Annotated in this window: 45 protein-coding genes (1 of these 45 running past the window's edge); 19 read left to right on the top strand and 26 right to left on the bottom strand. The window is 71.5% G+C overall.

Annotated features, from left to right (window positions below; translation table 11 throughout):
• A protein-coding gene (locus tag OG875_RS25445; RefSeq protein ID WP_330176549.1) for a Bug family tripartite tricarboxylate transporter substrate binding protein crosses the window boundary here: on the bottom strand, positions 1-423 show its start. Its footprint begins 561 nt before the window's first position; the window shows 423 of its 984 coding nt (coding positions 1-423); the start codon lies at positions 421-423; its stop codon lies beyond the left edge, outside the window.
• A gap of 167 nt (positions 424-590) precedes the next feature.
• Between OG875_RS25445 and OG875_RS25440 the strand changes: the two genes are divergently transcribed.
• Entirely contained in the window at positions 591-1,244 is a 654-nt protein-coding gene (locus OG875_RS25440) for a response regulator (RefSeq protein ID WP_330177904.1), read from the top strand.
• Positions 1,245-1,314: 70 nt separating this feature from the next.
• Here OG875_RS25440 and OG875_RS25435 read toward each other — a convergent pair whose 3' ends face one another.
• Entirely contained in the window at positions 1,315-2,160 is an 846-nt protein-coding gene (locus OG875_RS25435; RefSeq protein ID WP_330176548.1) for a GntR family transcriptional regulator, read from the bottom strand.
• 297 nt (positions 2,161-2,457) lie between these two features.
• Between OG875_RS25435 and OG875_RS25430 the strand changes: the two genes are divergently transcribed.
• The 6 genes from OG875_RS25430 (at position 2,458) to OG875_RS25405 (ending at position 10,151) form a co-directional block, all read left to right on the top strand.
• Entirely contained in the window at positions 2,458-3,726 is a 1,269-nt protein-coding gene (locus tag OG875_RS25430) for an extracellular solute-binding protein (RefSeq protein WP_330176547.1), read from the top strand.
• Between the two features lie 103 nt (positions 3,727-3,829).
• The gene (locus OG875_RS25425; protein ID WP_330176546.1) at positions 3,830-4,816 is read left to right on the top strand and encodes a carbohydrate ABC transporter permease; all 987 of its coding nucleotides are present in this window, start codon (positions 3,830-3,832) and stop codon (positions 4,814-4,816) included.
• Positions 4,813-5,652, top strand: a complete 840-nt coding sequence (locus OG875_RS25420; protein WP_330176545.1) for a carbohydrate ABC transporter permease — start codon at positions 4,813-4,815, stop codon at positions 5,650-5,652. The genes OG875_RS25425 and OG875_RS25420 overlap by 4 nt, the downstream gene beginning before the upstream one ends.
• Positions 5,653-5,778: 126 nt before the next feature.
• Positions 5,779-7,371 (top strand): beta-N-acetylhexosaminidase, encoded by a 1,593-nt coding sequence (locus tag OG875_RS25415; protein ID WP_330176544.1) that lies wholly within the window; start codon positions 5,779-5,781, stop codon positions 7,369-7,371.
• Positions 7,372-7,413: 42 nt separating this feature from the next.
• A complete protein-coding gene (locus OG875_RS25410; protein WP_330176543.1) occupies positions 7,414-8,847 on the top strand; it encodes a cellulose binding domain-containing protein in 1,434 nt (477 codons plus the stop codon).
• 248 nt (positions 8,848-9,095) lie between these two features.
• A complete protein-coding gene (locus OG875_RS25405) occupies positions 9,096-10,151 on the top strand; it encodes a lytic polysaccharide monooxygenase auxiliary activity family 9 protein (protein WP_330176542.1) in 1,056 nt (351 codons plus the stop codon).
• Between the two features lie 141 nt (positions 10,152-10,292).
• Here OG875_RS25405 and OG875_RS25400 read toward each other — a convergent pair whose 3' ends face one another.
• Together OG875_RS25400 and OG875_RS25395 are read right to left on the bottom strand one after the other, a co-directional pair.
• Positions 10,293-11,204 carry an esterase/lipase family protein gene (locus OG875_RS25400; protein ID WP_330176541.1) on the bottom strand — a complete coding sequence of 304 codons (912 nt, stop codon included), beginning with the start codon at positions 11,202-11,204 and terminating at the stop codon, positions 10,293-10,295.
• Between the two features lie 244 nt (positions 11,205-11,448).
• On the bottom strand, positions 11,449-12,294 hold the full coding sequence (locus tag OG875_RS25395) for a class I SAM-dependent methyltransferase (protein ID WP_330176540.1): 846 nt from the start codon (positions 12,292-12,294) through the stop codon (positions 11,449-11,451).
• 943 nt (positions 12,295-13,237) lie between these two features.
• On the opposite strand from OG875_RS25395, the gene OG875_RS25390 reads away from it, so the two are divergent.
• The 6 genes from OG875_RS25390 (at position 13,238) to OG875_RS25365 (ending at position 29,265) form a co-directional block, all read left to right on the top strand.
• Positions 13,238-16,702, top strand: coding sequence for a DNA polymerase III subunit alpha (locus OG875_RS25390; protein ID WP_330176539.1), 3,465 nt, complete (start codon positions 13,238-13,240; stop codon positions 16,700-16,702).
• Positions 16,621-17,697, top strand: coding sequence for a DNA polymerase Y family protein (locus OG875_RS25385; RefSeq protein ID WP_330176538.1), 1,077 nt, complete (start codon positions 16,621-16,623; stop codon positions 17,695-17,697). Before OG875_RS25390 ends, OG875_RS25385 begins: the two co-directional genes overlap by 82 nt.
• 171 nt (positions 17,698-17,868) lie before the next feature.
• A complete protein-coding gene (locus tag OG875_RS25380) occupies positions 17,869-21,483 on the top strand; it encodes a LamG domain-containing protein (RefSeq protein ID WP_330176537.1) in 3,615 nt (1,204 codons plus the stop codon).
• Positions 21,484-21,636: 153 nt separating this feature from the next.
• Positions 21,637-28,146: an RHS repeat-associated core domain-containing protein gene (locus tag OG875_RS25375; RefSeq protein ID WP_330177903.1), complete on the top strand. Its 6,510-nt coding sequence runs from the start codon at positions 21,637-21,639 to the stop codon at positions 28,144-28,146.
• A 125-nt stretch (positions 28,147-28,271) separates the two neighbouring features.
• Positions 28,272-28,691 carry a hypothetical protein gene (locus OG875_RS25370; RefSeq protein ID WP_330176536.1) on the top strand — a complete coding sequence of 140 codons (420 nt, stop codon included), beginning with the start codon at positions 28,272-28,274 and terminating at the stop codon, positions 28,689-28,691.
• A gap of 19 nt (positions 28,692-28,710) precedes the next feature.
• A complete protein-coding gene (locus OG875_RS25365; RefSeq protein WP_330176535.1) occupies positions 28,711-29,265 on the top strand; it encodes a hypothetical protein in 555 nt (184 codons plus the stop codon).
• Positions 29,266-29,381: 116 nt separating this feature from the next.
• Here OG875_RS25365 and OG875_RS25360 read toward each other — a convergent pair whose 3' ends face one another.
• Positions 29,382-30,296, bottom strand: coding sequence for a S1 family peptidase (locus tag OG875_RS25360; protein WP_443079195.1), 915 nt, complete (start codon positions 30,294-30,296; stop codon positions 29,382-29,384).
• 4 nt (positions 30,297-30,300) lie between these two features.
• Between OG875_RS25360 and OG875_RS31070 the strand changes: the two genes are divergently transcribed.
• Complete coding sequence (locus tag OG875_RS31070; RefSeq protein ID WP_443079194.1) at positions 30,301-30,471, top strand: hypothetical protein; 171 nt, start codon at positions 30,301-30,303, stop codon at positions 30,469-30,471.
• Between the two features lie 537 nt (positions 30,472-31,008).
• Here OG875_RS31070 and OG875_RS25355 read toward each other — a convergent pair.
• Positions 31,009-31,908, bottom strand: coding sequence for a S1 family peptidase (locus OG875_RS25355; protein WP_330176533.1), 900 nt, complete (start codon positions 31,906-31,908; stop codon positions 31,009-31,011).
• A 929-nt stretch (positions 31,909-32,837) separates the two neighbouring features.
• Entirely contained in the window at positions 32,838-34,112 is a 1,275-nt protein-coding gene (locus OG875_RS25350) for a DUF5685 family protein (RefSeq protein ID WP_330177902.1), read from the bottom strand.
• A gap of 277 nt (positions 34,113-34,389) precedes the next feature.
• Between OG875_RS25350 and OG875_RS25345 the strand changes: the two genes are divergently transcribed.
• Positions 34,390-34,824, top strand: coding sequence for a cell division protein SepF (locus tag OG875_RS25345; protein WP_330176532.1), 435 nt, complete (start codon positions 34,390-34,392; stop codon positions 34,822-34,824).
• Positions 34,825-34,851: 27 nt separating this feature from the next.
• Here OG875_RS25345 and OG875_RS25340 read toward each other — a convergent pair whose 3' ends face one another.
• Positions 34,852-36,078, bottom strand: a complete 1,227-nt coding sequence (locus OG875_RS25340; protein WP_330176531.1) for an acyl-CoA dehydrogenase family protein — start codon at positions 36,076-36,078, stop codon at positions 34,852-34,854.
• A 45-nt stretch (positions 36,079-36,123) separates the two neighbouring features.
• On the bottom strand, positions 36,124-37,905 hold the full coding sequence (locus tag OG875_RS25335) for an MFS transporter (RefSeq protein WP_330176530.1): 1,782 nt from the start codon (positions 37,903-37,905) through the stop codon (positions 36,124-36,126).
• Positions 37,906-38,346: 441 nt separating this feature from the next.
• Between OG875_RS25335 and OG875_RS25330 the strand changes: the two genes are divergently transcribed.
• The gene (locus OG875_RS25330; RefSeq protein ID WP_330176529.1) at positions 38,347-39,333 is read left to right on the top strand and encodes a phosphatase PAP2 family protein; all 987 of its coding nucleotides are present in this window, start codon (positions 38,347-38,349) and stop codon (positions 39,331-39,333) included.
• A 129-nt stretch (positions 39,334-39,462) separates the two neighbouring features.
• On the opposite strand, the gene OG875_RS25325 is transcribed toward OG875_RS25330, so the two are convergent.
• Both OG875_RS25325 and OG875_RS25320 read right to left on the bottom strand, forming a co-directional pair.
• Complete coding sequence (locus OG875_RS25325; RefSeq protein ID WP_330176528.1) at positions 39,463-39,678, bottom strand: I78 family peptidase inhibitor; 216 nt, start codon at positions 39,676-39,678, stop codon at positions 39,463-39,465.
• Positions 39,679-40,096: 418 nt separating this feature from the next.
• Positions 40,097-41,062, bottom strand: coding sequence for a helix-turn-helix transcriptional regulator (locus tag OG875_RS25320; protein ID WP_330176527.1), 966 nt, complete (start codon positions 41,060-41,062; stop codon positions 40,097-40,099).
• Positions 41,063-41,264: 202 nt separating this feature from the next.
• Between OG875_RS25320 and OG875_RS25315 the strand changes: the two genes are divergently transcribed.
• A complete protein-coding gene (locus OG875_RS25315) occupies positions 41,265-42,044 on the top strand; it encodes a hypothetical protein (protein ID WP_330176526.1) in 780 nt (259 codons plus the stop codon).
• A 197-nt stretch (positions 42,045-42,241) separates the two neighbouring features.
• Positions 42,242-42,523 carry a hypothetical protein gene (locus OG875_RS25310; protein ID WP_330176525.1) on the top strand — a complete coding sequence of 94 codons (282 nt, stop codon included), beginning with the start codon at positions 42,242-42,244 and terminating at the stop codon, positions 42,521-42,523.
• Between the two features lie 149 nt (positions 42,524-42,672).
• On the opposite strand, the gene der is transcribed toward OG875_RS25310, so the two are convergent.
• The 5 genes from der to aroH form a co-directional block, all read right to left on the bottom strand.
• On the bottom strand, positions 42,673-44,133 hold the full coding sequence (gene der / locus OG875_RS25305; protein ID WP_330176524.1) for a ribosome biogenesis GTPase Der: 1,461 nt from the start codon (positions 44,131-44,133) through the stop codon (positions 42,673-42,675).
• Positions 44,134-44,192: 59 nt separating this feature from the next.
• The gene (locus OG875_RS25300; protein ID WP_443079193.1) at positions 44,193-44,921 is read right to left on the bottom strand and encodes a lysophospholipid acyltransferase family protein; all 729 of its coding nucleotides are present in this window, start codon (positions 44,919-44,921) and stop codon (positions 44,193-44,195) included.
• A complete protein-coding gene (cmk, locus tag OG875_RS25295) occupies positions 44,879-45,604 on the bottom strand; it encodes a (d)CMP kinase (protein WP_330176523.1) in 726 nt (241 codons plus the stop codon). Before cmk ends, OG875_RS25300 begins: the two co-directional genes overlap by 43 nt.
• Positions 45,605-45,853: 249 nt before the next feature.
• Positions 45,854-46,939 (bottom strand): prephenate dehydrogenase, encoded by a 1,086-nt coding sequence (locus OG875_RS25290; protein ID WP_330176522.1) that lies wholly within the window; start codon positions 46,937-46,939, stop codon positions 45,854-45,856.
• Complete coding sequence (aroH, locus tag OG875_RS25285; protein ID WP_330176521.1) at positions 46,936-47,298, bottom strand: chorismate mutase; 363 nt, start codon at positions 47,296-47,298, stop codon at positions 46,936-46,938. The genes OG875_RS25290 and aroH overlap by 4 nt, the downstream gene beginning before the upstream one ends.
• A gap of 169 nt (positions 47,299-47,467) precedes the next feature.
• Here aroH and OG875_RS25280 point away from each other — a divergent pair, with 169 nt between their 5' ends.
• Positions 47,468-48,205, top strand: coding sequence for a nucleotidyltransferase domain-containing protein (locus OG875_RS25280; protein ID WP_330176520.1), 738 nt, complete (start codon positions 47,468-47,470; stop codon positions 48,203-48,205).
• Here the strand turns inward: OG875_RS25280 and OG875_RS25275 are convergent.
• The 10 genes from OG875_RS25275 to OG875_RS25230 all read right to left on the bottom strand — a co-directional run bounded on the left by OG875_RS25275 (position 48,137) and on the right by OG875_RS25230 (position 57,540).
• Positions 48,137-49,030 carry a nucleotidyltransferase domain-containing protein gene (locus OG875_RS25275; protein WP_330176519.1) on the bottom strand — a complete coding sequence of 298 codons (894 nt, stop codon included), beginning with the start codon at positions 49,028-49,030 and terminating at the stop codon, positions 48,137-48,139. The genes OG875_RS25280 and OG875_RS25275 overlap by 69 nt on opposite strands.
• Before the next feature lie 3 nt (positions 49,031-49,033).
• Positions 49,034-50,056, bottom strand: coding sequence for an ADP-ribosylglycohydrolase family protein (locus OG875_RS25270; protein ID WP_330176518.1), 1,023 nt, complete (start codon positions 50,054-50,056; stop codon positions 49,034-49,036).
• Positions 50,053-50,820 (bottom strand): NUDIX hydrolase, encoded by a 768-nt coding sequence (locus OG875_RS25265; RefSeq protein ID WP_330176517.1) that lies wholly within the window; start codon positions 50,818-50,820, stop codon positions 50,053-50,055. The genes OG875_RS25270 and OG875_RS25265 overlap by 4 nt, the downstream gene beginning before the upstream one ends.
• A complete protein-coding gene (locus tag OG875_RS25260; protein WP_330176516.1) occupies positions 50,817-51,899 on the bottom strand; it encodes an AAA family ATPase in 1,083 nt (360 codons plus the stop codon). The genes OG875_RS25265 and OG875_RS25260 overlap by 4 nt, the downstream gene beginning before the upstream one ends.
• Positions 51,896-52,549, bottom strand: coding sequence for a nicotinamide riboside transporter PnuC (gene pnuC / locus OG875_RS25255; protein ID WP_330176515.1), 654 nt, complete (start codon positions 52,547-52,549; stop codon positions 51,896-51,898). Before pnuC ends, OG875_RS25260 begins: the two co-directional genes overlap by 4 nt.
• Before the next feature lie 143 nt (positions 52,550-52,692).
• On the bottom strand, positions 52,693-53,865 hold the full coding sequence (locus OG875_RS25250) for a pseudouridine synthase (protein ID WP_330176514.1): 1,173 nt from the start codon (positions 53,863-53,865) through the stop codon (positions 52,693-52,695).
• Entirely contained in the window at positions 53,865-54,500 is a 636-nt protein-coding gene (gene scpB, locus OG875_RS25245; protein WP_330176513.1) for an SMC-Scp complex subunit ScpB, read from the bottom strand. The genes OG875_RS25250 and scpB overlap by 1 nt, the downstream gene beginning before the upstream one ends.
• The gene (locus OG875_RS25240; RefSeq protein ID WP_330176512.1) at positions 54,497-55,798 is read right to left on the bottom strand and encodes a segregation/condensation protein A; all 1,302 of its coding nucleotides are present in this window, start codon (positions 55,796-55,798) and stop codon (positions 54,497-54,499) included. The genes scpB and OG875_RS25240 overlap by 4 nt, the downstream gene beginning before the upstream one ends.
• Positions 55,799-55,846: 48 nt before the next feature.
• The gene (locus OG875_RS25235) at positions 55,847-56,431 is read right to left on the bottom strand and encodes a hypothetical protein (protein ID WP_443079191.1); all 585 of its coding nucleotides are present in this window, start codon (positions 56,429-56,431) and stop codon (positions 55,847-55,849) included.
• On the bottom strand, positions 56,416-57,540 hold the full coding sequence (locus tag OG875_RS25230; protein ID WP_330176511.1) for a ParA family protein: 1,125 nt from the start codon (positions 57,538-57,540) through the stop codon (positions 56,416-56,418). The genes OG875_RS25235 and OG875_RS25230 overlap by 16 nt, the downstream gene beginning before the upstream one ends.
• Positions 57,541-57,671: the final 131 nt, after the last annotated feature.

Here is a 57,671-nt window from a genome sequence, read left to right as displayed (position 1 = left end):
GTACGGGGAGTCCTTGGCGACGACGACGATGTCGGTCTCCTCGCTGATGCGGGCGATCGGCGTCGCGTCGGCGAGGGTCTTCTGCGAGTTGTTGGTGCGTACGGCGCCGACGACGCCGAGGCCCATGGAGACCACGAGCTTGCCGTTGCCGTGTTCGCTCACGGCGCGGGCGAGACCGACGGTGCCGCCCGCTCCGGGCAGGTTGAAGACCTCGATGTTGTGGTTGAGTTCGGCGTCCTCGGCGTCCTTGGCCAGGGTGCGGGCGGTGATGTCGTAACCGCCGCCCGGCGTGTTGGGGACCATGAAACGCAGGCCGGGAATCTGTGTACCGGTGTCGCCGCCACTGCCCGCGGAAAGCAGCGGCGGACCCACCAGCACCATCAGCGCGGCCCCGAGGAGGGCGAGGGGAGTGCGAAGTCGCACGTGTGGCCGCCTTTCAGGGATGCAAGGGGTGGGGCAGTGAGGTGGCCCACATGTTGCCTTCGTGTTAAGAACCTGTCTCTCTTCCGGAATCAACGGACGTTGTGGTCGTTACGGTCGCGGCTTAGCGTGACGACGTGACAAAAGTGCTGGTGGTGGACGACGACTTCATGGTCGCGAAGCTGCACGGCCGCTATGTGTCCGCGATGGACGGGTTTGAGGTCGTCGGGGTGGCGCACAGCGGCGCCGACGCGCTGCGCGCGGCCGAGCGGACCCGCCCCGACCTGGTGCTCCTGGACATCTATCTGCCGGACATGGACGGCATCGCCGTGCTGCGTGAGCTGCGGGCGGCGGAGGAGCGGGACGCGACCCGTACGAGTGTGGACGCCCTGTTCATCACGGCGGCGCGGGACGCGGGGGTCATCCGGGCGGCGCTGCGGGCGGGGGCGCTGCACTATCTGATCAAACCGTTCAGCCGGTCGGCGCTCCAGGAGCAGCTGCGGCACGTGGCGTCGCTGCGGACCCGGCTGGACCGGCTGGGCGAGGCGCGTCAGGAGGACGTCGACCATATCTTCGGGACGCGTCCGCCGGGTTCGCGTGAGCTTCCGAAGGGGCTGGCCGCGCACACGGCGGAGCTGGTGGAGCGGACGCTGCGGCGTCACGCGGAGGGGCTGTCGGCGACGGAGTGCGCGGACGAGGGGGCGCTGTCGCGGGTGAGCGCGCGGCGCTATCTGGAGTACTTCGCGGACACGGGCCGTGCGGAGGTGACGCTCCGGTACGGCGGGACGGGCCGCCCGGAGCGGCGCTACCGCTGGGTGGGGTGAGGGCTGCGGGTGGTGGTCACGGCGCCGCCGACGGCCGGACCGAGGGTGGCGGGCACGCGGACGGGTCGGTTCACCCGCCCGACTGGATGTCCCCCCGGGTGGAGGAGGTCATGGCGTCCCCGTGGGCGAAGTCGCCCGGCGGGATGCCCGGATGGTGCCCTTCCCCGCCGGCCGGTCCGGCCGCCGCCGCTGCCGGGCCGAGCGTGAGCCGGGAGACGATGCGGTAGCGGTCGCCCCGGTAGAGCGAGTGGACGTACTCCACGGGCCGGCCGGTGGTGTCCGAGGTCAGCCGCTCGAACAGCAGCGCCGGGGAGAGTTCGGGCACGTCGAGGAACCCGGCCTCCGCGCGGGTGACGACGGTCGGCTCGATGGCCTGCACGGCCTCGTGGACATGCACCCCGTGGGTGTCCCGCAGATGTTCGTAGAGATCGCCGCTCTCCAGTTCCTCGGCCGACAGGCCGGGGGCGAGGGCCGCCCTGATGTGCAGATGCTCGATCGCCATCGGGGTGCCGTCGACCAGCCGCAGCCGGGCGACGTAGAGGATGTCCTCGGCGGGTGACATACGGAGCTTGCGGCCGACCCGGGCGCCGGCCTGGTGGGTGGTGAACTCCAGCAGCCGGCTCGACCACGTACCGGCCGCACGCGGCACGGTCAGGGTGAGGTCCGCCGAGACCAGTTCCTGGGTGATCTTCGCGGGGGCGACGAACATGCCGCGGCCGTGCTCGCGGACCAGGAGCCCGGCGGCCACCAGCTCGTCGATCGCCGAGCGCACGGTGGGCCTCGACACTTCGAGCAGCGCGCACAGGGCGCGTTCGGAGGGGATGGCGTCCCCGGGGCTGCGCGACTCGATCAGCTCCAGGACGGCGTCACGGGCCCGCTCCCGTTTGAGCACCGTCCCGGGTACGTCGACATCCATGGTGTCCCCCTCCGGACGCCCGCATCACTCAGCGGCCTTGTCGGTCTTATCAGCCGGACCAGACTTACCAGTTCACGCGACCAGTACGCCAACCGACTCTACTGGTCAGGTCAAGTGTAGCCGCCACTGCGACGAGCGAAAGCACCGCGAAGTCCGCCGAGATCACCAATGCCCTTTTCCACAAGGGGGGTTGACGGCCTCATTGGCCCATGCCACCTTCATCCAGCATCAAGTGGTGAGCTGTCCAGTGACCCTCACTGGTCAGGTGGTCAGGTCGTGCTCTCTCCGAGGTGAATCGTGAAGTACCGCTTGCTCGCCGGTGGGTCCGTGCTGGTCATGGCCGCCGCGCTCAGTGCCTGTAGTACGTCCTCCGGCCCCGCCGACGCGAGCGGCGACGGACGGACGACGGTCGATGTCTGGCTGATGCGTGACAGCGTGTCGGCGGAGTTCCAGAAGGAGTTCGTGGCGGGTTTCGAGGCCGCGCACCCGAAGATCAGGGCCGAGATCCAGATCCAGGAGTGGGACGGCATCGGCCAGAAGATCACCGCGGCCCTCGCCAGCAACGACGCGCCCGACGTCATCGAGGTGGGCAACACCCAGGTGGCGCAGTTCGCGTCGAGCGGCGGACTGCTCGACCTCACCGACAGCAAAACGGAGTTGAAGGGTGAGGACTGGCTGAAGGGACTCGCGGAGCCGGGTTCGTACGAGGGGAAGCAGTACGGCATCCCGTACTACGCGGCGAACCGGGTCGTCGTCCACCGCACCGATCTGTTCGAGCGGGCGGGCATCGACGCCGCCGCGATCAGGACACGCGAGCAGTGGATCGAGGCGACGGCGAAGCTCAACAAGGGCGGCACCCAGGGCATCTATCTCCCCGGCCAGCTCTGGTACGCGCTGGGCGGCTTCATCTGGGACGAGGGCGGCGACTTCGCCACCGGGTCGGGCGACGAGTGGAAGGGGTCGCTGGACACCCCGGAGGCCCTGCGCGGCATGGAGTTCTACGGGCGGCTCCAGGCGCTGGGCAAGGGCCCCAAGGACTCCGACGAGGACGATCCGCCGCAGGCCGAGGTGATGGCGAAGGGGCAGGTGGCCCAGATCATCGCCACCCCGGGCCTGGCCAACGCCGTGCTCGGGAACAACGCCCGGCTCAAGGGAAAGCTGGGCTTCTTCCCGATCCCGGGCAAGACCGCCGACGCTCCGGGCGCCGTCTTCACCGGCGGCTCCGATCTGGTCGTCCCCGCCGCGGCCGGGCACCCGGACGAGGCGCTGACGTTCATCAAGGAACTGACCGGCGACACCTGGCAGAAGAAGCTCGCCGTCGCCATGAGCTACGTACCGAACCGGACCACGCTGGCGGCGGCCGTGGCGGACGATCCGGGCGCCTCCGCGATGGCGGTCGGCGCGGCGAACGGCCACGCGACACCCAACACCCCCGGCTGGGCCGCCGTGGAGGCCGAGAACCCCATCAAGGACTACATGACCGCGGTCCTCGTCGGCGGTGACCCGGCGAAGGAAGCCGCGAAGGCGTCGCAGGACATCACCCGGGCCATGAACGCCGGCTCCTGATCCCCGGACGGGGGTTCGGGCCCGGCCACGGGCCCCTGGCTGTTCTCCCCAACACCTCCGAGAGGGATTCCGCGAAAGGGATTCCACCGAGAGGAGGCGCGCCGTGCCGGTCATCCGCGAGCGGACCGCACCACGCACCCCCCAGCACCGACCGGCCCCCGGCCCCCCGGCCGGACCGCGGGAGCGGCGGCGTTCCCGCCCGTCGCCGGGCCTCTGGCCGTACGCCCTGATCGCGCCCGCGATCGGCGGCATGCTGTATCTGCTCGTCTACCCGCTGCTGCGGGCCGTGGTGATCTCGTTCCAGGACTTCGGGCTTCGCCAACTGATCAGCGGGGACGCGGAGTTCGTGGGGCTGCGGAACTACCGCACACTGCTCTCCGACCCCCGTTTCTGGGAGGTGACCGGCCGCACCTTCCTCTTCATGGCCGTCAACGTCGTCCTGATCATGGTGCTCTCCACCCTCGTGGCGCTGATGACCGAACGGCTGGCGAAGACCGGCCGCACCGTCGTCCTCAGTGCGCTGGTGCTCGCCTGGGCGATGCCGGTGGTGGCGGCCACCACCGTCTTCCAGTGGCTGTTCCACTCCGAGTTCGGCATCGTCAACCGGGCCCTGACCACCGCGGGTTTCGAGTCCTTCGACCGCTACCCGTGGTTCGCGAACGGCACCGCCGCCTTCACGATCCTCGTCGTACTGATCGTCTGGCAGTCCGTGCCGTTCGCGGCGATCACCCTCTACTCGGCGCTCACCACGGTCCCCGCCGAGCTGTACGAGTCGGCCCGGCTCGACGGGGCGTCGGGCTCCCGGATCTTCCGCTCGGTCACGTTCCCGATGCTCCGGCCGATCTTCCTGCTGGTCTTCTCGCTGGAGGTGATCTGGACGTTCAAGGCGTTCGTCCAGATTTGGGTGATGACCCGCGGCGGGCCGGGCGACGCCACGACGATCCTGCCCGTGTACGCGGTCCAGACGGCGCTCTCCAGCCAGCGCTACGACCTGGGCTCCGCGGCGTCGATGCTCACCGTGGTCCTGATGTCCGGGGTGCTCGTCCTCCACTTCCGTCAGATGCTCCGCCAGGAGGACGAATCACGATGACCCCGCTTCGTCCCCGAGTCCGCCGGATTCCGCTGAACGCCGCCGCCGTGGTGACCGTCGTGGTGTGTCTGTTCCCCGTGTACTGGATGATCTCGACCGCCTTCACTCCGTCCCGCGACATCCGGTCGGCCGATCCCCGGCTGATCCCGGGCACCTGGACGCTCGACCACTTCCGCAGGGCCGTGGGCGCCGACGGCTTCGAACTCTTCTGGCGCAACAGCGTCCTCGTCACCCTCGGCGCGGTGCTGCTGTCGCTGCTGGTGGCGCTCGGGGCGGCGTTCGCCGTCGCCCGGATGCGCTGGAAGGGCCGGCGGCATTTCATGCTGATGGTCTTCATCGCCCAGATGGCTCCGTGGGAATCGCTGATCATCCCCGTCTACATCATCTCCCGCGACACGAACATGCTCGACCGGCTGCCGACGCTGACCCTGGTCTACTTCATGATCACGCTGCCGTTCACGATCGTGGTCCTCCGGGGCTTCATCGGCACCATTCCGCCCGAGCTGGAAGAGGCGGCGCGGGTGGACGGCTGCACCAGGACCGGTGCGTTCCGGCGGGTGGCCCTGCCCCTGCTCGTGCCCGGTCTGATGGCGACCTCGCTCTTCGGTTTCATCACCGCGTGGAACGAGTTCGCCTACGCCAACTTCCTGATCATCAAGGAGCAGGACAACCGCACCCTGCCGGTCTGGCTGTCGTCCTTCCAGAACACGTTCGGCACCGACTGGGGCGCCACCATGGCCGCCTCGACGCTCTTCGCCCTGCCCGCGCTGGTGATCTTCCTGCTGCTCCAGCGCCATGTCACCGCCGGCTTCGCGGCCGGCGCCGTCAAGGGCTGATCCGCGAACACGACCCGACGTACCGAACCCGAAGAAGAAGACCGGACAGAGAAGAACCGACCAGGAAAGCCCGGCGAAGAAGACCCGCGAACCGTCCGAGATCCGAACTCCCGGAGGCCACCCGCCGTGTCACCGTCACACCCCGCACTCTCCCTCGTCCCCCGGCCCCGCAAGGTCTCTCCCCGCCCCGGCCGTCTCATCCTCGACGCGGACACCGCCCTGCGGTCCCTGCCCGGCACGAAGGCGGCGGCGGATCTCCTGCGCGGCCTGCTCACCCCGGTGACCGGACTGCCGTTCCCGCCCTCCCCCGACGGACAGATCGTGCTGTCGCTGGACCCGCGGCTCGGCGGACTCGGTGAGGAGGGGTACGGGCTCACCGTCGGCCCGGGGGCGCTGACGCTGCGTGCCGCGCGACCCACCGGCCTGCTGCGCGGCGTCCAGACGATCCGTCAACTGCTGCCCGCCGATGCCCTGTCGGGCCAGGTCCGGGGCGGGTCCCGGGAGCTGCCCTGCGTCGAGATCAGCGACGCGCCCGCCCACCCCTGGCGCGGCGCGATGCTCGACGTCGCCCGGCACTTCCAGCCCGTCTCCTATCTGCGCAGATACGTGGACCTGCTCGCCTTCCACAAACTCAACACCCTCCATCTGCATCTCACCGACGACCAGGGCTGGCGCATGCCGGTCGACGCCTATCCCCGGCTGACCTCGGTCGGCGGCCGGCGGAGCGAGTCGATGAGCCGGCCTCCGGGCCGGGGCGACGACCGGTTCGACGGTGTCCCGCACACGGGGTCGTACACCAAGGAGGAACTGCGGTCCCTGGTGGGCTACGCGGCGGAGCGCGGGGTGGACGTCGTGCCGGAGATCGAGATGCCGGGACATGTACGGGCCGCCCTGGCCGCCTACCCGGAGCTCGGCAACCACCCGGAGCGCGGCCTCGACGTCTGGACCCGGTGGGGTGTCTGCGACACCGTGCTCGGCGTCCACGACGGGGCACTCGACTTCTGCCGGACGGTACTGGACGAGGTCATGGACGTCTTCCCGTCCCCGTACATCCATATCGGCGGCGAGGAGTGCCCGACCACCGAGTGGGAGAACAGTCCGGCGGCCCGCGCCCGCGCCTCGGCCGAGGGGCTCGACGGACCGGCGGCGCTGCACGGCTGGTTCATGGGCCGGATCGGGGAGTTCCTGGTGGAGCGGGGCCGCAGGCCCGTCGGCTGGGCCGAGACCGGAACCGAACTGCCCCTCGACTTCACGGTGATGACCTGGCGCGATCCGGCACACGCCCTGGCCGCCGCCCGGCGCGGCCACCAGGTGGTGACCGCCCATCACCGGGCGACCTACCTCGACTACGCGCAGTCCGCCGAGCCCGACGAACCCCCGGGCCAGCCCGGCGAGCCGGTCGCGCTTCACGCGGTGCACGGCAACGAGCCGGCACCGGGCAACTGGGCGGCCGAGGAGACCGCCCGTGTGCTCGGTACCCAGGCGCAGTTGTGGACCGAGTACGTGAAGACGCCGGACCGGATCGAGTACCTCACCTATCCCCGGCTGTGCGCCCTCGCGGACCGGGCCTGGTCCGGCGGGCGCGGCGACTGGACCGGATTCGTGGAGCGGCTGCGCCACCACACCGCACGGCTGGACGCCCTCGGTGTCCGCTACCGCCCGCTCACCGCACGGTCCCTGACGACCGTCCCCGCAGGTACGGCGCCACCCCGTCCGTGATTCCCCGCCCCTCCCCCACCACGTTCCGGAGAGGAACACCCCATGAGGAAACTCGCCAAGAGCCGCGTCCGCGCGGCAGCCGCCGCCGCTGTCACCGTGGCCCTGAGCTGTACGGCGCTGGCGGCGATGCCCGCCTCCGCCGGCGCCGCGGCGGCCGACGGGCTCGTCGTCCAGTACCGCACGAGCGCCGCCGGGGCGACGGCCGACCAGAGCGAACCCTGGCTGAAGGTGCGCAACACCGGCAGCACCGCCGTACCGCTGAGCAATGTCAAGGTGCGGTACTACTTCAAGGCCGATTCGGCCTCCGCGGCCTACCGGTTCGCCTGCTCGTGGGCGGTGAAGGGCTGCGCCAACATCACCGGGACCTTCGGGACGCCCGCCAACCCGACCGCCACCGCCGACCGTTACCTGGAGATCGCGTTCACGGCGGGGGCCGGATCCCTGCCCCCCGGCGCGGACACCGGTGACATGCAACTGCGGTTCCACCGGACGGACTGGCAGCCGCTGGGGCAGAGCGACGACTACTCCTTCGGCGGGGAGCGGGCCACGTACGGCGACTGGTCCCGGATCACGGCGCACCTCGGCGGCGCGACGGTCTGGGGCGAGGCACCCGGCGGCAACGGCCCGACCGACCCCACGGATCCCCCGGACCCGACCGACCCCGCCGACGGTCCCACCCTGTTCGACGACTTCAACTACAGCGGCCACACCGATCCGAGGATCGCCGCGAACGGCTGGAGCGTTCGCGCGAACTCGGGCGGCCCCGGGGTGCCCGGGGCCGGCTGGGCGCCGGAGAACGTCACGTTCGCCGGTCAGGGCGGCAACTCGGTGATGAACCTGGAGACGTCCACCGCCGGTACGGCGGCGTCCACCGAGCAGACGGAGATCCTCACCCGGTCCATGAAGTTCCGGAACGGGACCTACGCGGCGCGGGTGAGGTTCAGCGACGCGCCCAGGTCCGGCCCCGACGGCGACCGGCTCGTCCAGACGTTCTTCACCATCAACGACCTCAAGGCCCCGATGGCGGACGACTACGCGGAGTACGACTTCGAGTATCTGCCGAACGGCGGCTGGGGCGAACCGGCCAACATCCTCTACACCACGTCGTGGGAGACCTACCGCCCCGACCCGTGGGAGGCCGTAAACCAGCACAGCGAGGCCCGGCAGAGCTACGCCGGGTGGCACGACCTGGTGGTGACCATCGACAACAGCGCCATCACCTACTACGTCGACGGCCGGCACTTCGGCACGCACGGGGCCGCGTATCTGCCGGAGCGGCCGATGTCGATCAACTTCAACCAGTGGCTGATCGACCTGGCGGGCCAGACCAGCACCGCGCCGCGCTCGTACGACCAGCAGGTGGACTATGTGCTGCACGTGAAGGACCAGGTCCTCAGCCCCGCGCAGGTGGGCGCGCTGGTGAGCGGGTACCGCGCTGCGGGCACGACCTTCGAGGACACGGTGCCGGCCGTCTGACGGGCCGGCAGCGGGTCCGGTCCGGTTCGATCCCAACGGTCGCTTAGCGACGGCTTACTTGAAACTTAAGCCGACCATAAGAATCCTCCACGCCCCGTACTCGCAGGCTGTTTCGGGGTTTCGAGGGGCTAGCTTGCTGAGGGCCGGAGCGGGACGCGGCCGGTGGCGCCGTTCAACGGAGGTCACGCCGCCGGGAGTTGTCCCGCTCCGCACCCCCAAGCTCGTGCCGCCCGAAGGAGAACCCATCCATGACCGCTCGTCGCAGGACCGCCGGGATCGTCGTGCTGAGCGCCGTACCGCTCCTGCTCGTCGGAACGGCCGCCGTCCCGGCAGCCGCCCACGGGTCGATGACGGACCCGGTCAGCCGGGTTTCCGCGTGCTTCGCGGAGGGCCCGGAGAGCCCGAAGTCGGCGGCGTGCAAGGCGGCGGTGGCGGCCGGCGGGACGCAGGCGCTCTACGACTGGAACGAGGTCAACATCGCCGCCGCCGCGGGCAACCACCAGGCGATCATCCCCGACGGCAAGCTCTGTTCGGCGGGCCGTGACAAGTACAAGGGCCTCGACCTGCCGCGCGGCGACTGGCCGTCGTCGCCGTTCACCGCGGGCAACCGCACCTTCACCTACAGGGCCACCGCCCCGCACAAGGGCTCCTTCGAGCTGTACGTCACCAAGGACGGGTACGACCCGGCCAAGCCGCTCGCCTGGTCGGACCTGGAGGACAAGCCGTTCGTCACGGTCACCGACCCGAAGCTGGAGAACGGCTCGTACGTCTTCAACGGGATCGTCCCCAACAAGTCGGGCCGCCATCTGATCTATTCGATCTGGCAGCGCTCGGACAGCCCCGAGGCGTTCTACACCTGCTCCGACGTGGTCTTCGGCGCCGACACCGGCGGTTCGCCGGCCGCTCCCCAGGCGTCCGCCCCCTCCGAGGCCGATGTCGAGGAGGGCGCGTCCCAGTCCACCGTCGACCACGGCGGGCACGGCGGCGACACCCCCGGCGAGGCGGAGGAAGCGGTGAAGGAAGCCGCAGGGGACACCGGGAAGGACACCGGCGAGAAGCCCGCGACCGGCACGGAGACCGAGGCCGCCGGGGCCAACACCCCCGAGGCGAACGGCGCGGACGCCGACACCGGCGCGCCGCAGCCGGCGGGCGGTTCGGAGAACCTCGCCGAGACCGGTGGCGACAGCACGACCCCGTACATCGCGGCAGGTGGCGCGGCGATCCTCGCGGCGGGCGCGGCGGTCATGTTCGCCACGGTGCGCCGCAGGGCGCAGCCCGCGGGCGGCGGCCGGCACAGCCGCTGACACACGGGCACGCGGGCACGGGCACGCGGGCACGCGGGCACATCGAGGGAGTACGTCGCACGAGCACGTCACTGAGTCGCACGTCGCACGTCACGCGGGGCCCGGACCGGTCGTCGGTCCGGGCCCCGCGCCGTGTCACGCTCAGCCGATGACGGACGCGCAGGTCGTCGGCGTGGCGCGGCCCGGGTCGAGCGCGTTGGCCACCTCGTGGAACGCGATCCGGTCGATCAGCCCGATCGCCAGATGCTCGGAGAGGTTCACCGCGCACAGGTCCTGAAGGGTGACGTTCCGTACGCCGGGCCCGGACAGGAACTGGCTGCGGTACGGGGTGACCACCTGGTCGTAGCGGGTCGCGATGACGGTGTACGCGACACCGGGCACCGTGTCACCGCCCGCGTTGAGCTTGGTCAGGAAGGCCGACCCGGCGATCTGGTCGGCGAGCCCGGGGGTGTTCTCGGTCAGCAGGTCCTCGGCGCCGGGGAAATGCGGCAGCAGCTTCGTCAGTCCGAGGAGGGTCGTGCCGTGGTTGTCGGGCGCGAGCCCGACCAGGGCGTTCACCTTCTGGGCGCCGCCGAGGAACTTGAGGTAGTAGCGCGGCATCATGCCGCCCTGCGAGTGGCCGACGATGTCGACCTCCGGGGCGCCCGTGGCGGCGAGCACCCGGTCGACGTACGCGCTCAGCTGCCCGGCCGAGGTCTCGATGGGGCCGAGGCCGTGGAAGAACGGCACTCCGGGGAGCTGCCCGTAGTCGAGGGAGAAGACGCAGTAGCCACGGGCGACCAGGTACGGGGCGAGGCCGAGCCAGTTGTCGACGGAGTTGGCGAAGGTGCCGTGGACCAGGACGACGGGGCGGGGGTGGGCGGCGGAGGGCTTGCAGGAGTAGTTGTTCCATCCGCTGCTCGCGGCGGCGGCGTTGACGGAAGCGGGGGCGGGTGCGGTGACGGCTGTCGGGGCCGCGGTGGGGGTGGCCGCGGCGGCGGGGGCGGTGGTGGCGACCGAGGCCGCGAGCAGCAGCGCCGCCAGCGGTCCGAACGCGCGTTTCCAGGGCAGCATCGAGCGATCTCCTCGCGGCTCAAGGGGAAAAGGCGATGACTGTCAGCCCTGTGGCCCGGACCACACAACTGGCTGTGTTCATGCCAAGTTACGCATGGGTAGGAAGGAGAAGGGAAGTTACGCGTCGGTAAAATCACGCGTCGCACGCGTCGGCGGAACGGGTGGACCCGAACGAACGCCGACGCCCCTCCCCCGTACCGCCGTTCACGCCGTTCATGCCGTCCGTCACCGTGCGCACCGCCGTTCATCGCCCCCGGGACGGCGTGCGCCAGATCCGGATCTCGGTGGGCGGACGGTGCTCCGCGAACCGCCCGTCGGGCGCCGCCTCCCGCAGCAGCGCGCGCAACTCCCCCTCGAACTCCGGCAGTCTGTCGCCGAACAGATGCGGCGCGGCGTCCGACCGGGAGAACACCCAGGCCACGAGGGCGTCCGCCGGACGGTCCACCACGTCCCCGGCCGGTACGACATGCCGCTCGACGTCCCCGAACCCGGCCCGCGCCAGGACCAGTTCCTCCCGGCCGGGCGTGCCGTTGACGAGCGTCCCCTGCCCCGCGCGCCGTACCGGCCCCAGATACCGGCGCACCAGTGCGGCGATCCGCTCGTAGGGAGGGGCGGGCCGCGGCAGGGGCGTCGTCACGGCGGGCGGGTTCCGCGACTCCGCCAGGAGCACGAACACACCGCCCGGCTCCAGCATCTCCCGCACCACGGCGGCGGTCCGGTCGCGGTCCGTCCAGTGGAACGACTGGGCGAACACCACGGCCCGGAACTCCCCCAGCCCGGCGGGCAGTTCCTCGGCGCGGGCGGCCACCCACCGCGCGTTGCCCACCCCGCGCCGCCCGGCCCCCCGCGCGGCCTCGGCCAGCATGTCCTCGTCCGGATCGACCCCGACCACCTCACCGACGTACGGCGCCACGGCGAGCGCCACGGTGCCCGGCCCGCACCCGACGTCGAGCAGCCGCCCGCGCCCGTCCAGCCCGAGCACCCCGGCCAGCGTCCGCGCGAAGCCGGGAGCGTACGGCACCCGCCCCCGCTCGTAGTGGGGCGCGCTCCCCCGGAACAGGCTGCTGTCCCACTGCCATCCGTCAGGCATGCCGGTTCCGCTCCGTCCGGTGGAGGTGGTCCGGGTGGAGGTCGTCCCGGTGACGGAGGTCCGGGTGACGGAAGTCCGGGTGACGGAAGTCCGGGTGACGGAGGTCCGGGTGACGGAGGTCCGCCGGGCGCGAGCGGCTCCGGGACCCCACCGGCGCCCCGGGTCGTCGGCCGTCGGGGGAGGATGCGCCGATGCTTCGGGAAGATGTCGCGGGATCCGCCACCCGCCCGGTCGGGTGCCTGTTGCCCCTGAGCGCCGGCGGGGTCGTGGCGGGGGCGACCGTCTGGGTGGTCGCCCACATCTGGGACACCTGCGACGTGGGCGTCAACGGGTCCGCCAACGCCGGTGTTCCGCTGTTCTGTTCGCTGGCCATGTGGGGCGTCTTCTCCGTGCTGTGGGGCCTCGTTCTCACGCTCCTCGGCGGCCGGGGAGCCGGGAAAGCCTATGCCGTCGCGATCATCGCCGGTGTCGTCGTCGCGTGGGGGACGATCGCCTGGATCGGCGTTCTCGACTCGTATCCGGCACCCGTGTGTCCGGGAAAGTCCCCTCGTGGTGGCCGGGTCTCCTCCCCGTGCAGCTCCCCGGCACGGTCCGCCGGTCCGCCAGGGCCGCCGGGCGGACGGTGTGAAGGCCGAAGCGGTGGCGGACGCGGTCCATGGCGGACGCGGGCGCGCGAGCGCGGCCGACGGCGAGGTCCGGGGAGAGCCGGTGGCGGGCGCGGCCGGCCGGGAGCAGGCGGTCGGCGCGGCCGGTGAGGACCGGCGAGGACCGTACGACATTTCGCCTGGCCGGCTCCGTACGGAGGTACCCGAGCGCTTCGCGTACGACAGCGCCGACTCGAATCGCACGCACGTTCGATAGTGGTCTATGGTGGCGTGACCACCCAGAACATGCCTGTGTGGTCACACATAAGCCGGGGGCGGTCAGTGGTGAGGTGGTCCAGATGCGCGGTTTTACGCATCTGCACGCCGTCTCCGGGTTCTCCCTGCGGTACGGCGCCTCACACCCCGAACAGCTCGCGGAGCGGGCGGCCGAGCGAGGGATGGACGCGGTCGCCCTGACCGACCGGGACACCCTCGGCGGCGCTGTCCGCTTCGCCAAAGCGGCGGGCCGGGTCGGCGTCCGCCCCCTGTTCGGGACGGATCTCGCCGTGGACGCGCCTCCCCGGGCGGCCGGACGCACGGAGCGGCGGCGCACGCCGGCCCGTGGCGGCGCCTTCGTCGACGAGTCGGCACAGCGCGTGGTCTTCCTCGCCCGGGAAGGGGCCCGTGGCTGGGCCGAGCTGTGCCGGCTGGTGAGCGCCGCGCACGCGGACACGACAGGAGGCGGACGCCCCCTGCTTCCCTGGGACGCCCTCGGCGGGGAGCACCTCACCGTGCTGCTCGGGCCGGCCTCGGACGTCGGTCGCGCGCTGGCGGCCGGGCGGCCGGACCGGGCAGCCCAGCTGCTCGCTCCCTGGCGGGAGCGGTACGGGGACGCGATGCTGCGCATCGAGGTCGTCTGCCACGGCCTCAGCGGCACCGGCACCGGTTCGCTGCGGCTGGCGGCCCGCGCTCTCGGCTTCGCCGTCGACCAGCGGATCGCCCCGGTCCTGAGCAACGCCGTGCGCTATGCCGACGCGGGCCAGGGCCCGGTGGCGGACGTGCTGGACTCCGCGCGGCGCCTGGTGCCGATCGATCCGCGCGGCGAGCGCGACTGCGGTGAGCGATGGCTCAAGCCCGCCGCGGCCATGGCCCGTATCGCCGAGCAGGTGTCCGACGCCGCCGGATATCGCGCGAACACCGCGCGCCGGCTGCTCGAGGTGACCGAGGAGACCGCCGCGGCCTGTCGTGTCGATCCCGAGGACGACCTGGGGATGGGCCGCGTGCACTTCCCCGAGCCGGAACTCGTCAACGCCCATCGGCGCACCCCCGAACGGGTGCTGCGGTCGACGTGTGCGGCCGCGATGCTGCGGCGCCGCTACGACCGCGACCGCGCCCACTGGGAGCGGCTGGAGGAGGAGCTGGGTCTGATCGAACGGCTGGGGTACTCGTCGTACTTCCTCACCGTCGCCCAGGTCGTCGCCGATACCCGCGGGCTCGGTATCCGGGTCGCCGCCCGGGGCTCGGGCGCGGGCTCCCTGGTCAACCACCTTCTCGGGGTCGCCACCGCCGATCCTGTCGAACACGGCCTGCTCATGGAGCGTTTCCTGTCCGAGTCCCGCACGGAACTGCCCGACATCGACATCGACGTGGAGTCCGCCCGTCGCCTGGAGGTCTACCGGGCGATCATCGACCGCTTCGGCCCGGAACGGGTGGCCACCGTGTCCATGCCGGAGACCTACCGGGTGCGGCACGCCGTGCGGGACGCCGGCCTTGCCCTCGGCCTGGATCCGGCCGAGGTCGACCGGCTTGCAAAATCGTTTCCTCATATCCGGGCCCGTGATGCCCGTGCCGCTCTGCGGGAACTGCCGGAACTGCGCGGAATCGACCCGGAGGCGTACGGTCCGCACCTGTGGGACCTGGTCGAGGGCCTGGACGCGCTCCCCCGCGGGATCGCCATGCACCCGTGCGGCGTACTGCTCTCCGACGTCACGCTGCTGCGCCGCACACCCGTCGTGCCGACCAGCGGCGAGGGCCTGCCGATGTCCCAGTTCGACAAGGAGGACGTGGAGGACCTCGGGTTGCTCAAACTCGATGTGCTCGGGGTGCGCATGCAGTCCGCGATAGCGCATGCCGTCACCGAGATCGAACGGACCACCGGACGCCGCATCGACGTGGACGACACGGCACACGTGCCGCTGGACGACCCGAAGACGTATCAGCTGATCAAGTCCTCGCAGACCCTGGGCTGCTTCCAGACCGAGTCGCCCGGCCAGCGCGACCTCATCGCCCGGCTCCAGCCCGAGACCTTCCACGATCTCGTGGTCGACATATCGCTGTTCCGGCCGGGGCCGGTCGCGGCCAACATGGTCGATCCGTTCATCAAGGCCCGGCACGAACGGCGGGCACCCCACTATCCGCACCCGGACCTGGAACCCGCGCTGCGCGAGACATACGGCGTGGTCGTCTTCCACGAACAGATCATCCGGATCCTGTCGGTCATGACCGGCTGCTCCCCGGCCTTCGGCGACTACACCCGGCGGGCACTGTCGCACGCCGGCGGGACAGGACGAATACGGGCGTGGTTCGCGCAGGAGGCGCGCGGGCGCGGATACGAGGAGGAGGTCGTGGAGCGCACCTGGGAGATCATCGAGGCGTTCGGGGCGTACGGCTTCTGCAAGGCACACGCGGTCGCCTTCGCCGTGCCCTCGTACCAGTCGGCCTGGCTGAAGGCGCACCATCCGGCCGCTTTCTACGCCGGTCTTCTCACGCACGATCCGGGGATGTATCCGAAGCGACTGCTGCTCGCGGACGCACGGCGGTGGGGGGTGCCGATCCTGCCCCTGGAGGTGAATGTGTCGGATGTCGCTTATAAAATCGAACTGGTGTCTGATGATGAGAGTGATCGGTCGGTCTCCGGCATTCGACTCGCCCTGTGCGACGTACACGGGATGAGCGAGAGCGAAGCGGAGCGGATCGTCGCGGGGCGCCCGTACAGCTCGCTCCAGGACTTCGTCTCCCGGGCCCGGCCGTCCCGACCGGTCGGCGAACGTCTTGCCCGGGTCGGCGCCCTGGACGCCTTCGGACCCAATCGCCACGATCTGCTTCTGCACCTCACCGAGCTGCAACGCGGCCGGCTGCGTTCTTCGCAGGGGCAGTTGACGCTGAGCGAGAGCGGCGGGGCCCGGAACACGGTCGCACCCGCCCACCTGCCGGACCTGGACGACGCCGGACGGCTCGACGCCGAGCTCGGAGTACTCGGCATGGACGCCTCCCGCCATCTCATGGGCGACCACCAAGGGCTGCTGGACGAACTCGGCGCGGTCTCCGCGAAGCGGCTGAAAGACCTGCCGCACGGACAGATAGTGCTCGTCGCCGGCGCGAAAGGGGCCGTTCAGACCCCACCGGTCCGCTCGGGCAAGCGCGTCATCTTCACGACGCTCGACGACACGACGGGCCTGGTGGACTGTGCGTTCTTCGAGGACAGCCACGACGCCTGCGCGCACACCGTCTTCCACTCCTGGCTGCTGCTCGTGCGTGGCGTGGTGCAGCGCCGCGGCGGAGGAAGCGGCAAGGCGATCTCGGTGACCGGCTCCGCCGCCTGGGACCTCACCGAACTGGCCGAACTGCGCCACGAAGGCGGCCTGTCGGCGGTGACGGAAGAACTCACCCGGGCCGGCCAGGCGCCGGGCAGAGCCACGAACGACCGCAGCCTCCACCTGGAGACCGGTTACGCACTGCATCCATGGGCGGATCTGCAACCGCCCGGGGAGTCCGTCAAGCAGAGCCGCAAGCTGTGGCACCAGAGCCCGGGGAGCGCGGGATGAGCATCCTCTGCGTCCACTTCCACGACCTGCCGGACGAGCAGCTCTACCCTCGCCTTCTCGCCCTGCTGACCGAATACACGCCCCTGGTGCAGGCGCTGCCTCCGGACAGCGCGCTGGCCGATGTCTCCGGCAGCCTGCGCTACTTCGGCACCGACGCACCGGCACTGGCCGAGCGCATCCGGGCGCGCACCGGGGGACTGTACGGGCTCCGCTCGACGATCGGTGTCGCCGCGAACCCGCTGCTCGCCCGCATGGTCGCGGCCGACGGCCCGCCCTCGGCGGTCCGCGCCCTGCCCGCCGACCTCGAAACGGTCTCCGCCTTCCTCGCGGAGAAGCCCGCCGCCGCCCTGCACGGCGTGGGACCCGCGACCGCCCGCACCCTGTCCTCGTACGGCCTGGACGGCGTCGGCAGGATCGCCGCCGCACCGCTCGGCACACTCCAGCGCATTCTGGGCGTCACCGCCGGTCGCCGGCTCCACGACGCCGCACACGGCCTCGACCCGACACCGGTGACCCCCTCGGCGCCACCCCGTTCGCTGAGCGTCGAACACCGCTTCGCCCAGGACGAGTTGAACCGGGACCGGCAGCGCGCCGGCCTGCTCGCGCTCACCGACCGTCTCGGTCTCCAGCTGCGCGCCGATTCCCAGGTGGCCCGGACACTCACTCTCACCGTCCGCTACGCAGACCGTTCGACGACGACCCGCACCCGGACGCTGCCCGAACCCACCGCCCACACGCACTCCCTGACAGCGTTCGTCCACGAGCTCCACGACCGGCTCGCCCTCCAGCGCGCCCGCGTCCGCGCCCTCTCCCTGCGGGCCGAAGACCTGATCACCGCCGAACTGGCCTCCCGTCAGCTGAGCTTCGACCCGACCGACGAGAAGGCCCGCCGCATCGAGGCAGCCACCGACCGCGCCCGAGACCGGTTCGGCCCCGGGGCGGTACATCCGGCAGGAGCGGCGGACCCCAACTCCCGTACCGGACAAGCATCTTGATCACGCTTCCATCACTCTTTCTTCATAATTGAGCACACGTCTTAAACATTATGTAGAAGTGTCAGAACTGATCACACGGTGCGCTGGGGGCGGAAGTTGAGACAGAGACATCGCGTCAGACACACGGGAGCGCTTCGCGGACTGGTGGCGGTCATCACCGCGACAGCCGTCATGACCGTACTGCCCGCCATGAACACCGAGGCGGTCGCGGACGAACAGAGCCCCAGACCCTCCGAAGGACAGCGGGCGCTGGCCGAGGCGAAGGATTCCGGCACGCGGGTGGAAGTGACCGGCGAGCGTTCGGAACGTACGACGGTCTTCGCGAACCCCGACGGATACTCCTTCACCCTGGAGGAGTCGTCGGTTCCCGTGAGAACAAGGAGTCGGAACGGGGGCTGGCAGCAGCCGGACGCGACTCTGGAACGACGCGAGGACGGCACGGTGGGCCCGAAGGCCGCCTCGGTGGAGATGAACTTCTCCGCCGGGGGGAGCGACGACCCGCTCGCCTCCATCGCCGAGAGCGGCCGGGCCCTCGCTCTGGACTGGCCCGGAACACTGCCCGCACCCGAACTGAACGGTCCGAGCGCCCTCTACCGCGAGGTACTGCCGGAGACCGACCTCAAAGTGACGGCGACGATCGAGGGATTCCAGCAGGTCCTCATCGTCAAGTCGCCCCGGGCGGCGGCGAACAAGAAGCTGGAGGAGCTGACCTTCGGCATGCGCGGCACCGGATTGACGGTGCGTGAGGAACCCACCGGTACGCTCGCCGCGGTCGACGCGGCCGGCCGGACCGTGTTCCGTGCGCCGACGGCACAGATGTGGAACTCGGCCGGCCGCACGGCGCGGGCGGAACTCCCCGGGGCCCGGAAGTCCGCGACCGTCATGGCGGCAGCCGAGCCCGCAGACCCCGCCGAGTCGGCTCCCTCGGGGGGCGGTCTGGAGCCTGGCCAGGGCGACCAGGTCGCCCGGATGGACGTGCGGGTGTCCAAGGACTCCCTCTCCGTGGTGCCGGACGCCACGCTGCTCTCCAGCACCGACGCGGCGGACTACCCGCTGTTCATCGACCCGACCGTGACCTGGGGCGAGTCGGAGCGCACGCTCCTGCGCAGTGACGGCTACGAGTCCTACGGGTGGGGCAACGGCGACGACGGCCTCGGCAAGGGCGCCGGCGAGTGCGGCACCTGGGGCGGGTACTACTGCGGGCCGGGCTACGTGCAGCGGCTCTACTTCGAGTTCTCGCCGACCAGCCTGAAGGGCAAGCAGGTCCTGGATGCCACGTTCCGGGTCACCGAGCCCTGGGCGTTCCAGTGCGACCCGCGCTGGGTCGACCTGGTGCGGACGAACAACATCTCCTCGTCCACGACGTGGTCCTCGCGCCCGAAGGAACTGGACCTGATGGGCGACCGGGACGTGTCGGCCGGACGTGGCTCCCTGTGCGATCCGGACTCGCCGGACGCCCCCATCGAGTTCAACGACAATCCGGACGAGACGAACGAGAACCTGACCCCGACCGTCAAGAGCTTCGCCGCGGGAAGCTTCTCCCGGCTGACCCTGGCGATACGGGCACACGACGAGTCGGACACTTCCGCGTGGAAGAGGTTCCGCAACGATGCCGTGCTCGCGGTCGACTTCGTGGGTCTGCCCGACACCCCGACCTCGATCGGGGTGGTGACCGGTACCGGAACGGTCTGCGGCAGGACCGAGTCCAATCCGACGATCGTGTCCGACCCGACACCGGCGCTGACCGCCACACCCCAGACCAAGGCGGGCGGAGAAAGCGGCTCCCAGCTCAGGATCTACTTCGATGTCGATCACAAGAACTCCGACGGCAGCTGGGGTGACACGACGGCGGGTGCCGGAGACCTGCGGCCCTCCACGGGTTATGCCGGGGACGGGGTGAAACAGACGATGTCCTGGTCGACGCTGACCGAGGGCAAGCTCTACCGTTACCGGGCCTGGGCCCGTTCGTACTACAACGGCGGCAACAGCTACTTGTCGGGCCCGTCGAACGCCACGACAACGGGCTGGTGTTACTTCAAGGTCGACCCGACCGCACCGAAAGCACCCACGATCACCTTCGGAAGCCCGTACACCCTGTGCGGCCCCAACTCGTGCCTCGCATCAGGTGGTCCGGGAGTGAAGGGGACGTGGACCTTCGCTCCCGCCGCCGGTGACACCACCAACCTCTCCTACGAGTACACGCTGTCGTCCATGAACACCTGGCCCACGGTCAGCGGCTCCAACCCGACCGTGACGATCGCTCCCGACGCCTCGGGCACGTACACACTGTTCGCGCGGGCCCGTGACAACGTCGGCCGCTACGGGGCGTGGAGCGCGGTCGACTTCCTCGTCTCCGCGGGATCGGGTCCGGTGGCGAGATACCACTTCGACGAAGCCGGCGGTGCCGCGGTCGACTCGGCCACCGCCGGATCGACCCGGCATCCCGCGACACTCGCCGCGGGCGCGACGCGCGACGACCGCGGCCGTCGGGGAATGATCACGCACAGTGCCGGCGGCGAGCCGCTGGCCACCCCCGTCGTGGACAAGGGGATGGCGCTCGACGGCATCACCGGCCATGCCTCGACGGCCGGGTCCGTCCTCGAAACCAGGTCCTCGTACACGGTCTCCGCATGGGTATGGCTGGATCCCTCGGTCAACGGCACCGTCTCGGTACTCAGCCAGACGCCCGGCACGGCCGGCCCGTGGACACAGAAGCACAGCCCGTTCGCCCTGTCCTACAGCGGCGGACTGTGGAGCTTTCGCGCCTACTCCACGGAAGGCGCCTGGTCCCGTTCGGCGTCGATCACCAGTTACCACCCCAGGGGTGTCTGGACCCATGTGACAGGTGTGCACGACGCGGCCGCCAAGAAGGTGCACCTGTATCTGAACGGCGACCTGGTCGCCTCCACGGACGCCGGAACCTCCTGGGCCGCCTCCTCCGGCAGTCTGGAGATCGGACGCACGATCTATGCCGACAGCTACATCAACCATTTCAAGGGGTCCATCGACGAAGTAGCCGTATGGCAGCGGTCCTTGACCCCGACCGAGGTGGCCGACGAATCAAAGCTCCTGACCTCCCAGAGCTATGCGGGACTGGAACTGGTCGCCGACTGGCAGGCCTCCCAGGGCAGCGGCACCACCATCGCCGACTCGACCTCCGGCTACGGCAAGAGCCTGACGCTGGAAGGCGGCGCCACGTTCGGCGACGGAGACCTGATCGTGGACGGCGTGGATGACGCCGCCCGGATCACCGGGCCGCTGGTGGACGGAACCGGGGCGTTCACCGTGACGACGACGGTGGCACTGGACGAAGCGAAACTGGCGGCGAAGGGTGTCGGCTACGTCGGCGGTGTGCTCAGCCAGGCAAGCTCGGACGGTCTGCACTGGGGGCTGTGGTACCAGGTCACGGGCATGGACACCGTGATCGACGAGACCACCTTCGAGGAGCGCACCGTACCGGTGGGCAAATGGCACTTCGGAAGTCACAACAGGGTGCAGAACAGCTTCAGTTCTGTCGTCTCCGACGAGGTCGCGGTGCTCGACAGCCCGGTGCGGCTCACCGGTGCCTACGACTCCGCGTCCGGAACCATCCGCCTGTACCTGGGCCACAACCAGAACGGTGACGCGAAGGCGTTCACCGCGGCCATCGGCTCGGGCGACTTCGCGGCCGGCAAGGGCTACTCCGGGATATGGAGCCATCATCTGCCCTCCCGGATCTCGGACATCCGCCTCTTCGCCGGCGCGGTGGCCAGTTCGGACCAGATAGACACCCACATCGGGGACTGAGCCCGAATCGGACGGGTCGCGGTCATCATCGCGGCCCGTCCTTCGCTCCGATCGGACCGGCCGGGCTCCCTCCGGGGCGCCCGGCCCGTCAACCAATCAGCTGGGGGAAGGACAAGCATGTCCTGGCGCAAAATCAGAGCGAGATCGCTGAGCATGGCGAGGTCCGTGGGCGACGGAGTACGGCGGCACCGCACCCGGTCGCTGGTCACGGTGGTGTCGCTCTCCCTGGCAGTCCCGTTCGGACTGTCCCCGGTCGCGCAGGCCGCAGGAGGCGGACTCGGCCGCCCCGACCTGCCCGACCAGCGGGTGAGCAAGGTCAGGGAGGTGACGGACCCGGGCGCGAAGAAGGCGCGTGCCCAGGTCGCCCGTGACAAGAAGGCCAATGCCGGGCAAGCGGCCAGGGCCGCGGAGGAACAGCGGTCCGCCTGGCCGAAGAAGGGCTCCGCGACCCTCAGGCCGCACCGCTCGGATCCCGCCGAGGCGACACCCGGTGGGCTGCCTCTCACCGTCCTGCCCCCGAGCGGAAAGGCCGCTGTCCCGGCGGGAACCGAGATGCGGTTCACGGTCCTCGACAGGGCCGCCTCCGACGCGGCCGGGATCACCGGCGTGCTGTTCACGGCGAACGCCGACGCCGCCGGACGGGCGGACGTCCGCATCGGTTACCAGAACCTGGCCGGTGCGATAGGCGGCGGCTGGGCGCAACGGCTGCGCCTGGTGCGGCTGCCCGCCTGCGCACTGTCCACCCCCGCCAGGGCCGAGTGCCGCGAGCAGACCCCCCTCGCCTCCCGGAACAACACCGCCGAGCAGACGGTGACCGCACCGGTTTCGTTCCCCGCCGACGGCTCAGCGGCAACGCAGCGCACGTCCGGTGCCTCCGACATGACCGTCCTCGCCCTCACCGCCACCGGTGCGGGCGAGGGTCAGGCACCCAACGGGAGCGGCGACTACTCGGCCACCGACCTCGCCGAATCGGCGTCCTGGGAAGCGGGGGGCAGCTCCGGCTCGTTCACCTGGAACTACGACTTCACCATGCCGCCCGCGGCGGCCGGGCCGTCCCCGCCGCTCTCCCTCGCCTACAGCTCTGGGAGTGTCGACGGCCGCACCGCCGCCAGCAACAACCAGGGCACCTCGGTCGGCGAGGGCTTCGCGGTGAGCGAGTCCTTCATCGAGCGCGCCTACGGCGGTTGCGACGACGACGGCCACGAGGACATCCACGACCAGTGCTGGAAGTACGACAACGCCAGACTGGTCCTCAACGGCACCTCGTCCCTGCTGGTCAAGGACGAGACCAGCGGCAAGTGGCGGCTGGAGAACGACGACGCGTCCACCGTCACCCGATCCACCGGCGCGGACAACGGTGACGACAACGGCGAGCACTGGACCGTCGTCACCGGTGACGGCACCACGTACGTCTTCGGTCTCGACAAGCTCGACGGTGCCACCACCCAGCGCACCAACTCCACCTGGACCGTCCCGGTCTTCGGCGACGACTCCGGCGAGCCCGGATATTCCGGCGGCGCCGCCTTCGCCGACCGTTCACTCACCCAGGCATGGCGCTGGAACCTCGACTACGTCGAGGACACGTCCGGCAACGCGGCCACGTACTGGTACGCGAAGGAAGGAAACCACTACAGGAAGAACAAGGCGTCCACAGCCAACGCCGCCTACACACGCGGCGGTTACCTCAAAGAGATCAAGTACGGTCTGCGCGAGGGAGCGCTGTTCACCGACGACGCGGACGCCAAGGCCGTCTTCGGCTACGCCGAACGGTGCACGGCGGCGGACTGCTCGTCGCTGACCGAGGACACCGCCGACAACTGGCCGGACGTCCCCTTCGACGCGATCTGTTCCAGCGGCGACGACGACTGTCTGGCCGTGGGTCCGTCCTTCTTCTCCCGCAAGCGGATGACGTCCGTCGACACCTTCTCCTGGAACGCCGCGTCGAACACGTTCGACGCGGTGGACTCCTGGGCGCTGGACCAGCAGTACCTGGACGGCGGGGACATCGGTGACACCTCCGACCAGGTGCTCACCCTGAAGTCGATCAGGCGGACCGGCAAAGCGGGCACCGATATCGCGATGAACCCGATCGCGTTCACCTACCACATGCGCCCGAACCGGGTGGACGGCACGGACGACATCCTGCCGCTGACCCGCCCGCGTATCTCGACCGTCACCTCGGAGACCGGGGCGATCACCACCGTGACCATGTCCTCGCCGGAGTGCGTGCGCAGCGCGGTGATCGGCGCCCCCGAGGACACCAACACACGTAGCTGCTACCCCCTGTACTGGAACATCAACGGCGCCGAGAACGCGTCCGTGGACTGGTTCCAGAAGTACCGTGTGCTCGCCGTGAACGTCTCCGACCCGGCGGGCCAGAACGACGCCGTCGAGCACGCCTACAGCTACAGCGGCGCCGCGTGGAACTACAGCGACGACCCCTTCATCCCGGCGGACGAACGGACCTGGTCCGACTGGCGCGGCTACCGTCAGGTCACCGTCCACAAGGGCGCACTCGACACCACCCGCTCCAGGACCGTCTCTCTCTACATGCAGGGCATGGACGGCGACCGGCTGGAGGACGGCACCACGCGCTCGGTGAACGTCGCTCCTCTCACCTCGCCGGCCCTGGGCCTGGCCACGCTCAAGGACAGTGACCAGTACGCGGGCCATCTGCGCGAGAAAGTCACCTACAGCGGTTCCACCGCCGTCAGCGCCACTTCGAGTGAGCCCTGGTCGTCGGAGACCGCCCGGCAGGACATACCCGGCGCCGGCGATCACGTCGCCCGCTTCGTGCAGCCCGCGAAGGAGACCACCCACACCTATCTGACCGTGCCGGGCACCTGGAGGTCCCGTACGGTCGAGAAGAGCTACGACAGCTTCGGCATGGTCCATCAGTCGGCGGACCGCGGCGACGACGCCAGGACCGGCGACGAGACCTGCACCCGCACCTGGTACGCACGCAACATCGGCCTCGGACTGATCAGCCAGGTCTCCCGCGAGCGTGTGGTCGCCAGGGACTGCGCCGTGGCCGACACCGCGCTGATCCTGCCGGCCACCACGGCCACCCGCGGCGACGTCCTCTCCGACACCGCCACGGCCTACGACGACGCCACCTGGTCCCCGGCCATGCAGCCGACGAAGGGGCTCAGGACCTGGACCGGCCGGGCCAAGAGCTACAGCTCCACCGTTCCGGCCTGGCAGAAGGTGGACAGCACCGGCTACGACACGCTGGGGCGCCCCACTTCCCTGTCGGACGCACTGGACCGCGTCACGGCGACCGCCTACACGCCCTCCGCTTCGGGCCCCCTGACCCGGAAGGTCGTCACCAATCCGAAGGGACACACGCTCACCTCGTTCATCGACCCGCGCCGCGGCCTCGACCTGCGGACCTACGACGCGAATCTCAAGAAGACGGAGTTCGCGTACGACGCCCTCGGCCGGCTGACCGACGTGTGGCGGCCCAACCGCAACCGCGCGGCCGGCTACGGCCCGACCCAGAAGTTCGGCTACAGCCTCAGCGCCACCACGCAGTCGTCGCAGTCCTCGGCATCGCTCAAGGCCGACGGAGAGTCGTACAACACCACCTACACCCTCTACGACTCGCTGCTGCGGCCTCTCCAGGTACAGGCGCCGAGCCCGGAGGGCGGACGGGTCCTCACCGACACCCGCTACGACTCACGCGGCCTGGCCTACGAGAAGCACGAGGAGATCTTCGACAGCGCCTCCGCGCCGAACGCGGTCTACACCCGGGCCGAGTACGGGGAAGCGCCGAAGCAGACCGAGACGGTCTTCGACGGTGCCGAGCGCGCCACGTCGAGCGAACTGCTCGTGTACGGCGTACCGAAGTGGACGACCACGACCTCGTACACGGGCGATTCGACGGCGACCACCGCACAGCAGGGCGGCACGGCGACCCGGACGCTCACCGACGCCCGGGGCCGGGATGTCGAGCAGCGCGAGTACGCGGGTCCGAGCCCGGCCGACGCCCAGTTCGGCGGCGGTCTCGGTGTCGCTTACAGCGCCACGAAGTTCCAGCACACGCTGGACGACAAGAAACGCGCCGTCACCGGGCCGGACGAAGCCGAATGGAGTTATGGATTCGACCTCTTCGGCCGGCAGACCGTCGTCAACGACCCCGACAAGGGGACGTCCACGATGGGGTACGACGTTCTCGACCAGCTCACGAAGAGCACGGATTCGCGGGGCAGGAGCATCCTCACCGCCCATGACGAGATCGGGCGGACGACCGGTACATGGGACGGGGTCCAGGACAACGCCCACCAGCTGACCGCGTACACCTACGACTCCGTCCTGAAGGGCCTGCCCGCCGCCAACACCCGCTACGTGGGGGGCAAGACGGGCAAGGCGTACACCAAGGCCGTGACCGGCTACGACACCCTGGACCGTCCGACGGCCACCACCCTCACCCTGCCCGACACCGATCCGCTGGTCGTGGCGGGCGCTCCGGCCACGGTCTCGTTCTCCAGCTCCTACCGTCCCGACGGCACGCTGGGCAACAACGTGGAACCGGCGCTCGGCGGTCTGCCGTCCGAGATCATCGACTACGGTTACACCCCGCTCGGCCAGGTCACCTCGATCACCGGCAGCACGGGCTATCTGCTCGGCGCCGACTATTCCGCCCTCGGCCGCGCCCAGCAGTACACGCTGGGCACGACGAACACCGAGGCCGCCAAGAAGGTCTACGTCACCAACACCTTCGAAGAGGGCACCGGCCGCCTCACCCGCAGCCATGTCACGGACCAGACCCACCCGTACATGCTGATGGACCTCAACTACACCTTCGACCAGGCCGGCAACATCACGGCCATCGCCGACCCGACCGCTCTCGGGACCGCCGGCGCGGGTGAGACACAGTGCTTCACCTACGACGGCAACCGCCGCCTCAAGAGCGCCTGGACGCCGTCGTCACAGGACTGCTCCGCCGCGCCGAGCGCGGGCAGCCTGGCCGGCCCCGCCCCGTACTGGACCGACTACACGTACAACCAGGGCGGCCAGCGGACCACCGAGACCCGGCACGCGTCGACGGGCAACACCGCCACCACCTACTGCTACGAGGAGGGCCGCCCGCACGTCCTGTCGGGCACGAGCACAAGCGCCGACTGCACGGCACCGGAGACCGGCTACACCTATGACGCCTCCGGCAACACCCTCACCCGGCCGGGCCCCGAGGAGTCGCAGGAGCTTGTCTGGTCGTCCGAGGGGCGGCTCGCCCAGCTGACGGAGGACGGCGACACGACCGACTACCTCTACGACGCGGACGGCACACTCCTGATACGGAGCACCGAGAACGGCGAACGCGTCCTGTACACGGGCAACACCGAGCTTCATCTGAAGGCCAACGGCACCACCTGGGCGCAGCGCACCTACTCCTCGGGCACCCTGAGCATCGCCGTCCGGAGCAACGAGTCGGGTGCCAACAAGCTCTCCTATCTCGCCGGTGACCATCAGGGGACCCAGAGCCTGGCGGTGTCCTCGGACAGTTCGCAGACATTCGTGAAGCGCCGGACGACACCGTTCGGTGCCGAGCGCGGCACGAACACCGGTGGGGCGTGGCCGAACGACAAGGGATTCCTCGGCAAGACCAACGACACCAACACCGGGCTCACACACGCCGACGCCCGTGAGTACGACCCCGGAATCGGCCAGTTCATCAGTGCCGATCCGAAACTCAGCACCGGACAGGGCCAGTCCCTCAACGGATACGCGTACGCCAACAACAACCCCACGACCTTCGCCGACCCGACGGGTGAAGCGGTCCCCGAGTGCCTTCAGGGCCTCATCGAGTGTCACGGGGGCATTCCCGGTTCGGGCGGTGGTGGCGGAGGCGGTGCTCCGTGTCCCAGCCTGAACAACCCGCAGTGCCCGGAGTACCAGGGTGGCGGCGGAGGCGGAGGCGGAGGCGGAGGCGGAGGCGGAGGCGGAGGCAGCAGCGGTGGCGGCGGCGGAGGCGGAGGCGGCAACTACGGCGTGGGCGGTGGCGGCTACGGGCCTCCGAGCTGCGGCGTGCCTCCCCTGGCCGCATGCGGCGGTCCCGTCCACGGACCGCCGTCCCAGCCCCCGCTCCTGCTGGGTCCCGATCCCGTACCGCTGGTGTCCTTCTCGGCCAACTGCGGGATCGAGTCCGACTGGAACTACCTCTGCAACGCCGGCAACGGGCTGATGACCTCGGGCGCCTACATCCAGGAGGGGTTCAGCAAGGCGGGCGGGCTGACGGCGAAGGCCAAGGCGGACATGCGCTCGAACCGTCAGTCGGCTCAGATCCTGAAGGCCAAGAGGACCCACCCCGGTGTCGCCCGGGTGGGCTCGATCGGAAGCAGCAAGGCGATGCAGTTCGCCGGCCGCGGACTGCTCGTCGGAGGCATCGCCTTCACCGGCTACTCCAACTACCAGTCCACCGGCGGCGACATCCCGCTGACGGTCGCGGAGACGGCGGTCAACACCGCCGTGGTGCTCGGCGCCACCAAGGTGGGAGCCACTCTCGGAGCGACGATCGGAACGGCGATAGCACCCGGCGTGGGAACCGTCATCGGTGGAGCGATAGGCGCGGCGGGCGGAGCCGTCGTGGGAATCATGTCGACGGGCACCATCAACAACGCGATGTCGAAGGGATGGAAGGAAATGAAGGGCTGGTTCGGCTGACAGCCGGACGTCTGAAGGGTGCCGGGTGGGCGCCGGGGGCCGTGTAATAGCCTCGGAGCCCGCCCGGCAGCTTCCTCCCCCCGGAAGGCAGGAGGGAGGCCAGAGAACGCTGGAAGGAACACGTGGTGGCGTACTTCATCGGATTCTTCTTCTTGGCCGGGTCCGGCTTCATGACCTGGCGGGTGGCACAGCTGTGGCGTGATCCGGGGCTGGTCGGCCACTTCGTGGACACGTTCGCGTTCCTGCCGTTCGGCGCGGAGGTCAAGCGGGGCGAGGTCCGTTCCCTCGCGCTCACCACCGCCTCGCTCTGGGGCATCACCGCTCTGTTCCTGATCGGAGCCACCGACGTGGGGCTGGACGGCCCGGTGGGCGTGGGCTTCGCCGTCGCGTTGCTTGTCGTCCTCCTCTGCCTGCTGGCGGAGGTCGGTGTCGTCCTGTTCAACGCGCCGAAGTTCGTCGTGCCGCCCCACATGCGTGCCGACCCGGGTCTGCTGGCCGCGCGCCGGGCGCGCCGGACAGCCGGTCCGCGCCGGCTCGAACCCTGAGGTGGCGACCTCCCCGGCGGTGGCACGCACCCGCGCACGAGTGGCGGGTGCGCTGGTCGCCGTCCTGATCCTGTCCCCGTTCCTCGTCCGGCCGCTGGCGGCGGCGGACCTGGTACCACCCGGCGCGATCCTGGTCTGCGGCTTCGCCGGGGGGATCATCGGCTTGTTCCTGCTGCAAGAGCTGTGCCGGGAGTGGCGGCTGATCCGCTGCACGATGTCCGAGGTGACCGCCCGCACCCTCACCGGCGAGCGGACCGTGGACCTCCGGCACCTCACGAGCGTGCGGCTGCACATCGGCTTCAGTTACGGACGTGTCCATCACATGCTGGTCGTACGCGACCGGGAAGGCGTGCGTCTGGGGCTCACCAGCGACAGGAGCCGGCGCGCGCTGGAGCGCGCGCTCCGGCGAGTACCCGCCAGCGACGACGCGGCGCCGCGCGTCAGCCCGGCCGCGCGCGCCTTCGTGGACGGTGCGCCGCGCGGGCGCCTCACGGCCCGTACCGTGATCAGCTTCCTGCTCCTCGCCGTGGCCGTCACGCTGTACGTGACGGCGGTTCTCCGGCTGGCGGGGTAGCCCCGGCCGTCCAAGCCCTGCGGCCGATCCGTCTCCGCCCCCGCGCACACCGAAAGCCCGGCCCGCCGTTTCCGGCGGGCCGGGCTCGTGTTCCGTGTGGTGCTACGGCCGGTCGGTCAGCCGATCTGGGCGCCGAACGCCGAGAGTGCCTCCGGCACCGGCTGGAAGAACGTCTCGCCGCCCGAGGTGCAGTCACCGCTGCCGCCCGAGGTCAGACCGAGCGCGGTGGTGCCCGAGAAGAGCGAGCCGCCGCTGTCGCCGGGCTCGGCGCAGACCGTGGTCTGGATGAGCCCCTCGACCACGTCGCCGCCTCCGTAGTCCACGGTGGCGTCGAGCGCGGTCACCTCACCGTCGTGCACCTGTGTGGTGGAGCCGCTGCGCGAGACGGTCTGGCCGACGGTGGCGTCACCGGCCTCCGTGATCTCCTGCGTGGTGCCGTCGTACAGGTCGACGGCGCTCGGGGCGTCCGCCGCACCGGTGTACTCGACCAGGGCGAAGTCGTTGCCCGGGAACTGCGAGTCGACCATGGAGCCGACCTCGGCGCCGCCCGCGGAGTCGGACCACGAGCTGCCCGCCGTGCCGCAGTGGCCCGCCGTGATGAAGTGCGGCGCGCCGCCCACCGTCACGTTGAACCCGAGCGAGCAGCGACCGCCGCCGGAGTGGATGGCCTCGCCGCCCGCGATGAACTTCGTGAACTCACCGCTGGTCTTCTTCAGTTCGGCCTTGTCGCCGAGCTTCGCGACGGTCTTGGTGAGGCGGTCGAGCGCGGCGCCCTTGACCGTGCTGTCCGCCGTGACGACGACCTTGTTGGAGACCGGGTCGACGGCCACGGCCGTGCCGGGGGTGCTCGCCTTGCCCGTGAGGGAGCCGCGGGCGTCCTTCAGCTCGGCGAGGGAGTACGTCACGACCTTCGCCCGCGCGCCGGCCTCGCGCACGGTCTCGGCGGCCTTCGCGCCGACGACGTTGACGACCAGGGCCTTGGTCTCGGCGTCGTAGTACGAACCGGCCGCCGCGCCGCCGAGTTCACCCACGAGCGTGGATGCGAGCTTTCCGGCCGCCGGCGCCGACAGCGTCTTCGCCTCCGGCGCGGGGGAGCCCTCGCTGGCGTTTGCGGTCTGGAAGGAAATCCCCGCCGCCACCATGGCGGTAACGGCGCTTCCCGCGATCGCCGCGCGCTTCCTGGAAATACGTCGGTGCTTCAACTGATACCTCCTGTGGGGGCCACGTCGTCGCATGTGGGGTGCGATGACGTGGAGGACGAGGCGCCCACTATTCCTAAACTCGCCAGTAACCCACAAGGCCGACTTCTGGACGTGCACACGACGGGTTCATTTCCCTCCCGACCCGTCCACGTGGGGAGGTCAGAGCCGAGCCGTTCCATTCGTAAACACTCACTGCAATCACTGTTTCAGCAGCGGGTGAGGACTAGTCCTGTCTTGAAATCGACCCCCGGGTCGGGGAGTTCGGGGCCGGACAACCGAGGGCTCGGGGTTGGACAGGCGGGGAGTTCGGGGCCGGACAACCGAGGGCTCGGGGTCGGACAGGCGAGGGTCCACGCCGGGACGGGCGACAGGTTCGGGGCCGGACGGCAGGGGCGTCCGGGCCCGAACGGGAGGGTGGCCGGGGCGGCCGGGCCCCGGAAACGCGTCGAGTCCCCGCCCGGAGCTCACGGGCGGGGACTCGTTCAACCTCTGCTACGGCTCAGCCGGTGGCCGACCGGCGTGCCGTGGGCGGGGGCGGTGCTCAGGTGATGCTGACGCCGTACGCGTTCAGCGCCTCGACGACGGGCTGGAAGTACGTCGTACCGCCGGAGGAGCAGTTGCCGCTGCCGCCCGAGGTGAGGCCGATGGCGCGGCTGCCGGAGTACAGCGGGCCGCCGCTGTCGCCGGGCTCGGCGCAGACGTTGGTGCGGATCAGACCGGAGACGACGTCGCCGCCACCGTAGTTGACCGTGGCGTTGAGGCCCTGGACCGAGCCGCTGTGGGTGCCGGTCGTGGAGCCGCGACGGGTCACCGACATGCCCACCGTGGCGTTGGCCGCGCTGGTGATGTCGATGCTGCCGACGGTGCCGGGACGCGAGACCGAGGCGTTGGAGTAACGCACGATGCCGTAGTCGTTGCCCGGGAAGCTGGAGCCCGCCGTCGGGCCGATGAGGGTGGTGCGCGCCGAGTTGGTGTACCAGCTCGGGTTGCCCTCGGTGCAGTGACCGGCGGTCAGGAAGTAGTCGGTGCTGCCGCTGCGGACGTTGAAGCCGGCGGAGCAGCGGCCGGTGGGCGAGTAGATCGCGTCGCCGCCGGAGAGAAGCTTCGAGAGCTTGCCCGAGGTGCGCTTGATCTGGACGGCGCCGGCGTTGGCGCCCGCCTCACGCTTGATCTCGGCGATCTCCGCCTTGCTGACGGTGGAGTCCGCCTCGACGACGAGAGCGTTCGTCGTCTTGTCGACGTACCAGGCGGTGCCTGCCACGTCGGCACCCAGGATGGCGTCGCTCGCCGCCGTGAGCTGGGCCGCACTGAAGGTCCCGGCCGTGTTGGCGTTCGCCGTGGGGACGGCGATGGCCGCGGCGGCGACGAGACCAGTGGTGATGGCGAGCAGACGCGTACGTCTCGCTATACCACTGCGGGGGGTGGTGCGCTTGATCCTCACGTGTGTTCCTCCGAAGGAATCTGGGGCCCGATTGGGGTGGTCTGGCCCGTGAGGCGCAGTCAGAAGGCGTCCGCATTCCGGATATGCCGTGCCCCTGACAAGCGCTCTGAGGGAGTATTGGATGAGCAATCCGCCAGCGCAAGGGCGCTTTTAGGCCACTCCACCGGCCGAAACGCCGTTGAACGTCTGAAAATCGCCGTTGCCGTGCACTGTCGCGCGCCGCCCACATAATGGGACAACCCCGCTCCACGGGCGACAGACCGGCGCCACTCCGAACTCGTCCAAACACGACGGAAGATGACGTTCCGCTCCCCCGCCGGGAGCGCGCGGGAAGCGCAACGGAAGTACGCCGGGAGCGCGCGCGAGGACACCTCACCGGCTCCTGAAAGAGGGGGACGGGCGGCAGACGCGGCGAAGGCGCGGACGGCGCCGGAGGGCGACGGCCGACGAGCGGAAGGTGGCGGGGACACGCGACCGTCCGCCGCTCCCGGCGGGCACGGCCGGACCGGGGGAACGGACCCGGCGACTGGTCAACCCGCTGATCACGTCGCGGGAAACGCCCCGGCGGGACTCGTCGGCGGGCCGGCCCACGCACTCCGGACCGCCCCGGGGGTCAGGGCCGGTTCACCGCCGGGCCGGCGCCCGCGCCTCCCGTTTCCCGGTGTTCCCGACGCGTACGGCGAAGCTCGCGCCGTACGCGGGAAAACGGCCCGGCGGCGCCCTCCGGCCCTCGGCCGAGGGCCCGGCACCGGCGGGGACGGCCCACGTCACACCGCCCTCACCTCTCCGCCACACACCGGGCACGGCCGGAATTCGACCTTCCGGGTTGGCGGACTATGGATACGGAGCCACCGGACGGGTCCCAGCAGCCTCAATAGGCGCAACCGCAGTAGTCACACCTCAGTAGTCACGTCTCGACAGCCGCCGCTTCAGCAGTCGCAACCGCAGCAATCGCAGTCGCAGTCACAGTCCCGGCAGCAGCCCTCACGCTTCTTGCGCGACCACGGGCCCTCGTACTGCTCGGCGCAGCAGAGCTGACAGGTGCAGCACAGCCCGATCGCCACCGCGCAGCCGGCCCAGAAGCCGCGCCGCTCCGGCCGGGACGGCCCCGGCAGCGGGCCGGGACCACCACCGGGACCACCGGGACCACCGGGACCACCGGGACCACCCGAGCCACCGGCCCCGCCCGGATGCCCGCCGCCGTGGGGACTGCCCCCGCCGTACGGACTCCCGCCCTGCCCTCCGCCCTGGCCGCCCCCGTACGGATTGTTCGCGTACGGATTGCCGCCCTGCCCGCCTCCGTACGGATTGCCGCCCTGCACGTTCGCCTGCCCCTGGTGCGCGCACGAGGACGTCCCGAAGGCGCGGTCCACGGAGGTGCGCAGTTCGTGCGCCAGCAGCACGTGCGCCAGCTTGTCGTCGACGAACTCCGCGTCGCGCAGCGCGAGCCGGATGCCGTGCAGCGCGTCGTCCGCGAGCCGGCGGGCCTCGGCGCGTGAGGTTCCGGTGGCGGTGAGCGGGTTCCAGGCATCTGACGCGGCGTCGGCCTCCTGGTCCTCCACGGCGTCCAGCAGATGGGCGAGCCGCCCGAAGAGCCGGCCCGCCTCGGCGAGCGGCACCGCGTTGCCCGGCCGGCCGGCGAGAACGGCGGTGTGCGCGAAGGCGGCGGCCGTCGCCGTCTCGGTCGGCTCGGTGACGGTGAGCAGCGGGGTGCCCGGTCCGGCGAGCGCCTCGACGCCGGGCTGCCGGTCGACCGCGTCGACCAGCACGGCCGTGTCGAAGCCCAGCTCGGCGCCGGTGCGCGCGCCCGCGCGGTCCCAGCCGCCGGCTATCCGGCGCGCGGCGAGCGCCACCGGCCGCCGCCTCAACAGCCCGTCCCCGTCGGCGACGTGGTCCCGTACTTTCGCCGAGGCGAGCACCAGCGAGACGGCCGCGGCGAGACGCGCTCCCTCACCTTTCGCGACCGGGGCGGTTCGCATGCCGCGAAGTGGGCAGGGGCCTGCTGTGCGACGCCGTCCGGTGTCGCACCCGGCCTGAGCCTCCGTCAGCACGGAGACGATGAGGCCGTCATAGTTGGTGACGATGCGGGAGAGCTGTCCGTGGTCCGAGCGAAGTGCCAGGCAGAGCCCGCACAGATGAGCCGTCCACTCGGTCCTGAGCCCTTCCGGGAGCCGATGACCGCAGGGCCTCACGATTCCGAACACGACGCTCCCCCAGATGCCGCCCGACGATGTGCCGCGCATGGTATCGACCGGACCGGTTCACCCGTATGTCCGCCATCGTCACCCGTACGGCCGGACGTTCATATTTTCACTTCGTCAGTACCCGTACGCGGTACGAAGCCTGACGAATCGCCATATCTTCTGCACCAGTAACGTCACGAATGCCATGCGCGGCGACAATCCACTTGGCGCGCACTCCGCATCATGGACAACCATAGGGATGCGGAACCACAAGCGACCGCGGTGAAAGGAGGCGTCCATGGGATCGGTGCGCAAGGCGAGTGCCTGGCTGGGCCTCGTCGAGGACAACGACGAGCGTTACTACGACGACGATTACTCCGAGGGTGCCGAGAACGGCGACAGCTGGACGACCGACCCGCGGGTGCGGATCGCCGCCGAGCCCGTCCCCGACCAGGAACGCAGGATCGCCACCGTCTCGCCCGAGAGCTTCCGGGACGCGCGCGGCATCGGCGAGCTGTTCCGCGAGGGCGTCCCGGTCATCCTGAACCTCACCGCCATGGAGCCCGCCGACGCCAAGCGCGTCGTCGATTTCGCCGCCGGACTGATCTTCGGTCTCCGGGGTTCGATCGAGCGGATCGCCACCCGTGTGTTCCTGCTGACCCCCGCCGACACCGAGATCGTCAACGGGGAGCCGCAGTCTCACACCCGGGACGGTTTTTTCAACCAGAGCTGAGCAGGGCGCTCACCGGGTCACTCCCGGTCACCGGAACGCATCCTGACCGGTGAGTGCCTTGCCCAGTACCAACTGGTGCATTTCCACGGTGCCCTCGTAGGTGAGCACCGATTCCAGATTGGTCGCGTGCCGCATCACGGGATATTCGAGCGAGATCCCGTTGGCCCCGAGGATCGTGCGGGCCGTGCGGCAGATCTCGATGGCCTCCCGCACATTGTTGAGCTTGCCGAAGCTGACCTGCTCGGGCAGGAGCCTGCCCGCGTCCAGGCGCCGGCCGAGATGGTGCGCGAGCAGAATCCCCTTGTGCAGTTCGAGCGCCATGTCGGCGAGCTTGGCCTGGGTGAGCTGGAAGCCGCCGATCGGCCGGCCGAACTGTTCCCGGGTCCGCGCGTAGTCCAGCGCCGACTCGAAACTGGCGCGTGCCGCGCCCATCGAGCCCCAGACGATCCCGTAACGGGCATGGCTCAGACAGCTGAGCGGTCCGCGCAGTCCGGTGACCTCGGGGAGTACGGCGTCGGCCGGGAGCCGTACGTCGTCCATGACCAGTTCGCTGGTGACCGAGGCGCGCAGCGACCACTTGTGCTTGATCTCGGGCGCGGAGAAGCCGGGGCTGCCGGCCGGGACGAGGAAGCCGCGGATGCCGTCGTCCGTCCGCGCCCAGACGACGGCCACGCCCGCGACCGAGCCGTTGGTGATCCACATCTTGCGGCCGTTGAGCACCCAGTCGGTGCCGTCGCGCTTGGCGAACGTGCGCATGCCGGACGGGTCCGAGCCGTGGTCGGGTTCGGTGAGGCCGAAGCAGCCGATGGTCCGGCCGGCCGCCATGTCGGGCAGCCACCGCTGCTTCTGCTCCTCGGAGCCGAACCGGTGGATCGCGTACATGGCCAGCGAGCCCTGGACGGAGACGAGTGAGCGGATGCCGGAGTCGGCGGCCTCCAGCTCCAGGCAGGCGAGCCCGTACTGGACGGCGCTGGCCCCCGCGCAGCCGTACCCCTGGAGCGACATGCCGAGCGCGCCGAGGGAGCCGAGTTCGCGGCTCAGCTCACGGATGCCGGGCAGTTCGCCGCGCTCGTACCAGTCGGCGATGTGCGGCATGACCCGGTCGGTGGTCCAGGAGCGCATGGTGTCGCGGACGGCCAGGTCCTCGGGTTCCAGCAGGTCGTCGAGGCCGAGGGGGTCGTACGGGTCGAAGGGCGGACGTTTCGAGGAGGAGGGCGGGGACGAGGACGGCGTTGAGGCTGAGGGTACGGACATGGACTGCCTCCGGCGGCTCGCGGACGTCAGTTAAAACTAGCAGCGCTAGTTAGGCTCGGCGCCGACATTACGGCGTGGGCCCGGGGCCCGTCCAGACCCGCCGCGCGCGAGGCCCCGCCCGGCCGGGACGGCGGCCCCGACGGGGGTCGCGTCCGGTCCGGCGCCGTCGCGCGGCGACGGCATTCCCGCTCCGGCCGTCGAAGTCGTCGCGGTTGTCCGGGTTGTCCCGGCCGCCCCGGCGTCGGCCCCCGCGCCACCGGGCGCCGGGCCGCAGTCCATCACCCGGGGCAGGCGCAGCGCCGCCAGCGCGCCGAGCAGCAGCAGGGCGGCGCTGACCAGGAGCGTGACATGCAGCCCGTGCACGAAGGAGTGACGCGCCGCGCTGCGCAGGGCCTCCCCCGCCGGACCGCCCAGCCGGTCGGCCACCTGGTACGCCTCGCCCAGCGAGTTGGCGGCGGCCGATCCCGCGGCCTCCGGCACCCCGTCGACCGCGCCCGCCGCCAGGGCGGGAGCATAGGCCGCGTTCATCACACTGCCGAGCAGCGCGATGCCCATACCGGCGCCGAGCTGGTACGACGTCTCGCCGATGGCGGCGGCGCCCCCGGCCTGTTCGGGCGGGGCCTCGCTGAGCATCGACTCGTACGCGCCGAAGAGCGTGGACTGGAGGCCGAAGCCGAGCAGGACGAAGGCCGTGGTCAGCAGCGCCGGCCGGTCGTGCTGGCCCATCATGACGAGCAGCAGGACGGCGCCCGCGGTGAGGACGAATCCGCAGGCGACCATCCGGCGCGGACCGATCGCGCGCAGGGTGTACGAGCCGGTGGCGCCGGCCGCCATGGCGGCGAAGGTGAGCGGCAGCAGCCGCAGCCCGGTCTCCAGCGGGGTGAGTCCGAGCACCAGCTGGAGGTACTGGACGGCGATCAGCTGGAGGCCGACCAGGGCGAGCATGGCGAGGACGATGCAGCCGACGGAGGTCGAGAAGGCGGGCCGGGCGAACATCGTGACGTCTATGAGCGGGTGCTTGCGGTTCCGCTGCCGCCGTACGAAGAGACCGACCAGCACCGCCCCGAGGAGCAGCGGGCCGAAGGTCTTCACGTCGAGCATCGAGGCGCCCGCGCCCAGGCGCTTCACGCCGAGGACGACACCGAGCACCCCGGCCGCCGCCGTCAGCGCGCCGACCATGTCCCAGGGGCCGTCGCAGCGGCCCTTCGACTCGGGGAGCAGGAACCGCCCGACGGGCAGGATCACCGCCATCAGCGGCACGTTGATCAGGAAGACCGAGCCCCACCAGAAGTGCTCGACGAGGAAACCGCCGACGACCGGGCCCGTCGCGGCGCCGACGGCGGCCACCGCCGTCCAGACGCCGATCGCCAGGGCGCGCTCGCGGCGGTCGGGGAAGACGGCGCGGAGGATGGAGAGCGTCGCGGGCATGATCATCGCCCCGCCGACGCCCAGCAGGGCGCGGGCGGCGATCAGCACGGCGGGCGACTCGGCGAGGGCGGCGGCCACCGACGCCAGGCCGAAGATGCCGTAGCCGATGAGCAGGACCCGGCGGCGGCCGATCCGGTCGCCGAGCGTGCCGAAGAGGATCAGCAGCGCGGCGCAGACCAGCGGGTAGGCGTCGACGATCCACAGCAGTTCCACGCCGCCGGGCCGCAGGTCCTCGGTGACGGCGGGGATCGCGACGTGCAGCACCGTCGCGTCGAGCGCGACGAGCAGCAGACTGACGCAGAGGACGACCAGGACGGCCCAGCGGTTGACGCCGTCGCCGGGGCCACCCCCGCCGACGGTGGCACGCACGCGTGCTCCGGCCGTGGTGGTCCCGGACATCTGTGTACCTCCCAGTGAGTCCCTCGCGCTCGGCGGACCAGCCGGGGGCGGTGGCGGTCCCCCGGAGCGGCCCGGCATCGACGGGCGAGTGCGCGGACAGCGTACGCGAGTTCCCCGGCCGCCGACGTGGCCCACCTCACCTCGGCGTACGCCGGCGCCCGGCCCGCCCCGGCCGCCGTCGGACGGCCGGGGGGCGTCCGCGCGGGGTCAAGCCTCGGTCAAGCGGCCGGAAAATTCGGGACGACGCCACGGTGAACTAATTCTGTTGCGCACAAAGACACTTACCGGAGTCCCGTCACGGGCAATAGGTCATCCGGTCCGATGAAATTGCGGAACGGTCCCGGATAAAAAGGCGATCCGAGACCCACTCCACATCACATCGTCATCACAAAGAGACGGGAACGACCGAGCCGGTCGCTCACTCGCTGTAACGTCTTTCGGGTGCGTACCGACATCTTCGCCCGACTGGACCGGGAGCCGGAGCCGCCGAAGATAGAGATCCCGCGGATGAGCCGGACCCGCGCGACTCTCTTCGGCGGGACCCTGGCGTTCTATCTCGCCGTCGTCGTCGCCGTTCTCGTCCCGAGCTGGCTGGTGACGCTCGACTGGAAGATCATGCTGTTCCGGCCGTACCAGCAGTGGCAGCAACTGCACGCGTTCCTGGACTACTTCGTGGTGCTCGGGCAGCGCGGCCCGACCGCCGTGATGATCGCCGCGTGGCTGGGCTGGCGGTCCTGGCGCCAGCACACGCTGCGTCCGCTGCTGGTGCTGGGCGCGTCGCTGCTGCTGCTCAATGTGACGGTGGGGGCGGTGAAGCTCGGTCTGGGACGGCTCGGCCCGCACTACGCGACGCAGATCGGCTCGGCCGAACTCTTCGCCGGGGGCGACATATTCCCCTCGGGGCACACCGCGAACGCCGTGGTGACCTGGGGAATCCTGGCCTATCTGGCCACCACCCCACGGGCCAGGCGCTATCTGTCGATCGGGTCGGCGGTGGTGGCTCTCGGGGTCGGCGCCACGACCGTGTATCTGGGCACGCACTGGCTGAGCGACGTCCTGCTGGGCTGGGTCGCCGGTCTGCTGATCCTGCTGGCCCTGCCGTGGTTCGAGCCGCTGATCGGCCGTACGGAGACGGCCGTCTTCGCGCTGCGCGAGCGGTGGCGGGCCCGGCTCGCGGAGGCCGCGGAGCCGGTTCCGGGCGGCGGGCCCTGGCCCGTGACGGTCCCTCAGCTGCCCGCGCGGGAGGACGAGGACACCAGCCTCTCGACGGCCCACACGGCCCACCCGGCGTGCGGTGCGGCCGGCCGCACCGGCGGCGCGCAGCTCACCCAGCCCCGGCCGCACGCCACGGCGCGCTCGGAGCGCACTCCGGCGGCTCCGGCGGGCAGCCGCCGCCCGCCGCACTCGCGGCCTCTCACGGGCGGCTGACCCCGGCCCGGTCACGGGCCCTGTCGTGACGGTGGAGGGCCCCGGCGCGTGTGCGCCGGGGCCCTCCACGGTCGTGTCGCGGGGACGCCGTCAGGCCCTCGGGGCCGGGCGTGGGGCCGTACGGATCCGTCAACCGACCCAGCAGCGGACGACGGTGTCGTTCTCGACCTCGAAGTTCAGCCGCCCCTGGAGGAATTCCAGGGTGATGATGGCGCCGGGCGGCAGTGCCCTGACGGTGGTCCAGCCGCGCTCGCGGGCGATCCGCTCGGCCTCGGGGGCGGCCAGGCCCACATAGGAGTCGGGTGCGTCGTCGGGCTGGGCCGGGGGTGTCGGTATCGATGCCATACGGATCAGCGTAGGCGCTCCGGGCCGTCCGGGCCCGGCCGCGGGGCGGGGCCGGGCGGCGGGAGACGGCGGGGACGGGGCGGGGCGGCGACGGCGGACGGTGACCGGGACCCGGCGGACGCCGGACGGCCGGTCACGGTCTCCCCCCACTTGTGTACGACGCCGGTCACACGTGCGTCACAGGATCACGACACGTGTTCGGCCACTCCCGCCCGCCTTCGGACCGGGGTTCCCCGCCCGCCCCGAGTAACGGGGAAGAAATTCGAAGAACACGAAGATCACCTTATTTTCGGCACCTCGAATTCCCCCGTTCGGCGGCCGTCCGGTATTTGACACGGCATGGGGAATTCACTTCTTCCCCGCACCGACATCGGCGGTACGACACCTTCCGGATGACCGGCGGGAGACCGCCCGGATGTTACGGAACATCCCCCAGCGCCCGCGAAAGGCGGTCCCGTGCCGTGCGCAGGCGCTCGGTCAGCTCCGGGGGCTCGACCACCTCGAAGTCGATGCCGAGGAGCATCAGATGGACCACCATGACGTCGAGGCTCCCCGCCCCGGTGCGCAGCAGACAGCTGTGCTCGTCCAGCGGCTCCAGCACTCCGGCCGACGGTGACACCAGCCGGGCCGCCTCCGCCGCCGGGGCGTGCAGTCTGATGACCGCCACGGCCGGGTACGCCCTCGTGGAGACCCCTTCGGAGACATAGGCGGCCAGGTCCTCGGCGGGCGGTTCGCGAGGCGTGAAGCGGGGGCCGTGCGGGGGCCTGGGCGTGATGCGGTCGGCCCGGAACGTACGCCAGTCGGCGCGCTCCAGGTCCCAGGCGACCAGATACCAGCGGCGCTCGGTGCAGACCAGCCGGTGCGGTTCCACGGTACGGCGGCTGGCGGCGCCGCCGTGGTCGCGGTAGTCGAAGCGCAGCCGTTCGGTGTCCCGGCAGAGGTTCGCGAGTTCCGTGAGCAGACTCGCGTCGACGGTCGGGCCGCCGCCCCGGAGCATGGGCACGGTGAACGCGTTGAGCGCGCCGACCCGGCGGCGCAGCCGTCCCGGCAGGACCTGTTCCAGTTTGGCGAGCGCACGGACGGACGTCTCGCCGATGCCGTCGATACCGTTGCCCGCCGCCGTACGCAGCCCGACGGCGACCGCGACGGCCTCCTCGTCGTCCAGCAGGAGCGGCGGCAGTTCGGCTCCGGCGCCGAGCCGGTAGCCGCCGCCGGTGCCGGGACTGGCGTTCACCGGATAGCCCAGCTCGCGCAGCCGGTCGACGTCGCGCCGTACGGTGCGCGGGCTCACCCCGAGGCGTCCGGCCAGCTCGGGGCCGGACCACTCGCGGTGGGCCTGCAACAGGGAGAGCAGACGCAGCAGTCGGGCCGAGGTCTCCAGCATGCGCCGATTCTGTCAGCGGTCGCGGACAGCTTCTGTCCGCCTGCGTCCGGCGGGGGCGGGGCCGCGGTGTCACCCGTACGTGCGAACGGTCCGGGGCCGTCGATTCGTGCGGGCTCACGCGTGACCCCGGCCACGGGTCGCCCGTTGTCTCTTTACGAGCCGGGAACAGCCCGGCCCACGCACCGAGTTCGAGGAGCCACCCGTGCCGCGCATGCTCGACGTCAGCGAGGACGTACGCGCCGAGATCGGCGACGAAGAAGCCGACCGCCTGCTCGTCGGCGAGAACTCCCCGGGCAGCTACGACTGCACCTCCTGCCGTACCCCCGGCGACTCCGAGACCGAACGCACCAGCACGGTGCTGTTCATCGGCGAGGAGACCGCCGTCCTGGCCTTCGCCCACGCCACCTGCATTCCCTCCCAGGTCGTCAAGGTGGCCGAGGACCAGCTCCAGGGCGCGGTCCGCAGCATCACCGGCGGCGACCCCGGGGCGGCGGGCGGCGGGGGCGGCGAACAGGCCGTCCTCGGCGTGACCAGCGGTCTGGTCCTGATCGACAACCAGCTGCACCCCGCGCTGGTGGTGGAGCCGACCGGTCCCATCGCCCGGCCCGGTTCGGCCGGTGACGAGGACGAGTTCCTGCCGCTCCTGGCGGAGCAGGGCTTCCGGCCGGTCGCCGATCTGAGCCGGGCCCCGGACCCCCTGCCCGGCTGGTCGGTGCTGCTCGCCATGGGCCAGCTGCACGCGATCCTCCAGCCGGGGACGGGCGGCGGCACCCCCGTCGCCTGGTGGCAGGCCCATCAGCCGCTCCAGGTCACCGCCGACTGGCGGGCCGCCGCCAACAAGTCGCGTACGGTCCTGGTCTTCGCCGCGCCGGTCGGTGTCATCGGCCAGCAGCCGCGCGAGGACCTGCTGCGCGACGCGCTGGACAAGGCGGCGGCCGACGGGCGTCTGGTCGCGGCGGCGATGCCGCTGGCCGGCACGTGACGGACGACGCCCACGCCCCCTCGGGGGCGCGGCTCCCCGGGGAACCGGGCCGGCACGCTGCCGGGGGTGTCCCCGCCCACCCCTCGCGACCAGCATTTTCGCCGGTCGGGCCGCATCCGACGGAGGACGGGGTCGTTGGCACCTACGTGCACTCATACGACCGTTCACGTCAGCAGTACCAGCCCCAGGTCCCGGCGATGCGCCCGGCCCAGGACCCTCCGGCCGGGTACGCGTCCGGGTATTCGGCCACGCCGATCTTCGACGCGCTGTACTCCGAGTATCTGCGGTCGTTCAGGACCCTGCCGTTCGACCGGAGCGGGGAGGAGAACCTGGGCTTCACGGCCTTCGGCACGGGGAAGCACGCGTCGCCGTCGCACGCCGACCCGTCCTCGTTCACCGGGACGTGGGGAAGCGGCCGGCAGTATCCGGCGGGCCGCCCGCAGATGGCCCTGCCCCCGGCACCCCGACGGGGCCACTGACCCCGCGTACGGGGAACGGGCACACCCGGGCCGGACGAGCCGGGGCCCGGGACGTACGGCACCGCACACGTGCGGGGCGAGAACGCCGGTGGGCCGGCGCGGACAGGATCCGCGCCGGCCCACCGGCGTCGTACGTCATCCGCCGCCGGTCACTTCTTGCGGCCGCGCTTCTCCCGCACCCGCACCGAGATGTGGATCGGCGTGCCCTCGAAACCGAACTCCTCGCGGAGCCTGCGCTCCACGAACCGCCGGTAGCCCGCCTCGATGAAGCCGGACGCGAAGAGCACGAACCGGGGCGGCCGGGTGCCCGCCTGCGTACCGAACAGGATGCGCGGCTGCTTGCCGCCGCGGATCGGGTGCGGGTGGCCGGCGACGAGTTCGCCGAGGAAGGCGTTGAGCCTGCCCGTCGGCACCCGGGTCTCCCAGCCCTCCAGCGCGGTCTCGATCGCCGGGACCAGGCGCTCCATGTGGCGGCCGGTGCGGGCCGAGACGTTGACGCGGGGCGCCCAGGCGATCTGCGCCAGCTCCGTCTCGATCTCCCGCTCCAGGTAGTAGCGGCGCTCCTCGTCGAGGGTGTCCCACTTGTTGAAGGCGACGACGAGGGCGCGGCCCGCGTCGACGGCCATGGTGATGATGCGCTGGTCCTGGACGCTGATGGACTCGCCGGTGTCGATCAGGACGACGGCGACCTCGGCCTTCTCCACGGCCGCGGCCGTGCGGAGCGAGGCGTAGTAGTCGGCGCCCTCCTGGAGGTGGACGCGGCGCCGGATGCCCGCGGTGTCCACGAACTTCCAGACCTTGCCGCCGAGTTCGATCAGCTCGTCCACCGGGTCACGGGTGGTGCCCGCGACCTCGTTGACGACGACGCGCTCCTCGCCCGCGACCTTGTTGAGCAGCGAGGACTTGCCGACGTTCGGACGCCCGATCAGCGCGACGCGGCGCGGGCCGCCGACAGCCGCGCCGAAGGTCTGCGCCGGGGCCTCGGGCAGCGCTTCGAGGACGGCGTCGAGCATGTCGCCCGTACCCCGGCCGTGCAGCGAGGACACCGGGTGCGGTTCGCCGAGCCCGAGGGACCAGAGGGCGGTGGCGTCGGCCTCGCCGCTCTGGCCGTCGACCTTGTTGGCGCAGAGCACGACGGGCTTGCCCGCGCGGCGCAGCAGCTTGACGACGGCCTCGTCGGTGTCGGTCGCGCCGACGGTGGAGTCCACGACGAAGACGACCGCGTCGGCGGTCTCGATCGCGTACTCGGCCTGGGCGGCGACGGACGCGTCGAGACCGAGGACGTCCTGCTCCCAGCCGCCGGTGTCGACCACCTTGAAGCGGCGGCCGGCCCATTCGGCCTCGTAGGTGACGCGGTCGCGGGTGACTCCGGGCTTGTCCTGGACGACGGCCTCGCGGCGGCCGATGATGCGGTTCACCAAGGTCGACTTGCCGACATTGGGGCGGCCGACGACCGCGAGGACGGGCAGCGGGCCGTGGCCCGCCTCGTCGATCGCGCCCTCGATCTCCTCGGGGTCGAAGCCTTCGTGGGCGGCGAGCTCCATGAACTCCGAGTACTCGGCGTCGCCAAGCTCTCCGTGCTCGTCGCCGGAGTGAATGTGGTCGTTCATGAAGTCCGTACCTCGTTCGTCGTGATCGGTGCGCCGCGCGGGGCGGCGCACTACTCAAGTCAGGCCCGGCGCCCGGTGAGGCGTCGGGCGTCGTCCAGGTGGGCGGTCAGCCGCTTCTGGATCCGCAGCGTGGCGTCGTCCATCGCCTGCCGGGTGCGCCGGCCGCCGGGCTCCCCCGCCGCGAACGCGTCGCCGAAGACGACGTCGACACGGCCGCGCAGCGGTGGCAGGGCCGGTATCAGCCGCCCGCGCCGCTCCGTGCTGCCGAGCACCGCCACCGGGACGATCGGCGCCCCGGTGCGTACGGCGAAGTAGGCGAGCCCGGACCGCAGGGAGGCGAAGTCGCCCTCTCCCCTGCTGCCCTCGGGGAAGATCCCCAGGACTCCGCCGCGCCGGAGCACCCCGAGCGCGTCGGTGACGGCGGCCCGGTCGGTGGTCGTACGGTCCACCTTCAGCTGTCCGATGGACAGCAGGAACGGGTCGAGCGGACCGATGAAGGCTTCCTTCTTGATCAGGAAGTGGACGGGCCGGGGCGCGGTGCCCATCAGCATCGGCCCGTCGATGTTGTGCGAGTGGTTGACGGCCAGGATCACCGGTCCGGCCGCCGGGACCCGCCAGGCGCCGAGCACCCGTGGCTTCCACAGGCCGTACATGAGCCCGATGCCGATACGGCGGCCGACGGCCGCGCCCCTGGCGGACGGGTCACCCTTGCCGGGGGCGCCGCCGGCGGGGTGGGACGGTGTGCTCACCGAGCCGCCCGCTTCTCCTCGACCAGGGTGACGACGCACTCGATGACCTGCTGGAGCGTGAGGTCGGTGGTGTCCACCTCGACGGCGTCGGCCGCCTTGGCGAGCGGGGACGCCTTCCGGCTGGAGTCGATCGCGTCCCGCTTGACCAGCGCGTCCCTGGTGGCGGCGAGGTCCGCGGCCTCCTTGCCCTTCAGTTCGCCGCTGCGCCGCGCGGCGCGCGCCTCGGGCGACGCCGTGAGGAAGACCTTGAGGTCGGCGTCGGGCAGGACGGTCGTGCCGATGTCCCGGCCCTCGACGACGATGCCCGTCAGGGCCCCGGCGGCGATGGAGCGCTGGAGCGCGGTGATGACGGCCCGTACCTCGGGGACCGCGCTGACCGCGCTGACCTTGGCGGTGACCTCCTGCGTACGGATGGGGCCGGAGGCGTCCGCGCCGTCGACGGTGATGGTGGGGTCGGCCGCGTCGGTGCCGGAGACGATGACCGGCTTGTGGGCCGCCGTGGCGACGGCGGCGGGGTCCTGGACGTCGACACCGTTGCTGATCATCCACCAGGTGATCGCCCGGTACTGCGCGCCGGTGTCCAGATAGCTCAGCCCGAGCTGGGTGGCCACGGCCCGGGACGTGCTCGACTTGCCGGTGCCCGCGGGCCCGTCGATGGCGACGATCACGGCGGCCGGGGCGGTCCTGGCGGCGGTTGCAGCGGTTTCCACGGGGGCGGACACCTTCCTGGTTCACGGGGCGCGGAGTCGTACGCGGCGGCGTTCGCGCGGCGGTCTCGGGACGTTCGGGGGGTCGTCTCCGGACGCCCAGACGTCAGTACGCCCCCGCACTAAGGTTACCGAGTGCTGGGACCGTCCCTCACACCCCCGCGAAAGCGGCCCGCTCACCTGTTCGTACGGCGGCTCCGCGCCCCTCCACCGCCGGGCCCCCGCCCCTCCACCGCCGGGCCCCCGCCGGGCCCCCGGCGCCCCTCAGTGGCGGATCGACCAGCCCCGCTCGCGCAGTGCCAGGCTCAGCACGGGCGCCGCCGAGGGCTCCACCATCAGCTGGACCAGGCCCGCCTCCTGCCCGGTGGCGTGCTCGATCCGGACGTCCTCGACGTTGACCGCCGCGCTCCCGGCGTCCGCGAAGATCCGGGCCAGTTCGCCGGGCCGGTCGCTGATCAGGACGGACACGGTCTCGTACGACGCGGGCGCAGCGCCGTGCTTGCCCGGTACCCGCACCCGGCCCGCGTTGCCCCGCCGCAGGACGTCCTCGATGCCCTTGGCGCCGCCGCGCCGTTCGGCCTCGTCGGCGGACTGGAGCGCGCGCAGCGCCTCGACGGTGTCGCCGAGGTCGAGGGCGACGCCCGCGAGGACGTCGGCGACCGGTCCGGGGTTGGCGGTCAGGATCTCGACCCACATCCGGGGGTCGGAGGCGGCGATGCGGGTGACGTCGCGGATGCCCTGGCCGCAGAGCCGTACGGCTGTCTCGTCGGCGTCCTCCAGGCGGGCGGCGACCATCGAGGAGATCAGCTGCGGGGTGTGCGAGACGAGGGCGACCGCCCGGTCGTGGGCGTCGGCGTCCATGACGACCGGCACCGCGCGGCAGAGCGCGACCAGTTCGAGGGCGAGGTTCAGCACCTCGGTGTCGGTACCGGGCGTGGGTGTGAGCACCCAGGGGCGGCCCTCGAAGAGGTCGGCGGTCGCGGCGAGCGGCCCGGAGCTCTCCTTGCCCGCCATCGGATGTGTCCCTATGTACGTGCCGAGGTCCAGGTCCAGTGCCTCCAGCTCGCGCCGGGGGCCGCCCTTGACGCTGGCCACGTCCAGGTAGCCCCGCGCGCTGCGGGCGCGCATGGCCGCGGCGAGCATGGTGGCGGTGTACGCGGGCGGCACGGCGACGATCGCGAGGTCGACGGGCCCGGCCGGCGGCTCCTCGGTGCCCGCGCCGAGCGCGGCGGCCGTCCGGGCCCGGTCCGGGTCCTGGTCCACGAGGTGGACGGTGACGCCGCGTCCGGCGAGGGTCAGGGCGGCTGAGGTGCCGATGAGGCCGGTGCCGATCACGAGCGCGGTTCTCACTGGGCGATGTCCTTGCGAAGGGCCCCCGCGGCACCGAGGTACACGTGGGCGATGTCGGTCCGGGGGCGGTCGGACTCGATGTGGGCGAGGATCCGGACGACGCGCGGCATGGCACCGGCGATGTCCAGCTCCTGGGCGCAGATGAGCGGGACGTCGACGATACCGAGGCCGCGCGCGGCGGCGGCCGGGAAGTCGCTGTGCAGATCGGGGGTGGCGGTGAACCAGATGCTGATCAGGTCGTCCCCCGTGAGGCCGTTGCGCTCCAGGATGGCGGAGAGCAGCAGCGCGACCTGTTCGTTCATGTGTCCCCTTTCGTCCCGCTCCAGCTGGACGGCCCCTCGGACAGCTCGTACCGGCACGTCGTTTCGCTCCTCGTCCCGCTCAGTGATCGTGTGGTCTCCCCAGGTTAGACAGCCGGACGGCGGTGCGGGTGGGGCGCCCGTGGCGCGAGACGGCGGGACGGGGCGCGGAGAGGGTTACGGGGCCGGTCAGCGGGCCGGGGAGCCGGCTGCCGTAATCTCCGTGCGCATGACACCCGAGGAGCTCGTTCGCGACCACACCGTCTACGCGTGCGTCATGGGCTCCCGCGCGTTCGGCCTGGCGACCGAGGACAGCGACACCGACCGCCGGGGGGTGTTCCGGGCGCCCACCCCGCTCTTCTGGGCCTTCGAGAAGCCCCCGGCCCATGTCGACGGGCCGGCCGAGGAGCAGTTCTCCTGGGAACTGGAACGGTTCTGTCTGCTGGCGCTGCGCAGCAATCCCAATGTCCTCGAATGTCTGCACTCGCCGCTGGTCGAGTACGTGGACGACACCGGCCGTGAACTCCTCGCCCTGCGCGACGCGTTCCTCTCCCGTGCGGCCCACGGGACGTTCGTGCGCTACGCGATCGGCCGGCGGAGGAAACTGGAGGCGGACGTCCGGCAGCACGGCGCGCCCCGCTGGAAGCACGCCATGCATCTGCTGCGGCTGCTCGCCGCCTGCCGTGATCTGCTGCGTACGGGACGGCTGGTGATCGACGCGGGCGCCGGGCGCGAGCCGCTGCTGGCGGTGAAGCGCGGCGAGGTGCCGTGGGCGGAGGTGGCGCGGCGGATGAACCGGCTCGGTGAGGAGGCGGACGCCGCGCTCGCCGGCTCCCCGCTGCCCGCCGAGCCGGACCGGGCGCGGGTGGAGGACTTCGTGATCCGCGTACGGCGGGCGTCAGCGCTCCAGACGGGTGCGGACGACCAGGTCGTGCAGCGCCTCGTACCCGGCCGGGGAGTCGGGTAGCCGGGTGCGGTTCCGGGCCTCCGCCAGGACCTCGTGGAGGGCGTCCACGTCGCTCTGGAGGCGGGCGGGGGCGAGGCCCGTCGCCGCGCCGTGTTCGGCCTCGGCCTTCGCCTCGATCAGCTCGGGCAGATAGTCGGGCGCGCTCACCTCGGCGAGCAGGGTGGGCAGATGGGCCTGCACCTCGCCGCTGCGCATCAGGTGGACGCCGGTCAGCAGCGCCCGGAACGTGTAGAGCAGCGGCTTGAGTTCACCGGTCTTCTCGAACAGCCGCCACTGGGTGGCGGCGAATCCCCGGTAGTGGTGGGCGTGGTGGCCGGTGAGGACGCCGGGGGCGAGGGCGAGGAGTTCGCGGTGCGCCTCGGTGGAGTGCACGACCAGCGGCGAGTGCAGCTGCTCCAGGACATAGCCGTTGCGCCGCATCATCATGCGGACGAACTTCCGCAGGTCGTGGCTGACCAGGTCCATCTCGACGCCGTCGCGGTCCCACGTCCGGGAGCGGGTCTCGTCGGGCTCGTGCAGGCCGATGAGTTCGGTCACCGGCAGCAGGTGCGCGCCGCGCAGGTCGACGTCGGAGTCGGTGGAGGGGAATCCGTACAGGTGGGCGCCGGAGACGGTGGCGAAGAGCAGCGGGTCGGCCTCCTCGGCGAGGGCCGGGCCGAGGTCGGTCGTCGGCAGCCCGGCCCGCTCCAGGCGCTCCGCCCACCCGGAGGGCCCGGCAGTTCCGTCCGTGGCCGGCGGCCCGCCGGGCTCGTCCCGCGCGGGCGGTTCGTCGGGTGAGAGGCCGAACGGGCCGTCGGACGCGGGGTGTTCGTCATCCATTCGCATGGATCAAGCGTCCCAGAGCGCACCCAGTTCCAGCAGCTCCTCGCGGTACTCGATCCGGTCCGTCCACTCCGCGGGCCAGGCGTCCGCGCCGAGGTGCGCGCCCGCGAACGCGCCCGTGAGGCAGGCGATCGAGTCGGAGTCGCCCTTGGTGCAGGCGGCCCGGCGCAGGGCCGTGAGGGGCTCCTCGGGGAAGAGCAGGAAGCAGTGCAGTCCGGTGGCGAACGCCTCCTCGGCGATCCAGCCGTCGCCGGTGGCCAGGCAGGGGTCGGTCTCGGGGGACGGGTGGGCGAGGGCGCGCCGGAGCCGTTCGAGGACGGCGAGGCATTCGTCCCAGCCCCGTTCGGCGAAGTGTTCGGGGGTCGGGTCCTGGCTGTGGGTCCACAGGTCGCCGAGCCAGTCGTGACGGTAGCGGGAGCGGTTGTCGTACGCGTACGAGCGCAACAGCCCCACCAGGCCGAGGGGTTCGGTGCCACGGGCCAGCAGCCCCACGGCGTGGGCCGTGAGGTCGGAGGCGGCGAGGGCGGTCGGGTGGCCGTGGGTGAGGGCGGCCTGCAACTGGGCGGCGCCGGACCGCTGTTCGGGGCTGAGACCGGGTGCGAGGCCGACGGGCGCGACCCGCATGTTGGCGCCGCAGCCCTTGGAGCCGATCCGGCTCGCCCGCTGCCAGGGCCGGTCGCCGTCGAGGAGTTCACAGGCCGCCAGACAGGTCGCGCCGGGGGCGCGGTTGTTGTCCGGGTGGTGGTACCAGTCCACGAACTCCTCGCGCACCGTCGGGGCCAGACCCGGTGCTGCGAGCGGGCCCCGGGCCATCGCGGTGCGCAGCCCCCGGCCGAGTGCGAGTGTCAGCTGTGTGTCGTCGCTGACGAACGCGGGCTCCGGCAGGTTCATCTCCCGCCAGGGGCCGCACTTCGCGAGGATGGCGGGCACGTCGTTGAACTCGGTGGGGAAGCCGAGGGCGTCGCCGAGCGCGAGCCCGGTCAGGGCGCCGGTGGCCGCTCGTTTGCGGGCCGGGTCCTTCGGGGTCATGGGGTGGTCCGTCCTTCCGGTCGCAGCAGGGGCGGGTGGAGCGCGGTGGCGGTGCCCGCGCGGTGCAGGGCGGCCGGTTTGCCCCGGCCGCCGGTGCGGCGCGGCGGGCCGTCCACCGGTTCGACGAATCCGGGTGAACCGAGCACCTTGCGGCGGAAGTTGGGCCGGTCCAGCGCGACACCCCAGACCGTCTCGTACACCTGCTGAAGCTCCCCGAGGGTGAACTCGGGGGGGCAGAACGCCGTGGCCAGGCAGGTGTATTCGAGCTTGGCGCCGATCCGGTCCCGGCCGTCGGCGAGGATCCGGCCGTGGTCGAAGGCCAGCGGGCCGAGGTCGCGGAGGCCGTCGTAGCGGGTCCAGCGGGCCCGCGCGGCGTCGCCTCCGCCGCGCGGTTCGGGGAGGTCGGGCAGCAGCGCGGTGTACGCGACGGACACGACGCGCATCCGGGGGTCCCGGTCCGGGTCGCTGTACGTGCGCAGTTGCTCGGGCCGCAACCCGGCGGCGGTCTCCGGCGACAGGCCGGTCTCCTCGGCGAGTTCGCGGCGGGCCGCCTGCCCGGCGGACTCGCGGGGCCGTACGAAGCCGCCGGGCAGCGCCCAGTGACCCCGGTAGGGTTCCTCACCGCGTTCGACCAGCAGGACGTGCAGGCTGCTCTCGCGGACGGTGAAGACGGCGAGGTCGACGGTGACGGCGAACGGCTCGAAGTCGGCCGGGTCGTAGTCCTCGGGCACGCGGGGGCGCGGGGCCGGCGGGGGCGCGCTCATCGGTTCTCCGGGAGGGGCGGGGCGAAGTGCCAGCCCCGGTCCAGCAGGGCGTCCACGGCGGCCACCGCGTCCGCCAGCCGTTTCTCGTGCGGCCCCTCCAGGGCGACGAACGGCCGCCCCGTGCGGGTGAGTTCGTCCCGGAAGCGGTCGGTCATCCAGGGCCGCAGTTCCTCGCCGTCCCGCAGCCCGTCGTCCTCGAAGGGCACGCCCTCGTGGCCGGTGAGCAGCCACAGCTGGTGCGGCACCCGGTCGGCGATCTCCTCGACCAGCGGGTTGCGGCCACCCACGTAGCGCTCGTGCCAGACGGTGGTGGCGAAGGAGTCGGTGTCGCAGATCAGGACGGGTGAGCCGGCGCGGGCGGCCCGCTCCTCCGCCTCGTTCTGCCGTCCGGCGATCAACGGGAAGTCGCCGGTGGTGAATTCGACGTCCTCCCAGCGCGCGCCGGGATGGCGCGCGCGCAGCTCCGCCAGCTTGTGCTCGCTGAACTCCCGTCCGTACTCGGGGACCCAGCGTGTCCCGGACCAGACTCCGCCGCGCGCCCGGTAGTGCCGGGCGAGCGCCCGCGCGAGGGTGGTGGTGCCGGTGGACTCGGCGCCGAGCACCACGACCCGCCGGGCGAGCGCGGCCCGGACGGGCGGGGCGAGGAACTCCCAGCAGCCGGCCGGGTCCGCGCGGACGGCCGTCCCGGAGACCGGGTGGCGCAGGCGCTCCGGGTCCACGGTGACGGACACGGCGCCGAAGCGGCGGGCGAGTTCGTCCCCGTACGACTCCGAGGTGAAGACGGCGTCCACCCGTTCGGGGACGGCCGTCCGGAAGACGGCCATGTGCGCGTCCCAGACGGCGGGGTCGTGAAGGTCCATGCGGGTGTCGTCGACGGCGCCGACGACGCGTACGTCCGGGTGGATCTCGCGCATCCAGGCGACGCGGTCGGCGAGCGGCACGGATTCCACGGAGGCGGCGCAGACGAGGACGGTGAGACGTTCGCAGCGCTCCCGGGCGGTCCGTACGAGATGGTGGTGGCCCGCGTGCGGCGGGTAGAACTTGCCGAGGACCAGGCCGTGTTCGTACCCGCCGGTCATGCCGCCACCTCCAGCGGGGCGGAGGTCCGGCCGGTCAGGTCGCGCGACCAGTTGCGCAGTCCGACGACGCACAGGGTCAGGAAGCCGGCGTACAGGATCGACGTCAGATAGAGGTCCTTGTGCGCGTAGAGCGGGATGTAGACGAGGTCGGCCGCGATCCACAGCCACCACGACTCCAGCCGCTTCCGGCACTGCCCGTAGGTCGCCATCAGCGAGAGCGCGGTGGTCACCGCGTCCCAGAACGGCACGGTGGACGATGTCCGGTGGTCGAGCAGCAGGGTCAGTCCGAGGGTCCCCACCGCCCCCGCCGCGAGCAGCCGGCCCCACTCGGTGCGCGAGGTGCGCCGCACCGGGAGTGAGGAGGAGCCTGGTCCACCCCCGTGGGTCCAGGTCCACCAGCCGTACAGGGCGAGGGCGATGAAGACGACCTGCAACCCGGCGTCGGCGTACAGGCCGGCCGGGACGAACAGCAGGATGAAGAAGAGGTTGTTGGCGATGCCGATCGGCCAGTTGGCCAGGTGCTGACGGGCGACGAGCCAGACGCAGAGCGCGCCGCTGCCGAAGCCGAGCACCTCGGTCCAGCTCACCGGGGTGTCGAGCACGGTCAGCAGGGGCTGCTGAAGAGGGTCCAGGAAATCCGCGAGGCCCACGCCCGCCTCCTTAATGGTCAGGTTGACTATAAAGGGGAACGGGCGCTCACCACAAGGGAGAAGCCCGCGGCCTGTGGCCACGGGCTTCGTCCTGCCGCCTGCGCGGTCGTACGGCCTCCGTCCGGAGGCCGTACGGCTCTGTCCTAGAGACCGACTTCCTTCATCAGCATGCCGACCTCCGTGTTCGTCAGACGGCGCAGCCAGCCCGACTTCTGGTCACCCAGCGGGATCGGCCCGAACGCGGTGCGCACCAGGCGGTCGACCGGGAAGCCCGCCTCGGAGAGCATGCGGCGCACGATGTGCTTGCGGCCCTCGTGCAGGACGACCTCGACCAGGTAGTTCTTCCCGGTGTTCTCCACGACCCGGAAGTGGTCGGCGCGCGCGTAGCCGTCCTCCAACTGGATGCCGTCCTTGAGCCGCTTGCCCAGATCACGCGGCAACGGGCCCTGGACGGCGGCCAGATACGTCTTCTTCACGCCGTACCGGGGATGCGTCAGCCGGTGCGCCAGCTCGCCGTGGTTGGTGAGCAGGATGATGCCCTCGGTCTCGGTGTCCAGCCGGCCCACGTGGAACAGCCGGGTCTCGCGGTTGGTGACGTAGTCGCCGAGGTTCTGCCTGCCGTCCGGGTCGCCCATCGTGGAGACGACACCGGCCGGCTTGTTCAGCGCGAAGAACAGATGCGACTGGGTCGCCACGGTCAGCCCGTCGACCTTGATCTCGTCCCGCTGCGGATCGACCCGCATGCCCTGCTCGACCACGATCTCGCCGTTGACCTCGACCCGCGACTGCTCGATCAGTTCCTCGCAGGCCCGGCGCGACCCCATGCCCGCACGCGCCAGGATCTTCTGGAGCCGCTCGCCCTCCTGCTCGGCGCCCGGGTTGGTCCGCGGGGTGCGGATCTCCGGCTTGTCCGCGTACCGGTCCCGGTTGCGCTGCTCGATCTTGGCGTCCAGCTCACGCGGACGGGCGGGCTTGCCCTGGATCCGGCGCTGGGCCGCCGCGCTCGGGGCCTTCGGGCCGCCCTTGGCGCCGCCGCGCGCCGACGCGCCCCGGCTGCCGCCGCCCGACGGACCGCCCGCGCCGCCCTGGCCGCCGGAACGCCCCACGTCGTAACGGCGCTCCTCGGGACGCGGTGTGCCCTCCCGCTTCGGCTGCTTGTCACCGCGCGCGCCGCCGCCCCCGCCCCGGTTTCCGGCGCTCCCCCCGGTGCCGCGTCCGCCGCCGTTCCGCGACTGGGGTGTGCCGCCCGAGGCTCCCCGGCCGCCACCACTCCGGCTGCCGCCGCCGCTTCCGCTGTTCCTGCCGTTGCTTCGCATCACATGTCCGTCTTGTCGTCTGCGTGAGTGTCCGGCGCGTACGGTGCGTCCGGATCGAACGACGGAACGCCTTCCAGAGTGTCGGCCTCGATCGCGTCCGCCTCCGGAAGGAAGGGCGCGAGTTCCGGAAGCTCGTCCAGACCGCGCAGGCCCATCCGTTCCAGGAAATAGTTCGTCGTCCTGTACAGGATCGCACCTGTTTCGGGTTCCGCTCCCGCCTCCTCGACCAGACCGCGCTGGAGGAGGGTCCGCATGACCCCGTCACAGTTGACTCCGCGCACGGCCGAGACCCGGGACCGGCTGACCGGCCGGCGGTACGCGACGACCGCCAGCGTCTCCAGGGCGGCCTGGGTCAGCCGGGCCTGCTGGCCGTCGAGTACGAAGCCCTCGACGGCCTCCGCGTACGCGGGGCGGGAGTAGAAGCGCCAGCCGCCCGCGACCAGCCGCAGTTCGAATCCGCGCCGCTGGACGGTGTATTCGTCGGCCAGTTCGCGCAGCGCGTCGGCGACGGCCCGGCGCGGCCGGGCCAGCACCTTGGCCAGGTGCTCCTCGGTGGCGGGTTCGTCCACGACCATGAGGACCGCCTCCAGGGCGGGTTTGAGATCGAGGTCGGCGACCGTCGGCTGCTCGCTCACACCATCTCCTCACTCGTCTTCCCCGGGCCGGCGGGCTGCCGCGCGGTCGTCGGGTCCTTCGGGTCCTTCGTGTCGTTCGTCACGGGGTCGGGCGGGCGGTCGAACTCGTCCGTCACCCTCGGCGCCGCGTCGTCGTCCCCGCCCGTCCAGCGCACCATGAGCGTCCCCAGGGCCTCGTCCTGGTCCAGGGCGACGGCCTTCTCGCGATAGAGCTCCAGCAGGGCGAGGAAGCGCGCGACGACGGTGAGCGTGTCCGGGGCGCCCTCGGCCAGCGTCCGGAAATCGACCTCGCCGGCCGCCCGCAGCAGCGCCACCACGATCCCCGCCTGCTCCTGGACGGAGACGAGCGGCGCGTGGATGTGGTCGACGTACACCTGCGGTTTGGGCCGGGGCTGCATCGCCTTGACCGCGAGCCGGGCGAACCCCTCGGCGCCGATGCTGATGACGACCTCGGGCAGCAGGGCGGCGTGGTGCGGTTCGAGGCCGACGGTACGGGGGTACCGCCGGGACTCGGAGTCCAGCCGGTCGCTGAGGATCTCGGCGATCCGCTTGTACGCGCGGTACTGGAGGAGCCGGGCGAAGAGCAGGTCCCGGGCCTCCAGCAGCGCCAGGTCGCCCTCGTCCTCCACCTCGGCGGACGGCAGCAGCCGGGCGGCCTTGAGGTCGAGGAGCGTCGCGGCGACGACCAGGAACTCGGTGGTCTGGTCGAGGTCCCAGTCCGGCCCCATGGCGTGGATGTGCGCCATGAACTCGTCGGTGACCTTGGAGAGCGCGACCTCGGTGACGTCCATCTTGTGCTTCGAGATCAGCTGGAGGAGCAGATCGAAGGGCCCCTCGAAGTTCGCGAGCCGCACGGTGAAGCGCCCGTCGTCGGCCTCGGTCCCGGCGGCGGCCTCGGGCACCGGCGCGGGAGCGGGCATCGCGTCCGGTGCGGGCGCGGGCTCGGACGTGGCGTCCGGTGCGGGCTCGGGCTCGGGCAGGCGTACGGGCTCCGGCTCGGCGGCGGGCTCCGGTACGAGTGCGCGTACGGGTTCCGGCTCCGGTACAAGTGCGCGTACGGGTTCCGGCTCCCGTACGGGGACGGGCTCAAGCTCGGCGGCGGGTGCGGGTGCGGCCCCCGGCGGCCCGGTCTCAGGTTCGGGCTCGGGCCCGTGCTCCACGACCGGCGGCGGCACCGGGACCGGAATCGGGACCGGCTCCGTCGCCGGTGGGTGTTCCGGCGGCGCGCCGCCCGTTCCCGGCCCGCGTCCCAGCGCACGGCGGGGCGAGCGGGCTGTCGGGTCGTCGGTCGGCGGCATGGCGGTCCTGGAGGCGGAAGAAGCGGGGTCGGCCCGCCGAGGCTACCGTCAGCGCCCGCGCAGGCGCCGTACGAGAATGCTCGCGTCGCCGCGCGACTCCAGGTCGGCGAGGACCACCGCGACCGCCTCCCGGACGATCCGGCCCCGGTCCACGGCCAGTCCGTGCTCGCCGCGCAGCACCAGCCGCGCGTGCTCCAGGTCCATCAGCTCCTCGGCGGAGACATAGACCGTGATCTTCTCGTCGTGCCGTTCACGCCCGCTGGGGCGGCGGTTGGCCCCGCGGCCCCCCCGGCGGCGCTGCCCGCCCTGCTGGCCGACGGTGGGCGTGGGACCGCTGCCGCCGCCGTCGCCCGGCGCGCGGCGCTGCTGCTCCGGCTCGGGGGCGGCGCGGCTGCGGGACGGGACCGGCGGGTCGGCGTCGGCCGCCGAGTGCTCCGGGGCCGGCGCCGGGGCCGCCGGGTGCGCGGCTCCCGGCTGGTCGGCGCCCTGGTCGCCCTCCTGGGCCGGGGCCGGGACCCGCGGCTCACCGTTCGCGGTACGCCGCCGGTCCCCCGGTGAGGAAGCCTGGAGCGCCGTGCCCCCGGTCGTACGGAACAGCTCGTCGGCCCCGGGCAGACTCACTCGGCGTGACACCGGGCGAGCACCTCCCTGGCGAGCTGGCGGTAGGCGGCGGCGCCGACGGAGTTGGAGGCGTACGTGGTGATGGGCTCACCGGCGACCGTGGTCTCCGGGAAGCGCACGGTCCGGCCGATCACCGTGTGGTAGACGTGGTCGTCGAACGCCTCGACCACCCGCGCCAGGACCTCGCGGCTGTGCACCGTGCGGGAGTCGTACATCGTGGCGAGGATGCCGTCGAGCTCCAGTTCCGGGTTGAGCCGCTCCTGGACCTTCTCGATGGTCTCGGTGAGCAGGGCCACCCCGCGCAGCGCGAAGAACTCGCACTCCAGCGGGACGATCACCTTGTGCGCGGCGGTCAGCGCGTTCACGGTCAGCAGACCGAGCGACGGCTGGCAGTCGATCACGATGTAGTCGTAGTCCTGCATCAGCGGCTTGAGCGCGCGCTGGAGCGTGGACTCCCGCGCCACCTCGCTCACCAGCTGCACCTCGGCGGCCGAGAGGTCGATGTTGCTCGGCAGCAGGTCCATGTTGGGCACGGCGGTCTTCAGGAGCACCTCGTCGGCCGACATGCCCCGCTCCATGAGCAGGTTGTAGACCGTGAGGTCGAGCTCCATCGGGTTCACGCCGAGACCCACGGACAAGGCGCCCTGCGGGTCGAAGTCGACCAGCAGGACCCGCCGTCCGTACTCGGCGAGCGCGGCACCCAGATTGATGGTCGACGTGGTCTTGCCGACGCCGCCCTTCTGGTTGCACATCGCGATGATCTTCGCGGGGCCGTGGTCGGTGACCGGGCCGGGGATCGGGAAGTACGGGAGCGGGCGCCCGGTCGGGCCGATGCGCTCACGGCGCTGGCGCGCCGCGTCGGGCGCCAGGGTGGCCGCGTACTCGGGGTCGGGCTCGTACTCGGCGTCGGGGTCGTAGAAGTGCCCCTCGGGCACCTCGTCGAAGTCGGCGAAGTGGGTGGACTCTCGGCCACTCCCGTTGCCGGCCATGGCGTTCACGTGTGGGCCGTCCATCGTCTGGTGGGCTGTCGTCATGTGCTGGTGGGTGGTGAAGGTGCGGACAGCGACGGAGCCGACAGCCTCCAGCCCGGACGACGGGCTCTGGTGGCCCCGCGCGGACATTCCTGGTTGACCACCCCCGGGAGTAAATGTCGACTCATTCACAAGTCGTCTTACCTCCTTGGACGTGACCAGGAAACTTATCGATAGGTCAGCGTGGCACCATGCCGACGGTTGGCGACTCTATGGCGTGT

This window comes from Streptomyces sp. NBC_01498, from assembly GCF_036327775.1.
Lineage (GTDB): Bacteria > Actinomycetota > Actinomycetes > Streptomycetales > Streptomycetaceae > Streptomyces.
This window is presented reverse-complemented; position numbering and strand designations above follow the sequence as displayed.

Bases quoted from the DNA above. Each gene is read 5' to 3' on its own strand.
- OG875_RS25385 (WP_330176538.1), top strand. From the start codon at position 16,621: ATGGGCGGATCTGCAACCGCCCGGGGAGTCCGTCAAGCAGAGCCGCAA.
- OG875_RS25270 (WP_330176518.1), bottom strand. From the start codon at position 50,056: ATGACCCCGAAGGACCCGGCCCGCAAACGAGCGGCCACCGGCGCCCTG.
- OG875_RS25390 (WP_330176539.1), top strand. From the start codon at position 13,238: ATGCGCGGTTTTACGCATCTGCACGCCGTCTCCGGGTTCTCCCTGCGG.
- OG875_RS25280 (WP_330176520.1), top strand. From the start codon at position 47,468: ATGACACCCGAGGAGCTCGTTCGCGACCACACCGTCTACGCGTGCGTC.
- OG875_RS25275 (WP_330176519.1), bottom strand. From the start codon at position 49,030: ATGCGAATGGATGACGAACACCCCGCGTCCGACGGCCCGTTCGGCCTC.
- OG875_RS25405 (WP_330176542.1), top strand. From the start codon at position 9,096: ATGACCGCTCGTCGCAGGACCGCCGGGATCGTCGTGCTGAGCGCCGTA.
- OG875_RS25310 (WP_330176525.1), top strand. From the start codon at position 42,242: ATGCGCCCGGCCCAGGACCCTCCGGCCGGGTACGCGTCCGGGTATTCG.
- der (WP_330176524.1), bottom strand. From the start codon at position 44,133: ATGAACGACCACATTCACTCCGGCGACGAGCACGGAGAGCTTGGCGAC.
- OG875_RS25265 (WP_330176517.1), bottom strand. From the start codon at position 50,820: ATGAGCGCGCCCCCGCCGGCCCCGCGCCCCCGCGTGCCCGAGGACTAC.
- OG875_RS25435 (WP_330176548.1), bottom strand. From the start codon at position 2,160: ATGGATGTCGACGTACCCGGGACGGTGCTCAAACGGGAGCGGGCCCGT.
- OG875_RS25395 (WP_330176540.1), bottom strand. From the start codon at position 12,294: ATGCCTGACGGATGGCAGTGGGACAGCAGCCTGTTCCGGGGGAGCGCG.
- OG875_RS25325 (WP_330176528.1), bottom strand. From the start codon at position 39,678: ATGGCATCGATACCGACACCCCCGGCCCAGCCCGACGACGCACCCGAC.
- OG875_RS25440 (WP_330177904.1), top strand. From the start codon at position 591: ATGGTCGCGAAGCTGCACGGCCGCTATGTGTCCGCGATGGACGGGTTT.
- OG875_RS25380 (WP_330176537.1), top strand. From the start codon at position 17,869: ATGACCGTACTGCCCGCCATGAACACCGAGGCGGTCGCGGACGAACAG.
- OG875_RS25400 (WP_330176541.1), bottom strand. From the start codon at position 11,204: ATGCTGCCCTGGAAACGCGCGTTCGGACCGCTGGCGGCGCTGCTGCTC.
- OG875_RS25410 (WP_330176543.1), top strand. From the start codon at position 7,414: ATGAGGAAACTCGCCAAGAGCCGCGTCCGCGCGGCAGCCGCCGCCGCT.
- OG875_RS25375 (WP_330177903.1), top strand. From the start codon at position 21,637: ATGGCGAGGTCCGTGGGCGACGGAGTACGGCGGCACCGCACCCGGTCG.
- OG875_RS25335 (WP_330176530.1), bottom strand. From the start codon at position 37,905: ATGTCCGGGACCACCACGGCCGGAGCACGCGTGCGTGCCACCGTCGGC.
- OG875_RS25240 (WP_330176512.1), bottom strand. From the start codon at position 55,798: ATGCCGCCGACCGACGACCCGACAGCCCGCTCGCCCCGCCGTGCGCTG.
- OG875_RS25260 (WP_330176516.1), bottom strand. From the start codon at position 51,899: ATGACCGGCGGGTACGAACACGGCCTGGTCCTCGGCAAGTTCTACCCG.
- OG875_RS25250 (WP_330176514.1), bottom strand. From the start codon at position 53,865: ATGCGAAGCAACGGCAGGAACAGCGGAAGCGGCGGCGGCAGCCGGAGT.
- OG875_RS25230 (WP_330176511.1), bottom strand. From the start codon at position 57,540: ATGTCCGCGCGGGGCCACCAGAGCCCGTCGTCCGGGCTGGAGGCTGTC.
- OG875_RS25345 (WP_330176532.1), top strand. From the start codon at position 34,390: ATGGGATCGGTGCGCAAGGCGAGTGCCTGGCTGGGCCTCGTCGAGGAC.
- OG875_RS25340 (WP_330176531.1), bottom strand. From the start codon at position 36,078: ATGTCCGTACCCTCAGCCTCAACGCCGTCCTCGTCCCCGCCCTCCTCC.
- OG875_RS25320 (WP_330176527.1), bottom strand. From the start codon at position 41,062: ATGCTGGAGACCTCGGCCCGACTGCTGCGTCTGCTCTCCCTGTTGCAG.
- OG875_RS25420 (WP_330176545.1), top strand. From the start codon at position 4,813: ATGACCCCGCTTCGTCCCCGAGTCCGCCGGATTCCGCTGAACGCCGCC.